The sequence below is a fragment of the Streptomyces sp. NPDC026246 genome (assembly GCF_055567995.1).
In genome coordinates, this window is the sequence record NZ_JBVHPJ010000016.1 from 54,927 (window position 1) to 107,716 (window position 52,790).

57 protein-coding genes, 1 tRNA gene and 1 pseudogene (2 of these 59 cut by a window edge) are annotated in these 52,790 nt (G+C 72.7%); 26 read left to right on the plus strand and 33 right to left on the minus strand.

Going from position 1 to position 52,790, the window contains the following annotated elements; genetic code table 11:
• Together ACZ4M5_RS30580 and cdgB are read right to left on the minus strand one after the other, a co-directional pair.
• A protein-coding gene (locus ACZ4M5_RS30580) for a CBM35 domain-containing protein (protein ID WP_467741611.1) crosses the window boundary here: on the minus strand, positions 1–353 show its start. It extends 595 nt beyond the left edge of the window; the window shows 353 of its 948 coding nt (coding positions 1–353); it begins with the start codon at positions 351–353; its stop codon lies beyond the left edge, outside the window.
• 116 nt (positions 354–469) lie between these two features.
• Positions 470–2,131: a diguanylate cyclase CdgB gene (gene cdgB / locus ACZ4M5_RS30585; protein WP_398110899.1), complete on the minus strand. Its 1,662-nt coding sequence runs from the start codon at positions 2,129–2,131 to the stop codon at positions 470–472.
• Between the two features lie 360 nt (positions 2,132–2,491).
• Here cdgB and ACZ4M5_RS30590 point away from each other — a divergent pair, with 360 nt between their 5' ends.
• A complete protein-coding gene (locus tag ACZ4M5_RS30590) occupies positions 2,492–3,079 on the plus strand; it encodes a flavin reductase family protein (protein WP_467741613.1) in 588 nt (195 codons plus the stop codon).
• 61 nt (positions 3,080–3,140) lie between these two features.
• On the opposite strand, the gene arfB is transcribed toward ACZ4M5_RS30590, so the two are convergent.
• Entirely contained in the window at positions 3,141–3,578 is a 438-nt protein-coding gene (arfB, locus tag ACZ4M5_RS30595) for an alternative ribosome rescue aminoacyl-tRNA hydrolase ArfB (RefSeq protein WP_467741615.1), read from the minus strand.
• Between the two features lie 146 nt (positions 3,579–3,724).
• On the opposite strand from arfB, the gene ACZ4M5_RS30600 reads away from it, so the two are divergent.
• Both ACZ4M5_RS30600 and ACZ4M5_RS30605 read left to right on the plus strand, forming a co-directional pair.
• Positions 3,725–4,300 (plus strand): TerD family protein, encoded by a 576-nt coding sequence (locus tag ACZ4M5_RS30600; RefSeq protein ID WP_010035999.1) that lies wholly within the window; start codon positions 3,725–3,727, stop codon positions 4,298–4,300.
• Between the two features lie 176 nt (positions 4,301–4,476).
• Positions 4,477–4,989, plus strand: a complete 513-nt coding sequence (locus tag ACZ4M5_RS30605; RefSeq protein ID WP_467741617.1) for a GNAT family N-acetyltransferase — start codon at positions 4,477–4,479, stop codon at positions 4,987–4,989.
• Between the two features lie 9 nt (positions 4,990–4,998).
• Here ACZ4M5_RS30605 and ACZ4M5_RS30610 read toward each other — a convergent pair whose 3' ends face one another.
• Positions 4,999–6,432, minus strand: a complete 1,434-nt coding sequence (locus ACZ4M5_RS30610; RefSeq protein WP_467741780.1) for a M1 family metallopeptidase — start codon at positions 6,430–6,432, stop codon at positions 4,999–5,001.
• A gap of 7 nt (positions 6,433–6,439) precedes the next feature.
• Here ACZ4M5_RS30610 and ACZ4M5_RS30615 point away from each other — a divergent pair, with 7 nt between their 5' ends.
• A complete protein-coding gene (locus ACZ4M5_RS30615) occupies positions 6,440–6,940 on the plus strand; it encodes a hypothetical protein (RefSeq protein ID WP_467741619.1) in 501 nt (166 codons plus the stop codon).
• A gap of 45 nt (positions 6,941–6,985) precedes the next feature.
• Here the strand turns inward: ACZ4M5_RS30615 and ACZ4M5_RS30620 are convergent, their stop codons facing one another.
• On the minus strand, positions 6,986–7,657 hold the full coding sequence (locus ACZ4M5_RS30620; protein ID WP_467741621.1) for a pentapeptide repeat-containing protein: 672 nt from the start codon (positions 7,655–7,657) through the stop codon (positions 6,986–6,988).
• Positions 7,658–7,822: 165 nt separating this feature from the next.
• On the opposite strand from ACZ4M5_RS30620, the gene ACZ4M5_RS30625 reads away from it, so the two are divergent.
• The 3 genes and pseudogenes from ACZ4M5_RS30625 to ACZ4M5_RS30635 form a co-directional block, all read left to right on the plus strand.
• On the plus strand, positions 7,823–8,983 hold the full coding sequence (locus ACZ4M5_RS30625; protein WP_467741623.1) for an FAD-dependent oxidoreductase: 1,161 nt from the start codon (positions 7,823–7,825) through the stop codon (positions 8,981–8,983).
• Between the two features lie 45 nt (positions 8,984–9,028).
• Positions 9,029–10,012 carry a zinc-binding dehydrogenase gene (locus tag ACZ4M5_RS30630; RefSeq protein ID WP_467741625.1) on the plus strand — a complete coding sequence of 328 codons (984 nt, stop codon included), beginning with the start codon at positions 9,029–9,031 and terminating at the stop codon, positions 10,010–10,012.
• Positions 10,013–10,038: 26 nt separating this feature from the next.
• A pseudogene (locus ACZ4M5_RS30635) lies at positions 10,039–10,152 on the plus strand (hydroxyurea phosphotransferase); the annotation flags it as partial.
• A 73-nt stretch (positions 10,153–10,225) separates the two neighbouring features.
• On the opposite strand, the gene ACZ4M5_RS30640 reads toward ACZ4M5_RS30635, so the two are convergent.
• A tRNA-Thr gene (locus ACZ4M5_RS30640) sits at positions 10,226–10,299 on the minus strand.
• Between the two features lie 238 nt (positions 10,300–10,537).
• On the opposite strand from ACZ4M5_RS30640, the gene ACZ4M5_RS30645 reads away from it, so the two are divergent.
• From ACZ4M5_RS30645 to ACZ4M5_RS30655, 3 genes are all read left to right on the plus strand, one after another.
• A complete protein-coding gene (locus tag ACZ4M5_RS30645; RefSeq protein WP_467741627.1) occupies positions 10,538–11,626 on the plus strand; it encodes an ABC transporter ATP-binding protein in 1,089 nt (362 codons plus the stop codon).
• Between the two features lie 218 nt (positions 11,627–11,844).
• On the plus strand, positions 11,845–12,294 hold the full coding sequence (locus tag ACZ4M5_RS30650; RefSeq protein ID WP_467741628.1) for a hypothetical protein: 450 nt from the start codon (positions 11,845–11,847) through the stop codon (positions 12,292–12,294).
• Between the two features lie 97 nt (positions 12,295–12,391).
• Complete coding sequence (locus ACZ4M5_RS30655) at positions 12,392–13,123, plus strand: nucleotidyltransferase family protein (protein WP_398110885.1); 732 nt, start codon at positions 12,392–12,394, stop codon at positions 13,121–13,123.
• A gap of 180 nt (positions 13,124–13,303) precedes the next feature.
• On the opposite strand, the gene ACZ4M5_RS30660 is transcribed toward ACZ4M5_RS30655, so the two are convergent.
• The 6 genes from ACZ4M5_RS30660 to ACZ4M5_RS30685 form a co-directional block, all read right to left on the minus strand.
• A complete protein-coding gene (locus ACZ4M5_RS30660) occupies positions 13,304–15,070 on the minus strand; it encodes a DoxX family membrane protein (protein ID WP_467741630.1) in 1,767 nt (588 codons plus the stop codon).
• A 128-nt stretch (positions 15,071–15,198) separates the two neighbouring features.
• On the minus strand, positions 15,199–16,140 hold the full coding sequence (gene rlmB, locus ACZ4M5_RS30665) for a 23S rRNA (guanosine(2251)-2'-O)-methyltransferase RlmB (RefSeq protein ID WP_467741632.1): 942 nt from the start codon (positions 16,138–16,140) through the stop codon (positions 15,199–15,201).
• A gap of 107 nt (positions 16,141–16,247) precedes the next feature.
• Positions 16,248–17,642 (minus strand): cysteine--tRNA ligase, encoded by a 1,395-nt coding sequence (gene cysS, locus ACZ4M5_RS30670; protein ID WP_467741634.1) that lies wholly within the window; start codon positions 17,640–17,642, stop codon positions 16,248–16,250.
• Between the two features lie 100 nt (positions 17,643–17,742).
• Complete coding sequence (gene ispF, locus ACZ4M5_RS30675) at positions 17,743–18,237, minus strand: 2-C-methyl-D-erythritol 2,4-cyclodiphosphate synthase (protein WP_467741636.1); 495 nt, start codon at positions 18,235–18,237, stop codon at positions 17,743–17,745.
• Positions 18,227–18,991 (minus strand): 2-C-methyl-D-erythritol 4-phosphate cytidylyltransferase, encoded by a 765-nt coding sequence (gene ispD / locus ACZ4M5_RS30680; RefSeq protein ID WP_467741638.1) that lies wholly within the window; start codon positions 18,989–18,991, stop codon positions 18,227–18,229. The genes ispF and ispD overlap by 11 nt, the downstream gene beginning before the upstream one ends.
• Positions 18,992–19,293: 302 nt before the next feature.
• Positions 19,294–19,776, minus strand: a complete 483-nt coding sequence (locus tag ACZ4M5_RS30685) for a CarD family transcriptional regulator (protein WP_003953493.1) — start codon at positions 19,774–19,776, stop codon at positions 19,294–19,296.
• Positions 19,777–20,379: 603 nt separating this feature from the next.
• On the opposite strand from ACZ4M5_RS30685, the gene ACZ4M5_RS30690 reads away from it, so the two are divergent.
• A complete protein-coding gene (locus tag ACZ4M5_RS30690; protein WP_467741640.1) occupies positions 20,380–21,060 on the plus strand; it encodes a copper chaperone PCu(A)C domain-containing protein in 681 nt (226 codons plus the stop codon).
• 84 nt (positions 21,061–21,144) lie between these two features.
• On the opposite strand, the gene phoP is transcribed toward ACZ4M5_RS30690, so the two are convergent.
• Entirely contained in the window at positions 21,145–21,816 is a 672-nt protein-coding gene (gene phoP / locus ACZ4M5_RS30695) for a two-component system response regulator PhoP (protein ID WP_020271862.1), read from the minus strand.
• Positions 21,817–21,821: 5 nt separating this feature from the next.
• Positions 21,822–23,144: a two-component system sensor histidine kinase PhoR gene (gene phoR, locus ACZ4M5_RS30700; RefSeq protein WP_467741642.1), complete on the minus strand. Its 1,323-nt coding sequence runs from the start codon at positions 23,142–23,144 to the stop codon at positions 21,822–21,824.
• A gap of 245 nt (positions 23,145–23,389) precedes the next feature.
• On the opposite strand from phoR, the gene phoU reads away from it, so the two are divergent.
• The 3 genes from phoU to ACZ4M5_RS30715 all read left to right on the plus strand — a co-directional run bounded on the left by phoU (position 23,390) and on the right by ACZ4M5_RS30715 (position 24,819).
• On the plus strand, positions 23,390–24,091 hold the full coding sequence (phoU, locus tag ACZ4M5_RS30705) for a phosphate signaling complex protein PhoU (RefSeq protein WP_467741644.1): 702 nt from the start codon (positions 23,390–23,392) through the stop codon (positions 24,089–24,091).
• 153 nt (positions 24,092–24,244) lie between these two features.
• On the plus strand, positions 24,245–24,400 hold the full coding sequence (locus ACZ4M5_RS30710; protein ID WP_333935246.1) for a hypothetical protein: 156 nt from the start codon (positions 24,245–24,247) through the stop codon (positions 24,398–24,400).
• Positions 24,401–24,567: 167 nt separating this feature from the next.
• Positions 24,568–24,819: an SCO4226 family nickel-binding protein gene (locus ACZ4M5_RS30715; protein ID WP_467741647.1), complete on the plus strand. Its 252-nt coding sequence runs from the start codon at positions 24,568–24,570 to the stop codon at positions 24,817–24,819.
• A gap of 82 nt (positions 24,820–24,901) precedes the next feature.
• Here ACZ4M5_RS30715 and ACZ4M5_RS30720 read toward each other — a convergent pair whose 3' ends face one another.
• Positions 24,902–26,179 (minus strand): MDR family MFS transporter, encoded by a 1,278-nt coding sequence (locus ACZ4M5_RS30720; RefSeq protein ID WP_467741649.1) that lies wholly within the window; start codon positions 26,177–26,179, stop codon positions 24,902–24,904.
• A gap of 159 nt (positions 26,180–26,338) precedes the next feature.
• On the opposite strand from ACZ4M5_RS30720, the gene ACZ4M5_RS30725 reads away from it, so the two are divergent.
• The 3 genes from ACZ4M5_RS30725 (at position 26,339) to ACZ4M5_RS30735 (ending at position 28,344) form a co-directional block, all read left to right on the plus strand.
• Positions 26,339–27,100 (plus strand): phosphoglyceromutase, encoded by a 762-nt coding sequence (locus ACZ4M5_RS30725; protein WP_369194680.1) that lies wholly within the window; start codon positions 26,339–26,341, stop codon positions 27,098–27,100.
• A 130-nt stretch (positions 27,101–27,230) separates the two neighbouring features.
• Positions 27,231–27,842 carry a DinB family protein gene (locus ACZ4M5_RS30730; RefSeq protein WP_467741651.1) on the plus strand — a complete coding sequence of 204 codons (612 nt, stop codon included), beginning with the start codon at positions 27,231–27,233 and terminating at the stop codon, positions 27,840–27,842.
• A 70-nt stretch (positions 27,843–27,912) separates the two neighbouring features.
• Positions 27,913–28,344, plus strand: a complete 432-nt coding sequence (locus ACZ4M5_RS30735; RefSeq protein ID WP_467741653.1) for a nuclear transport factor 2 family protein — start codon at positions 27,913–27,915, stop codon at positions 28,342–28,344.
• Between the two features lie 37 nt (positions 28,345–28,381).
• Here the strand turns inward: ACZ4M5_RS30735 and ACZ4M5_RS30740 are convergent, their stop codons facing one another.
• Positions 28,382–28,876 carry a DUF2000 family protein gene (locus ACZ4M5_RS30740; protein WP_467741655.1) on the minus strand — a complete coding sequence of 165 codons (495 nt, stop codon included), beginning with the start codon at positions 28,874–28,876 and terminating at the stop codon, positions 28,382–28,384.
• 49 nt (positions 28,877–28,925) lie between these two features.
• Here ACZ4M5_RS30740 and ACZ4M5_RS30745 point away from each other — a divergent pair, with 49 nt between their 5' ends.
• Entirely contained in the window at positions 28,926–29,723 is a 798-nt protein-coding gene (locus tag ACZ4M5_RS30745) for a helix-turn-helix transcriptional regulator (RefSeq protein WP_467741657.1), read from the plus strand.
• Here the strand turns inward: ACZ4M5_RS30745 and ACZ4M5_RS30750 are convergent.
• Together ACZ4M5_RS30750 and mshA are read right to left on the minus strand one after the other, a co-directional pair.
• On the minus strand, positions 29,720–30,229 hold the full coding sequence (locus ACZ4M5_RS30750; RefSeq protein ID WP_467741659.1) for a type III secretion system chaperone family protein: 510 nt from the start codon (positions 30,227–30,229) through the stop codon (positions 29,720–29,722). The two genes, ACZ4M5_RS30745 and ACZ4M5_RS30750, sit on opposite strands and share 4 nt — an antisense overlap.
• On the minus strand, positions 30,222–31,553 hold the full coding sequence (gene mshA / locus ACZ4M5_RS30755) for a D-inositol-3-phosphate glycosyltransferase (RefSeq protein WP_467741661.1): 1,332 nt from the start codon (positions 31,551–31,553) through the stop codon (positions 30,222–30,224). Before mshA ends, ACZ4M5_RS30750 begins: the two co-directional genes overlap by 8 nt.
• 423 nt (positions 31,554–31,976) lie before the next feature.
• Between mshA and ACZ4M5_RS30760 the strand changes: the two genes are divergently transcribed.
• The 3 genes from ACZ4M5_RS30760 to ACZ4M5_RS30770 all read left to right on the plus strand — a co-directional run bounded on the left by ACZ4M5_RS30760 (position 31,977) and on the right by ACZ4M5_RS30770 (position 35,723).
• Positions 31,977–32,795, plus strand: a complete 819-nt coding sequence (locus ACZ4M5_RS30760; protein ID WP_467741663.1) for a class I SAM-dependent methyltransferase — start codon at positions 31,977–31,979, stop codon at positions 32,793–32,795.
• 181 nt (positions 32,796–32,976) lie between these two features.
• On the plus strand, positions 32,977–34,062 hold the full coding sequence (locus ACZ4M5_RS30765) for a C40 family peptidase (RefSeq protein WP_467741665.1): 1,086 nt from the start codon (positions 32,977–32,979) through the stop codon (positions 34,060–34,062).
• A gap of 317 nt (positions 34,063–34,379) precedes the next feature.
• Positions 34,380–35,723: a PP2C family protein-serine/threonine phosphatase gene (locus tag ACZ4M5_RS30770; RefSeq protein ID WP_467741667.1), complete on the plus strand. Its 1,344-nt coding sequence runs from the start codon at positions 34,380–34,382 to the stop codon at positions 35,721–35,723.
• Between the two features lie 52 nt (positions 35,724–35,775).
• Here ACZ4M5_RS30770 and ACZ4M5_RS30775 read toward each other — a convergent pair whose 3' ends face one another.
• The 4 genes from ACZ4M5_RS30775 to ACZ4M5_RS30790 form a co-directional block, all read right to left on the minus strand.
• Positions 35,776–36,108, minus strand: a complete 333-nt coding sequence (locus tag ACZ4M5_RS30775; protein ID WP_467741782.1) for a DUF2516 family protein — start codon at positions 36,106–36,108, stop codon at positions 35,776–35,778.
• 106 nt (positions 36,109–36,214) lie between these two features.
• Positions 36,215–36,892, minus strand: a complete 678-nt coding sequence (locus ACZ4M5_RS30780; RefSeq protein WP_467741669.1) for a hypothetical protein — start codon at positions 36,890–36,892, stop codon at positions 36,215–36,217.
• An 89-nt stretch (positions 36,893–36,981) separates the two neighbouring features.
• On the minus strand, positions 36,982–37,620 hold the full coding sequence (locus tag ACZ4M5_RS30785) for a helix-turn-helix domain-containing protein (protein ID WP_467741671.1): 639 nt from the start codon (positions 37,618–37,620) through the stop codon (positions 36,982–36,984).
• A gap of 114 nt (positions 37,621–37,734) precedes the next feature.
• Positions 37,735–38,385, minus strand: coding sequence for a class I SAM-dependent methyltransferase (locus ACZ4M5_RS30790; RefSeq protein WP_467741673.1), 651 nt, complete (start codon positions 38,383–38,385; stop codon positions 37,735–37,737).
• Positions 38,386–38,499: 114 nt separating this feature from the next.
• Here ACZ4M5_RS30790 and ACZ4M5_RS30795 point away from each other — a divergent pair, with 114 nt between their 5' ends.
• The 3 genes from ACZ4M5_RS30795 to ACZ4M5_RS30805 all read left to right on the plus strand — a co-directional run bounded on the left by ACZ4M5_RS30795 (position 38,500) and on the right by ACZ4M5_RS30805 (position 40,929).
• The gene (locus ACZ4M5_RS30795; RefSeq protein WP_467741675.1) at positions 38,500–39,060 is read left to right on the plus strand and encodes a DUF2269 family protein; all 561 of its coding nucleotides are present in this window, start codon (positions 38,500–38,502) and stop codon (positions 39,058–39,060) included.
• 95 nt (positions 39,061–39,155) lie between these two features.
• Positions 39,156–39,743 carry a TetR/AcrR family transcriptional regulator gene (locus tag ACZ4M5_RS30800; RefSeq protein WP_467741677.1) on the plus strand — a complete coding sequence of 196 codons (588 nt, stop codon included), beginning with the start codon at positions 39,156–39,158 and terminating at the stop codon, positions 39,741–39,743.
• 4 nt (positions 39,744–39,747) lie between these two features.
• Positions 39,748–40,929, plus strand: a complete 1,182-nt coding sequence (locus ACZ4M5_RS30805; protein WP_467741679.1) for a GDSL-type esterase/lipase family protein — start codon at positions 39,748–39,750, stop codon at positions 40,927–40,929.
• Positions 40,930–41,004: 75 nt separating this feature from the next.
• Here the strand turns inward: ACZ4M5_RS30805 and ACZ4M5_RS30810 are convergent, their stop codons facing one another.
• From ACZ4M5_RS30810 to ACZ4M5_RS30830, 5 genes are all read right to left on the minus strand, one after another.
• On the minus strand, positions 41,005–43,026 hold the full coding sequence (locus ACZ4M5_RS30810; RefSeq protein WP_467741681.1) for a HelD family protein: 2,022 nt from the start codon (positions 43,024–43,026) through the stop codon (positions 41,005–41,007).
• A gap of 40 nt (positions 43,027–43,066) precedes the next feature.
• On the minus strand, positions 43,067–43,702 hold the full coding sequence (locus ACZ4M5_RS30815) for a TetR family transcriptional regulator (RefSeq protein ID WP_467741683.1): 636 nt from the start codon (positions 43,700–43,702) through the stop codon (positions 43,067–43,069).
• Positions 43,703–43,726: 24 nt separating this feature from the next.
• Complete coding sequence (locus ACZ4M5_RS30820) at positions 43,727–44,791, minus strand: phosphotransferase (RefSeq protein ID WP_467741685.1); 1,065 nt, start codon at positions 44,789–44,791, stop codon at positions 43,727–43,729.
• Between the two features lie 241 nt (positions 44,792–45,032).
• Positions 45,033–45,746, minus strand: a complete 714-nt coding sequence (locus ACZ4M5_RS30825) for an HAD family hydrolase (protein WP_467741687.1) — start codon at positions 45,744–45,746, stop codon at positions 45,033–45,035.
• Between the two features lie 29 nt (positions 45,747–45,775).
• A complete protein-coding gene (locus tag ACZ4M5_RS30830) occupies positions 45,776–46,657 on the minus strand; it encodes a winged helix-turn-helix domain-containing protein (RefSeq protein ID WP_467741689.1) in 882 nt (293 codons plus the stop codon).
• A gap of 214 nt (positions 46,658–46,871) precedes the next feature.
• Here ACZ4M5_RS30830 and ACZ4M5_RS30835 point away from each other — a divergent pair, with 214 nt between their 5' ends.
• A complete protein-coding gene (locus ACZ4M5_RS30835; RefSeq protein ID WP_467741691.1) occupies positions 46,872–47,060 on the plus strand; it encodes a hypothetical protein in 189 nt (62 codons plus the stop codon).
• A 36-nt stretch (positions 47,061–47,096) separates the two neighbouring features.
• Here ACZ4M5_RS30835 and ACZ4M5_RS30840 read toward each other — a convergent pair whose 3' ends face one another.
• The 3 genes from ACZ4M5_RS30840 to ACZ4M5_RS30850 all read right to left on the minus strand — a co-directional run bounded on the left by ACZ4M5_RS30840 (position 47,097) and on the right by ACZ4M5_RS30850 (position 50,249).
• Complete coding sequence (locus ACZ4M5_RS30840) at positions 47,097–48,017, minus strand: FadR/GntR family transcriptional regulator (protein ID WP_467741693.1); 921 nt, start codon at positions 48,015–48,017, stop codon at positions 47,097–47,099.
• Positions 48,018–48,277: 260 nt separating this feature from the next.
• Entirely contained in the window at positions 48,278–49,540 is a 1,263-nt protein-coding gene (locus ACZ4M5_RS30845; protein ID WP_467741695.1) for a GNAT family N-acetyltransferase, read from the minus strand.
• A gap of 76 nt (positions 49,541–49,616) precedes the next feature.
• Complete coding sequence (locus ACZ4M5_RS30850; RefSeq protein ID WP_467741697.1) at positions 49,617–50,249, minus strand: RsiG family protein; 633 nt, start codon at positions 50,247–50,249, stop codon at positions 49,617–49,619.
• A 211-nt stretch (positions 50,250–50,460) separates the two neighbouring features.
• Here ACZ4M5_RS30850 and dtd point away from each other — a divergent pair, with 211 nt between their 5' ends.
• Positions 50,461–50,886, plus strand: coding sequence for a D-aminoacyl-tRNA deacylase (gene dtd, locus ACZ4M5_RS30855; RefSeq protein WP_398110850.1), 426 nt, complete (start codon positions 50,461–50,463; stop codon positions 50,884–50,886).
• A gap of 19 nt (positions 50,887–50,905) precedes the next feature.
• Here dtd and ygfZ read toward each other — a convergent pair whose 3' ends face one another.
• The 3 genes from ygfZ to ACZ4M5_RS30870 all read right to left on the minus strand — a co-directional run.
• A complete protein-coding gene (gene ygfZ, locus ACZ4M5_RS30860) occupies positions 50,906–51,871 on the minus strand; it encodes a CAF17-like 4Fe-4S cluster assembly/insertion protein YgfZ (protein WP_467741699.1) in 966 nt (321 codons plus the stop codon).
• 10 nt (positions 51,872–51,881) lie between these two features.
• Positions 51,882–52,319, minus strand: a complete 438-nt coding sequence (locus ACZ4M5_RS30865; protein WP_369194710.1) for a Fur family transcriptional regulator — start codon at positions 52,317–52,319, stop codon at positions 51,882–51,884.
• A 66-nt stretch (positions 52,320–52,385) separates the two neighbouring features.
• Positions 52,386–52,790 carry the 3' portion of a heme-binding beta-barrel domain-containing protein gene (locus ACZ4M5_RS30870; RefSeq protein WP_398110848.1) on the minus strand. It continues 171 nt past the right edge of the window, so only the last 405 of its 576 coding nucleotides appear in the window; its start codon lies off the right edge, out of view; the stop codon is at positions 52,386–52,388.

Here is a 52,790-nt window from a genome sequence, read left to right on the forward strand (position 1 = left end):
AGCAGCCCCTTGGTGTTGGGCCCGCGGCCACCCCGGCCGCCGTGCCCCCCGTGCCCGCCCGAGTGCATCGCCGTCTGGGCGGTGGGAGCACCCCCGGGCAGCGTCTCCGGTGCGGCGTAGTGCGCGTTCGGCTGGCCGTAGGCGCCCTGCTGCTGCGGGGCCTGCCCGTAGGGCGCCTGCGGCTGCTGCTGGCCGTACGGGCGGGTGCCGACCGTCCGCACCCGGTTGACCGAGTTCGGGTAGCCGTAGCCCCCGGACGGCGGCTGGGCTCCGTTGGCCTGCCCGTCGGCGTAGAGATAGCCGAACGGGTCGTCGTCCTCGGGCGTGCTCGCGCCGTTGTTGCCGGGCGTCATCCCTTGGTCTCCTCAGTCAAAAGCGGTGCGTACGTTCCGGTCGTAAGACAGCGAGCCTACCCGCTCCCAGGGACCCGAACGGGTGACTCAGACCGCACCGACTCGCTGACCTGGGATCACCCCGCGCGTCTGTGTTGTTTGGGACGAGATCGTTTCTCGACGTACATCCGCTCGTCAGCGGATTTCAACACTTCGTCCGCCGTCATTCCACAGTGTGCCCATCCGATGCCGAAACTGGCGCCCACGCGGACGGCCCGCCCCTCGGCGCGGATGGGCTGGATGATCTCGTTGCGCAGCCGGACCGCGAGGTCCTGCGCGTCGGCGCGGCCGAGCCCGTCGGCGAGGATGACGAATTCGTCACCTCCGAGCCGGGCGACCGTGTCGCCGTCGCGCACGCCGTTGCTCAGCCGCCGAGCGACCTCGATGAGAACCGCGTCACCCGCGTTGTGCCCGAACCGGTCGTTGATCGACTTGAAGCCGTCCAGGTCGCAGAAGAGGACGGCGAGCCCCTTGGTGCCGTCGTCGTGGTCCCCGTCCGGCGCGACGGTGTGCACGTGGTGGTCGAACGCGTCGTACGGCTCGCCGCCCGCCGGGAAGTCGAAGCCGGTGCCGACCGCGTCGAACGCGGGGTGGCCGTAGGCGGCGTCGTGGGACTCGGCGACGGCGGCGTACGGGGGCGTGGCGCGCCGGCACAGGCGGGCCGACAGCCGGGAGCGCAGCTCGGCGGAGTTCGGCAGGCCGGTGAGGGAGTCGTGCGAGGCGCGGTGGGCGAGCTGGAGCTCGCGGCGCTTGCGCTCCTCTATGTCCTCGACGTGGGTGAGCAGGAAGCGCGGCCCGTCGGCGGCGTCCGCGACCACGCTGTTGCGCAGGCTGACCCAGACGTACGTGCCGTCCCGGCGGCCGAGGCGGAGCTCGGCGCGACCGCCCTCCGCGGAGGTCCGCAGCAGGGTGCCGATGTCCTCGGGGTGGACCAGGTCGGAGAAGGAGTAGCGGCGCATCGCGGAGGCGGGGCGGCCCAGCAGCCGGCACAGCGCGTCGTTGGTGCGCAGGATCCGGCCGTGCTGGTCGCCGCCCATCTCGGCGATGGCCATGCCGGACGGGGCGTACTCGAAGGCCTGCCGGAAGCTCTCCTCGCTCGCCCGCAGGGCCTGCTGCTCGCGCTCCAGGCGGACCAGGGCGCGCTGCATGTTGGCACGCAGACGCGCGTTGCTGATGGCGATGGCGGCCTGGAAGGCGTACATCTGGAGCGCCTCACGGCCCCAGGCGCCGGGCCGGCGGCCGTTGCGCGGGCGGTCCACGGACAGGACCCCGATCAGCTCGCCGCAGGCCGCGTTGCCCTGCGGGCCGGGCGCGTACATGGGGGCGAAGAGGCGGTCGGCCGGGTGCCACTCGTCCTCGAAGCGGGGTGCGGGACCGTCGGTGTACCACTGGGGGACGTCGTCGTCGTCGAGGACCCAGCCCTCGGTGTGGGGTATGAACACCAGGTCGCCCCAGTGCTCGCCCATGCCGAGGCGGCGGTCCCAGGAGTCGCGCGAGCCGACGCGGCCGGTGATGAGGGCCTCGGCGGCCGGGTTCCCGGCGAAGGCCGCGACGACGAGGTCACCGTCCGGCCGGACGAGGTTCACACACGCCAGTTCGTACCCGAGGGCGGCGACGACGCCTTCCGCGACGGTCTGCAGGGTGTCCGCCAGGCTGCGGGCCGTGTTCATGTCGGCCATGACCTGGTGCAGTTGCCGCAGGGACGCAAGGCGGACATACGGCTCCGACTCGGTCTCCATGCTCGCCCTCCCCCCGAGTACCTCGCAGCGAATCAAGAATCAAGGGTCTTCATCGGCGTACGGTCCTGGCAGCTTCCTTCGCCACTGAATCACAGCGCGCTGCCCACTCGGTACACAGGGTCAACAATTCCTGCCTCTTGTGACTCAAGTCACAGGCAAACCTGAACAATTGAGTGGAGTTTCTGCGTTTTTCACGTGCGCCTACCGAGCACAAAGTTCATCTCGTTGCACACATCTATTCATGAGGCTGTCGCGCAGATGGTGTTGCCCACCGTCCGGGACGTCCGCCGGGAGTCCTAGGACCGTGATCGGGCGGGAGCCCGATGCGCGGCGCCGAGGTCGGCGATTAGCGTTCCGGGTGTGCCGAACACTCCCGCCGCCCCGTCCGCGATCATGCCGTCGTCCGCCTCCGGGCATCCTGAGGGGGTGAGCAACGACGAGTTCCGCGCCGCCATGTCCCGGCTGGCCTCGGGCGTGGTCCTGGTGACCGCGCAGGAGCCGCCGCTGGACCCGGACGACCCCGCGGCCCCGGGCAGCGAGGACGTGGGCATGACCGCCACGGCCTTCATGTCGGTGTCCCTCGACCCGCCCCTGGTGCTGGTGAGCCTGCGCGAGGGCTCCCGCATGGACGAGCTGCTGGAGGAGCAGGACCTGTGGGCGGTGTCGGTCCTCTCCGAGAGCCAGCGGCACATCGCGGGCCGGTTCGCGATGAAGGGCCGGGTCAGCGACCGCCTGCTGTTCGCCGACATCCCGTACACCCGCGGCGAGTACACCGGGTCGCCGCTGGTGGGCGGCGCCCTGGCGGTCCTGGAGTGCCGCACCGAGCAGCGTGTGCGGGCCGGAGACCACACCCTGGTCATCGGCCGCGTCCTGACGGCCCGGACCCCGAGCGCGGACGGCGGCCCCCTGACGTACTTCCGCGGCCGCTACCGGCAGTTGGACCGATAGCCGTCTCCCGCGACCGGACCGTGGCGTGCTCGCCCCGGCCCGACGCGCCGGCGTGGTCCGGCTAGCCCCAGTTCCGCCCGGAGCGGCCGCGCTTGGTGTCCGAGCGCTGTTTCTTCTCACGCAGCCGGCGTTCGTTGATGCCGCGCGGGACGCGGGTCGGCCTGCGGGGCCTGGGCGGTGGCGCGCTGGCCTCGGCCAGGAGCGCGGCCAGGCGCACGGCGGCCGCCTCGCGGTTGCGCCACTGCGAGCGGTGCTCGGAAGCCCGGACGGTGACGACACCGTCGACCAGACGGCCGGCCAGCCGCTCCAGCGCCCGCCGCTTCCACACCTCCGGCAGCGCCTCGGTCCGCTCCAGGTCGAAACTCAGCTCGACCCGGGAGTCGCTGGTGTTGACGTGCTGCCCGCCCGGCCCCGACGACCGCGAGAAACGCCACATGAGCTCGGCCTCGGGCAGGGAGACGGAGCCGCGGATGACATGGGGACCGGACATGCCGTCCATGTTCCCGCTCCTGTCCCGTCCACGTCACCCGAATAATCCAGGGTAAAGAAAGTAAAGGACCTGGAACCTCGCGTACCCCTCTCCGCGTTCATGGGGGTAGCTGTAGCTTCTTTGCCGTACGCACACGAGGGAAGGGACTCCCAACAATGGCTGTAAGCCTGTCCAAGGGTGGCAACGTCTCGCTCACCAAGGAGGCTCCGGGCCTGACCGCCGTCACCGTGGGCCTCGGCTGGGACGTCCGCACCACCACCGGCACGGACTTCGACCTCGACGCCTCCGCGATCGCGGTCAACACGCAGGGCAAGGTCTACTCGGACGCCCACTTCGTCTTCTTCAACAACAAGCAGACGCCGGACAACTCGATCGTCCACACCGGCGACAACCGCACCGGTGAGGGCGCCGGCGACGACGAGGCGATCAACGTCAACCTCGCCGCCCTCCCGGCCGACATCGACAAGATCGTCTTCCCGGTCTCGATCTACGACGCCGAGAACCGCAGCCAGAACTTCGGCCAGGTCCGCAACGCCTACATCCGCATCGTCAACCAGGCCGGCGGCGCCGAGATCGCGCGCTACGACCTGTCGGAGGACGCGGCGACGGAGACGGCCATGGTCTTCGGCGAGCTGTACCGCAACGGCGCGGAGTGGAAGTTCCGCGCCGTCGGCCAGGGCTACGCCTCGGGCCTGGTCGGCATCGCCCAGGACTTCGGCGTCAACGTCTGACGGACGCCCTAGCGTCGTGAGCGGAGTCCCCCGGGCCGACGACAACCGGCCCGGGGGGCTCCCCGCTCAGGGGCGGGGAACTGCGCGACAAGCCACCGCCCCCTCCCCCGCACGGACGAGGCACCTGAGCCCCTCCGGCGACGCGAAGCCCTCCCCGCGCGGGATACGTTCCCCGGGTGATCCTCGCCCCCCTGCCCCCGGCTCCCCCGAGCGGTTCCCTCCTCGCGGAGCTGACCGCCCTCTACGCCTCCAACACCGCCTTCCACACCCTCAGCGGCGACTTCCCCGACCCGCACGACATCCGCCCCGAGCAGGTCGCGGCCGCGCTGGCCGAGGAGGGGGAACAGCCCGGCACCGAGGTCCTGCTCGCCCGCAGTTCCGGCCGCCTCGTCGGCATCGCCGTCACCCTCGCCCACCACCCCGACCCGGCCGACCCCGACCCGTGGATCGGTCTGCTGATGGTGGACGCCGCCCTGCAGGGCCAGGGACACGGCCGCCGTCTGGCCACCCTCGTCGAGGACCGCTTCCGCGCGGCGGGCCGCACCGCCGTGCGCCTCGCGGTCCTCACCGGCAACACCAGGGCCCTCGCCTTCTGGACCTCCCTCGGCTACGAGACGATCGGCCACCGCGAGGACCGGCAGCTGGGCCGCCCCTGCACCGTCCTGCGCAAGGCCCTCAGCACCCCCTGAGCGGGCGCCTCAGGCCCGCTCCGGCTTCCCCTCGCCGTACAGCCAGTTCCGCCAGACAGGGCCGAGGTCCGTCCCGGGCGCCTGCCGCTCGACGTAGGCGGTGAAGTCGGCCGTGCCGGCGTTCCCGTACCGGTACGCGGCGGCCCAGCCGCGCAGGATCCGCCCGAAGGCCGCGTCGCCGACGGTCCGGCGGACCTGCTGCAGCACCATCGCGCCCCGCCAGTACACCGGCGGGTCGGAGATCCGCGCGGCGTCCGGCGGCTCGGCCGGCGGGAAGGCCCACAGCTCCTCGGCCTCCTCCTCGGTGGCGAAGTAGCTGCCGGAGTACAACGCGTCGAACGTCTGCTGCGCGCTCCTCCCGCCGTGCTCCTCCTCCCACAGCCACTCCGCGTACGTCGCGAACCCCTCGTTGAGCCACATGTCCCGCCAGCTCTCCGGCGAGACGGAGTCGCCGTACCACTGGTGGGCCAGTTCGTGGACGAGGAGCGTCAGATCGGGCGCCCCCGGGAAGACCGGCCGGGTCTGCGTCTCCAGGGCGTAGCCGAGCTCGGGCGCCCGGTCGACGATCGCACCCGTGGAGGAGAAGGGGTACGGCCCGAACCGCCGCTCCGCCCAGGCCAGCACCTCCGGGAGCCGCCGCAGCACCGGCCGGCTCGCCTTCGCCTCGGCGGGGTCCACGGCCGTGTACACGGGCAGCCCGGCCGGGGTGCGGGAGCGGTCGACGTCGAAGCGGCCGATCGCGAGCGTGGCGAGGTAGCTCGCCATCGGCCGCCCCATGTGCCACCGGGTCGTCGTGCGGCCGCCGGCGGTGCGTTCGCCGCGCAACTCCCCGTTGGACACGGCCCGCAGGCCCTTCGGCACGGTCACCGTCAGGTCGTAGGCGGCCTTGTCGGAGGGATGGTGGTTGCCGGGGAACCAGGCCATCGACCCCGTCGGCTCCCCCAGGGCGAGCACCCCGTCCGCCGTGCGCAGCCAGCCCTCCTGCGAGCCGTCGGGGTCGGTGACGGTCTGCGGGACCCCCGAGTAGCGGACGGTGACGCGGAAGGCCCCGCCCCGGCGGATGTCGTCGCGCGGCCGGACGGTGAGTTCCTGGCCCGCGCGGTTGAAGCGGGCCGGGCGGCCGCCCACGGTGACCTCGCCGACCTCCAGGCCGAGCAGGTCCAGGTTGAAGGCGGAGAGGTCCTCGCTCGCGCGGGCGGTGAGGGTGGCCGTCCCGGTCAGGCGGTGCGTGTCCGGCTCGTAGGCGAGGCGCAGGCCGTAGTGGCGCACGTCGTACCCGCCGTTGCCCGCCTTCGGGAAGTACGGGTCGCGTACGCCGGAGCCGCCCGGGGTGCCGTGCACCCCACCGCCGCATCCGGTGAGGGCGAGGACGCAGGCGAGCAGGACGGGTACACCACGTGCAGAACGGGCCACGATCGCGATCCTATGGCGGCGTGACACCATCACCTGCGTGCTCGACATCGGCTACGCCCTCTCCAACCGCTTCCCCGACCCGCCGCAGACCGACTACCGCCGCGCGGACGTCCACGCGCTGCGCCACGACCTGTTCTGCGGTGACGTCTACCTGGCGGACACCAGGACCGACCACGAGGTCTCCACGTCCTGGGGCTGGGTGCCGGTGCTCGACTTCGCGTGGGCCCTGTGCGACATCGTCGAGCGCGTCGACCGGGACCCGGCCGGATCCCGGGCCTCCCGGCCGCAGCGCGCGGAGCTGGACTTCACCGAGTCGACGGACCGGATGCTCTTCCAGCGGCGCTTCGGCTGGGTCGACATCGAGGCCGACTGGATGCGTCCGGAGGAACCCCCGCTCACCGTCTCCCACCGCGAGCTGCGCCGCGAGGCGCGGGACTTCCTGCACGACCTGATCGCCGACCTCACCGACCTCCACGACGACCTCGCCGAGAACCCGGCGATCTGGACCCTCCAGTCCCGCTTCCCGCGGGTGTCGTGAGGCCGGCGGCGCGACTCGTCCCAGGCCGTCCTCGAACCGCCTCCGTCAGCCCTCCACCCTGATCCCCCACTGCGCGGCCAGGGCGGGAGCCAGGTCCAGCAGCTGGGCCGGGCTGATCACCGCGCCCGACAGACGGTCCAGGCCGCTGCTGATCTCCACCGACGCGGCCCCGCGCAGATCGACGTCGACGAGGGTCGCCGCGTGCAGGTCGGCGCCCTTCAGGACGCAGTCGACGAACTCCACCCGCTCCAGACGCGCCCCGCCGAAGTCCGGCTCGACCAGCACGCACCCCTCGAAGACGACGTCCCTCAGCCGGGCCGTGCGCAGATTCAGGTAGTCGATCTTGCCGCCGCGGATCAGCACCCGCTCCAGCACCGCCCCGTGCAGCTGCGGCCCGCCCAGGCGGGCGTCCGTCAGCTCCACCTCCCGCAGGGTCGCCTCGGCGAGGTCCGTGCCGACCCCGCGCACACCGCTGAGCACCGAGTCCAGCAGGCGGGCGTGCCGCAGCCGCGTCTCGTCCAGCGCGCACCCCGTCAGCGCGCAGTCCATGAACCGCGCACCGGACCCGTCCTGCCCGCCGAGGTCCACCCCGTCGAACCCCAGCCCGTCGTAATCCCCGTCCGGCTCCAGGCCACCGCCGCCGAACGGCTCCAGCGACGGCAGCCGGACCTCCGGCCGCCGCGCTCCCTTCACTCCGCCCGCCGCTCTCCTCGCCATGCCCCCATGCTGCACCCCGCCACTGACAACCCGCCCCCATCCGTGCGGACACCGGTCGTGTCACATCCCGGCGCCCCCGGCCCGTCGTACTCCCCGAAGGCCGGCCCGGCCCGCAGGGCCACCCCGGCCAGGAAGGCCACCGCGACCCGAGGGAGACCCCCAGCCATGCACCGCATCACCGTCGTCGGCGGCGGCTTCGCCGGACTGACCGCCGCCATCACCGCCGCCGAGGCGGGCGCCAAGGTCACCGTCCACGAGGCCCACCACACCCTCGGCGGCCGGGCCCGTACCGCCGAGGGCCCCTACCGCACCAACGAGGGGCCGCACGCCCTGTACAACGGCGGCCCGCACTGGGCCTGGCTCCGGCAACGCGATCTCATCGGGCCCCTCTCCCCGATCCCGCCCCTGGAGGCGGCCCGGCTCCGGCTGCGGCACCAGGGCGCGCTGCGCCGCACCCCTCCCTTCGCGATGCTCAAGCTGCTGCGCCGGACCGGCCGGGAGGCACCCGTCGACGCCGACTTCCTGACCTGGGCGACCGGCATCGCGGGCGAGGAGGGCGCCCGGGCCGCCGCGCACTACTCCGCGGTCGCCCTGTTCCACCACGACCCCGGCTCCCTGTCCGCCGCGTTCGTGCAGGAGCGGCTGCGCCGTGCCACCAAGCTGCCGCCCGAGGCGCACTACCCGCGCGGCGGCTGGGCCAGCGTCATCGACCGGATGGCCGCCCACGCCTGGAACCTCGGGGTGCGCGTGGAGACCCTCTCCCGCGTCGACACGCTCCCCACCGACACCCCGGTCGTGGTCGCCACCTCCCTGCCCGCCGCGCGGCGCCTGCTCGGCGACGACTCGCTGACCTGGCCGAGCGGCCGGACCGCCCTGGTCGACCTGGCGGTGCGCACCCGGCGCGGCGACGCCTTCGCCGTGTCCGACCTCGACACCCCGGGCTGGATCGAGCGGTTCACCGCCCAGGACCGCAGTCTCGCCCCGGCCGGGGAACAGCTGATCCAGGGGCAGATCCCGCTCGCCCCGCACGAGGCGAAGGCGGACGGCACCGCCCGCGCCGAGCAACTGCTCGACCTGGGCTTCCCCGGCTGGCGCGACCGGGTCACCTGGCGGCGCACGTCGGTGGCCGACGGCCGGACGGGCGCCGTCGACCCGCCCGGCACCAGCTGGCGCGACCGGCCCGCCGTCGACCGGGGCGACGGTGTCTACCTCGCCGGCGACCAGGTCGCGGCCCCCGGCGTGCTCTCGGAGGTCTCCTTCAACAGCGCCCTCACGGCCGTCTCCCTGGCCCTCGGCCGGCACGAGCTTGACCTCAAGCAAGCTTGAGGTCGGAGGCTGGGGCGCAGCCCGCGACGACACGAGGAGTCCCGTATGCACGCCGTACGCCTGCACGCCTTCGGCCCCGCCGAGAACCTCACCTACGAGCAGGTCGAGGACCCCCGGCCCGGCCCCGGCCAGGTCCGGATCGCCGTCCGCGCGGCCGGGGTCCACCTGCTGGACGCCGCCCTGCGCCAGGGCATGCGCGGCGGCCCGGCCGGCGAACCGTCGCCCCTGCCCACGATCCCCGGCCGCGAGGTCGCCGGGGTCGTCGAGTCGCTGGGCGAGGGGGTCGCCCGGCTGTGGCTGGGCAAACGGGTCGTCGCCCACCTCGGTTTCGTCCCCGGAGGCTACGCCGAACTCGCCGTCACCGAGGCGGAGCGCCTGCACGAGATCCCCGAGCGGCTGGACTTCGCGGAGGCCGTCGCCATGATCGGCACGGGGCGTACGGCGATGGGCGTCCTGCAGTTCGCCGAGCTCGGCCCGGACTCGGTGGTCGTCGTCCCGGCCGCGGCCGGCGGCATCGGCACCCTGCTCGTGCAGTACGCCAAGAACGCCGGGGCCACCGTCGTCGGGCTCGCGGGCGGGCCGGAGAAGACCGCCCGCGTCCGGGAGGGCGGCGCCGATCTGGCCGTCGACTACACGGACCGGTCCTGGCCGGCGAAGGTGCGCGCCCAGCTGGGCGGCCGCCCCGCGACCGTCGTCTTCGACGGGGTCGGCGGCGACGTCGCCCGTGAGGCCGTCGCCCTGCTCGGGCCCGGCGGCCGGCACATCGTCTTCGGCTGGTCCGGGGAAGGCATCCTGGGCGGCGGCCCCTACCTGGTCGACGGGGTGTCCGAGCAGGTCCTCGGCCCGGTGATGCTGGGCCGGGCGGGCGGCCCCGACCCGTTGCGCACCCTGGAGCTGCGCGCCCTCGCCGAGGCCGCGCACGGCCGCCTCGTCCCGGCGGTCCAGCGCTTCCCCCTCGCCGCGGCGGCGACGGCCCACCGCGCGCTGGAGAACCGCGGCACGACGGGAAAGGTGGTCCTGGAGCCGTGAGCCGACGCCGGACATGACGGGACGGCCGGGGCAGGGCCCGCGCCTGGACCCTGGGCCGCCTCCTGCAGAACGCCCCGTGGGACATCGAGGACGGCCGCCCTCCGGACCCGGCCCGACTGGAGATCGCCCATCGCCTGCGCGCGGGGCCTGACGGCACCCGGCCGGGAACAGCGAAACGCCCGGGCCGGAACGCATCCGGCCCGGGCGGGCGAGAGCCCCCTGTCGGATTCGAACCGACGACCTACGCATTACAAGTGCGTTGCTCTGGCCAGCTGAGCTAAGGAGGCGGGTGCGGGGTGCGGCCCCGTACGTGCCCGAGCAGTGTACCCAGGTCCGTCCCGGGCCCCGTCGAAAATTTCCGCGAAGTTCACAGCCTCCGAAGTACTGACAGACCAGGTGAACGGCAGGTACCGTCCTGAGCCAGTTCACACGCGTGGACTACACCACAACGGAACACCGTCGTGGCACCACCTTCCTACTCGGATCGTCCGGCACGTTCCTGCCGGTAGAAGGGGTCCATTCACCATGGCCACTGTGCAGTTCGACAAGGCGACCCGGATCTACCCGGGTTCCACCAAGCCCGCCGTGGACGCGCTCGACATCGACATCGAGGACGGCGAGTTCCTCGTCCTCGTCGGCCCGTCCGGTTGCGGCAAGTCCACCTCGCTCCGCATGCTCGCGGGGCTCGAGGACGTCAACGGCGGCGCCATCCGCATCGGCGACCGCGACGTGACCCACCTGCCGCCGAAGGACCGGGACATCGCCATGGTGTTCCAGAACTACGCGCTGTACCCGCACATGACCGTCGCCGACAACATGGGCTTCGCGCTCAAGATCGCCGGCGTCAACAAGGCGGAGATCCGGCAGAAGGTCGAGGAGGCCGCGAAGATCCTCGACCTCACGGAGTACCTGGACCGCAAGCCGAAGGCGCTCTCCGGCGGTCAGCGCCAGCGTGTCGCCATGGGCCGCGCCATCGTGCGCGAGCCGCAGGTCTTCCTCATGGACGAGCCGCTGTCCAACCTGGACGCCAAGCTCCGCGTGTCCACCCGTACGCAGATCGCCTCGCTCCAGCGCCGCCTGGGCATCACCACCGTCTACGTCACCCACGACCAGGTCGAGGCCATGACGATGGGCGACCGCGTGGCGGTCCTCAAGGACGGCCTGCTCCAGCAGATCGACACCCCGCGCAACATGTACGACAAGCCCGCCAACCTGTTCGTGGCCGGCTTCATCGGCTCCCCGGCGATGAACCTCGTCGAGGTGCCGGTCACCGACGGCGGCGTGAAGTTCGGCAAGTCGGTCGTGCCGGTCCAGCGCGACGCGATCTCCGCGACCACCGACAAGACCGTCACGGTCGGCGTCCGCCCCGAGCACTTCGATGTGGCCGGTCCCGACGCCGAGCTGGGTCTCGCCGTCACCGTCAACGTCGTCGAGGAGCTCGGCGCCGACGCCTACGTCTACGGCACCGCCCAGGTCGGCGACGAGTCCAAGGACCTCGTCGTCCGCGTCAGCGGCCGCGAGGTGCCGGAGAAGGGCAGCCAGCTGCACATCGTCCCGCGCTCCGGCGAGACCCACGTGTTCTCGACCTCCACGGGCGAGCGCCTCTCCGACTGACCTCTGGCGAACGCACGACTCCGGGTGATTCACCCGGTTTGACGAAGAGGGCCCCGCAGACCGCTGCGGGGCCCTCTCACGTTGTCGACAAATACCCCGGCAGAACGGACGTTTCGAGCGCTGTGCGTCAACCCACTACCCACGAAGGGGCACTTCCTCATCCCCCGAACCGGTGACTAAATGTCTACAAACCACTACCGGGCGCTACCCTCACACGCGTGAAGCACTCCAGCACCCCTCAGACGCGACGCGGCCGGGGCCCCGCCCGCCGGATCGGCCGCACCCTCGCATTCGTCCTGCCCGTCGTCCTGGTTCTCTCCGGGACCCTCGCGGTCACCCGAGTCAACTGGTCGGGGAACACCACCGACCCGGTGCTCACCGCCGCGGACACCTCCGTCGGGACGCCCCGCACCGTCAAGCGCGCCCCTCAGGACGTCCTGCGCGACCGACTGCTGACCGAACTGCAGGAGGAGGACCCGGGCGTCGCGCTCACCCACCTCCAGCAGGCCGTCAACGGCCGCCCGTCCCTGGCGAAGCACTGCGCCTCCATCGCCCGCGCCCTCGGCCAGGCCGCCGTGCGGGTCTACGGCCCGACCCGCGCCCAGTCCTACGCACGACCGGTCTGCGACACCGCCTTCGCCACGGGCGTCGCGGCCGCGCACCGCTGAGCACACCGCCCTGCCACCGGGTGGGAAGTCCGTCACGGCTGACGGGAACGGTCGTCAGCCGCTTTCCCGGGCGGGACGCCACGTAAAGTTCGGTCCCATGAGCGATCCGAACGCCGCGTCCCGCCCCGTTCAAGCCGTCGTTCTGGCCGGCGGCCAGGGCTCCCGGCTGCGTCCGTACACCGACGACCGGCCCAAGCCGATGGTCGAGATCCCCGGTACGGGGACTCCGATCATCGGCCATCAGCTGTCCTGGCTCGCCGAGGAGGGCGTGACGGACGTGGTGGTCTCCTGCGGCCACCTCGCCGAGGTCCTGCAGAAGTGGCTGGAGACGGCCGAGCTGCCCGTCTCCGTGACGACGGTCGTCGAGCCGGAGCCCCTCGGGCGCGGCGGCGGCCTCAAGTACGCCGCGGCCCACCTCCCCCACCCCGACCAGCCGTGGTACGCCACGAACGGGGACATCTGGACGCGGTTCTCGCTCCGGGACATGGCCGACTTCCACACCGAGCGGGACGCCGTCGCCACGCTGGCACTCGCGCGGCCCCGCCTGCCGTGGGGAGCCGTGCAGACGGACGGGTTCGGCCGCATCACCGACTTCATCGAGGCACCGCCGTCGACCTTCGAGATCAACGCCGGTGTCTACGTCTTCTCCCCCGAGTTCGCGGAGCTGCTGCCGCACCGGGGAGACCACGAGCGGACCACGTTCCCGCACCTCGCCCGTGACCGGCGCCTGGCCGGCTTCACGATCCCCCAGGGCTCCTACTGGCGGGCCATCGACACGGCGAAGGACCTGACGGAAGCAGCGAAGGAACTGGCCGCCCTGAGCCGCTGACCGGGGCCGGCCGCACCCGGCACACGTCGTCGCCGGGCCGCTGCCCCCGGCGCAGCCGGCCCGGCACGCCGCGTCCACCCGCGCTCGCCCGCCCGCGGACGGCCGCCCGCGGACAGCCCCGATGGACGGCAAGGCCCCGCACCTCCGGGTGCGGGGCCTTGCCGTTCGGGCGCGTGGGGGTCAGCCGAGGAGGCCGCCCACCAGGCCCGGGCGGCCGGTGGAGCCACCGCCGTCGTTGCCGGAGCCGCCGGTCGAGCCGGTGCCGCCCGTGGCCGTGCCGCCGCCGGAGGTCGGGCCCGACGTGGTGCTCGGCGCCTGGTTCTGCGGAGTGGACCGCTGGGGCGGGGCCTGGCCCCCGGTGCCCTGGGTCTGGCTCGGCGAGCCGCCCGTGACCGTGCCGGTGTCGCGCGTGGCGCCCGGCCGCGTCGTGGTGCCCGCGCTGGGGCTGGCCGAACCGGCCGTGGCGCCCTGCGTGGGGGAGACGGACGCCGACGGGGTGCGCTTCTTCTCCTGCCGCTTGCCGCCGGGCTCACCGGGCAGCGGGGAGCCGGGCAGCTCGTTGCGCGGGGCCTCGCCCGGGCCCGGGACGACGACCCGGTCGGCGTCGCGGACGGCGCCGCCGAGCAGGGAGCCGACGAGCAGCGTGAGCCCCGTGGCGACCGCGGTGACCAGCGCGCCGCGGCGCAGCACGTAACGCCGCAGGTCCCAGATGTCGGCGCGGGGACCGAGCCGGCGCCAGGCGCTGCCGGCCAGGCGGCCGTCGACGGAGTAGACGGGCGCGCCGGCGATGATCAGCGGCGACCAGGCGGCGAGGTAGATGATGTCGGGCGTCTCGTAGGCCGGGACGCTCTTCCAGCTGACGGTGACCAGCAGTGCCGCCGAGAGCAGCGCGCCCAGGCAGGCGGCGACGCGCTGCCAGCAGCCCAGCACCGTCAGGACGCCGACGACCACCTGCGCGAAGGCGATGACCAGGCCGGAGCCGACAGGGTGTTCCAGGGCGAACTGGCGCAGCGGCTCGGCGACTTCCCAGGGGTGCAGGGTGTTGAGCCACTTGACCATGGAGCCGCGCTTGCCGCCGTCGAAGTAGACGGGGTCGCACAGCTTGCCCATGCCGGCGTAGATGGAGATGAAGCCGAGGAAGACGCGCAGCGGGAGCAGCACGACGCCGAGGTTCATCCGGCGGCCCGGGTAGTAGGCGTGCCGGGCAGGGTCGTCGCCGTGGCGCCTGCCGCGCCGGCCGGTCTCGTCGTCGACGGAGTCCTCGAACTCCGTGTCCTCGTAGCCGCGCTCGTCGTAGCCGTGCTCGTCGTAGCCGTGCTCGTCGTAACCGGGCTGGTCGTAGCCGGGTTCGTCGTAGGCGCTGCCGACCGTGCGCATGGCGGGCAGCAGTCGCGTGCCGTCGGCCTGGTCGTGGGTGCGCTGAGGGCCGACGACCGGGGTCTCGACGGTCTGGACGAGGTCGTCCTGGTAGCCGTCGCCCGGGTAGCCGGTGCCGGCGTAACCGGCGCCCTGGTACCCGGAGGTGCCGTAGTCCGGGCCGACGCGGTCGATGACCTGGGTGGCCCCGGCGTCCGCCGCGGGCTCGTCGGCGTGCGGGACGCTCCCGTGCCGGACCGCCTGCAGCAGCCGGTGCGCGCCGGTGTCGTCGGGGGCGGATCTGCCGCTCCAGACGACCGGCCGGCGGCGGGCGGCGGCCCCGTCCGCCGCGCCCCCGGCGGTGGCGGCGGGGATGCGGGCGGTGTCCTCGGTGGCGGTCAGGTGCCGTGCGACCCGGGGGGACTGGACGCGACGCGTCGAGACGCCCAACTGCACGCGGAAACTCGCGTGATTGACGATGACCTGCGCCGGGTCGCTCGGCACCTTCACCATGCTCAGCGCGGGAGCGTCGTCGAGTCCCGACGAGCGGTCCCCCGTGGGAGTGCGGGGTGTTCTGGTGTCCACACTCATCTAACCGAGTGACGTCGGGTTAGGACACTGCTTTGACCCGCCGGATCTGTCCGGACCCCGTCAAGCTTGTCCTCGTCGCCCCGACGACCCGGGAATTACCCCGCACAGGTGAAGTGGCGGACGCCTGTTCAGGCGCGCCGCCGGGCCGCCTCGTACAGCACGATGCCCGCCGCCACACCGGCGTTGAGCGACTCGGCGCCGCCCGGCATCGGGATCCGCACCCGGACGTCACAGGTCTCCCCGACCAGTCGGGACAGCCCCTTGCCCTCACTGCCGACGACGATGGCGACGGGCCCCTGCAGGGCCTCCAGCTCCGTCAGTTCGACGTCACCGTCGGCGGCGAGACCGACGACCACGACACCGGCCTTCTTGTACGCCTCCAGCGCACGCGTCAGGTTGGTGGCGCGGGCCACGGGCGTCCGGGCGGCCGTACCGGCGGACGTCTTCCACGCACCGGCCGTCATCCCGGCGGCCCGGCGCTCGGGCACCACCACGCCGTGCCCGCCGAACGCGGAGACGGAGCGCACGACCGCGCCCAGGTTGCGCGGGTCGGTCACGCCGTCCAGCGCGACGATCAGCGGGTCGGCGCCCTCGTCGGCGGCCGCGTCGAGCAGGTCCTCGGGGTGGGCGTACTCGTACGGCGGGACCTGGAGGACCAGGCCCTGGTGGTTGAGGCCGTTGGTCATCCGGTCGAGCTCGGGGCGGGGTGCCTCCATGAGGTTGATCCCGCCGCGCTCGGCGGCCAGTTGCAGGGCCTCGCGCACGCGCTCGTCGTTGTCGATGAACTGCTGGACGTACAGCGTCGAGGCGGGCACGCCCTCGCGCAGGGCCTCGTAGACCGGGTTGCGGCCGACGACCAGCTCGGAGGACGACTTGCCGCCACGGCCGCGGGGCGCGGGGCGGCGGGTCGTCTGCCGCGCCTTGGCGTTGGCCACCCGGTTCTTCTTGTGGCCCTTGCGCATCTCGGCGGGCGGGGTCGGGCCCTTGCCCTCCAGGCCCTTGCGCCGCTGGCCGCCACTGCCGACCTGCGCGCCCTTCTTGCCGGACATGCGGCGGTTGTTGGCTGCCATGACCTACCTGTCTCTGCTGTCGCCGTGAGGCGGTGAACTGCGTACGTCTATGAAGTGTGCCGCCCGGAGGCCCGGGCGGCACAATCGATCTTCCGGCCGCGGCCTGGCTAGCGCGGGCCGAGGCTCCAGCGCGGGCCCTGCGGACTGTCCTCGATGACCAGGCCGGACTGGCCCAGCTGGTCGCGGATGGCGTCCGCGGTCGGCCAGTCCTTGCGGGCCCGGGCGGCCTCGCGCTGGTCGAGGACCATGCGCACGAGCGTGTCGACCACGCCGTGCAGGTCGTCGCCCCGGTCGCCCTCCCCGGCCCACTGCGGGTCCAGCGGGTCGAGGCCGAGCACCCCGAGCATCGCGCGGACCTCGGCGAGCCGGGCCACGGCGGCTTCCTTGTCGTCGGCGGCCAGGGCGCTGTTGCCCTGGCGCACCGTGGTGTGCACGACGGCGAGGGCCTGCGGCACGCCCAGGTCGTCGTCCATGGCCTCGGCGAAGGCGAGCGGCACCTCGCGCGCGGGCTCGACGGCGCCGGCCTTCTCCACCACGCGCTGCACGAAGCCCTCGATCCGCGCGAACGCCGACTCGGCCTCCCGCAGGGCCTCCTCGCTGTACTCGATCATCGAGCGGTAGTGCGGGGTGCCGAGGTAGTAGCGCAGCACGATGGGGCGCCAGCGCTTGACCATCTCGCTGACCAGGACCGAGTTGCCGAGCGACTTGGACATCTTCTCGCCGCTCATGGTGACCCAGGCGTTGTGCACCCAGTACCGGGCGAAGTCGTCGCCGTAGGCCTTGGCCTGCGCGATCTCGTTCTCGTGGTGCGGGAAGACCAGGTCGAGGCCGCCGCCGTGGATGTCGAAGGCGGAGCCCAGGTACTTGTGGGCCATCGCCGAGCACTCCAGGTGCCAGCCGGGGCGGCCGCGGCCCCAGGGCGTCTCCCAGTCGGGCTCGCCCGGCTTGGTGGCCTTCCACATGGCGAAGTCGCGCGGGTCGCGCTTGCCCGAGACGCCCTCGTCGGGCTGGCGCAGGTCGTCGATGTCCTGGTTGGACAGCGCCAGGTACTCCGGGAAGGAGCGGACGTCGAAGTAGACGCTGCCGTCGGCGACGTAGGCGTGCCCGCGCTCGATGAGGCCGCGCATCATCTCGACCATCTCGGTGATGTGGCCGGTGGCGCGCGGCTCGTAGGTCGGGGGCAGGCAGCCGAGGGCGCGGTAGCCGTCGTTGAACGCGCGCTCGTTCTCGTAGCCGATGGCCCACCAGGGGCGGTCCTGGTCGGCCGACTTCGCGATGATCTTGTCGTCGATGTCGGTCACGTTCCGCACGAACGTGATGTCGTAGCCGCGGTACTCGAACCAGCGGCGCATGATGTCGAAGTTCAGGCCGGAGCGGATGTGCCCGATGTGCGGGGCCGCCTGCACGGTGGCGCCACACAGGTAGATCGAGACGCAACCCGGTGTCAGCGGGGAGAAGTCACGGATCTGCCGGGCGCTGGTGTCGTACAGGCGAATAGTCACGCCTCCAGGGTAGTGGGCCGCGCGGTGTGCCTCAGGACCTTGCCCACGGGGCGCACGCGATCGTGACATCGGTGCGCGCGCCCGCCCCGGCCCGGCGCCCTCAGCCCGAGCGCACCACCAGCGCCGTGGCCACCGCCATCAGCCCTTCCTCCCGCCCGGGGAAGCCGAGCCCGTCCGTGGTCGCGCCCGAGACCGAGACCGGCGCACCGGCCGCCTCGGACAGCAGCTTCTGCGCCTCGTCGCGGCGCTTGCCGATCTTCGGGCGCGGGCCCACCACCTGCACGGCGACGTTGCCGATCCGGAAGCCGGCCTCGCGGACGATGCGGGCGGCCTCCGTCAGCAGCGTGACGCCGGAGGCGCCGGACCACTCGGGGCGGCCCGTGCCGAAGTGCTGCCCGAGGTCACCGAGTCCGGCCGCGGAGAACAGGGCGTTGCAGGCGGCGTGGGCGACGACGTCCGCGTCGGAGTGGCCCGCGAGCCCGGGGCCCTCGCCCTCCCACTTCAGGCCGGCGCACCACAGCTCGCGGCCCTCCTCGAAGGCGTGGATGTCGGTGCCGATGCCGACCTGCGGCAGCGGGACGCTCTCAGAAGCCATCGTTGAGCCTCCTGCGGGCCAGGACCGCCTCGGCGAGGACCAGGTCGAGGGGACGGGTGACCTTGAAGGCCTCCTCATGGCCGGGGACGGCGACGACGGTGAGACCGAGCTGCTCGACCATGCCCGCGTCGTCGGTGACCTCGCCGGTCACCGTCTCGTGCGCCCGGAGGAGGGTGTCGCGGTCGAAGCCCTGCGGGGTCTGCACCGCCCGCAGCCGCGCGCGCTCCGGCGTGGCGACGACCGGCTCCGGCTCGCCGGGCACGGCGGCCGGCTCGACCTGCTTGACGGTGTCGGCCAGGGGCAGCGCCGGGACCACGGCCGGGGCGCCGTCGCGTACGGCCTCGATCACGGCGTCGACGGTGTCCACCGGCACCAGCGGCCGGGCCGCGTCGTGCACCAGGACGATGTCGAGGCCGGGGGGAAGGGCGTCCAGGCCGAGCTTGACCGATTCCTGGCGGGTCGCGCCGCCGGGGACGACGAGGAAGTCCGTGCGCTCGGGCAGGGCGTGCGCGTCGAGCAGCGACTTGACCTCGGCGGCGCCCTCGGGCGGGGCCACCACGACGACCAGGGAGACGGCGCGGGAGGCGGCCATGGCCCGGACGGCGTGGATCAGCATGGGCGTTCCGCCCAGCGCCCGCAGCGCCTTGGGGGCGCCCGGGCCGAGCCGTACACCGCGGCCGGCGGCCGGGATCACGGCCGCCGTACGGCCCGCGGCGGGGGCGGCTGGCGGTGTGGGTCGCGAATCGTCAGACATCGGTTCCTGTCAGGTTTGTGTGCTGGCCCGGCGTGGGTATGGCCTGGAACAGTGCCGGGCGCGACGCGCTCGACCGGACCCTTCCGTGACGCTGGTCGAGCCGGCTGCCCGGGCCCGGCACACCGAGTACCGGACCGTGAGTGATAACACATTCCGGCGCCACGGCGCATCGCCGCCGGGGTACGAACATGCCGCAGCGCCCGGCGACAGGAAATTCGTCATCGGGCACCGCGGCATTTCGCTGTGCAGCCTTGATCGGCTGTGCAGCCTCGATCAGCTGAATGCTGAGCGAAGGCTTCGCCTCAGGAGGCGAGCACCTCGTCGAGCAGGGCCTCGGCCTTGTCCTCGTTGGTGTTCTCCGCGAGAGCGAGTTCGCTCACCAGGATCTGGCGGGCCTTGGCGAGCATGCGCTTCTCACCAGCGGAGAGTCCACGCTCGCGCTCACGACGCCACAGGTCACGCACCACTTCCGCGACCTTGATGACATCGCCCGAGGCGAGCTTCTCCAGGTTTGCCTTGTATCGACGGGACCAGTTCGTGGGCTCCTCGGCGTACGGCGCGCGCAGCACCTCGAAGACCCGGTCCAGCCCGTCCTGACCGACCACATCACGCACGCCGACGAACTCCGCATTGTCCGCTGGCACACGTACCGTCAGGTCACCCTGGGCGACCTTCAGCACCAAGTAGGTCTTGTCCACGCCTTTGATCTGGCGAGTTTCGATAGCCTCGATCAGCGCGGCCCCGTGATGGGGATAGACCACGGTGTCGCCAACCTTGAACGTCATGTGACAGGTACCCCTTCCGTGGCTATCCAGGGTAACACGGATACGGCGTCTACTGAATGGCGTTTTCGCAGGTCAGGGCATATCTCGGGGCTTGACAACTGCGACACGAACGTGCTTCGGACAGGGAGCGGAAGAAGGTATTCGCAGGTGGGAGCGGCTGTCCGGGGTGAGCGAAACGCGTACGTTACACGCATCCGGAGCGCCCTCCAGACGGGCGAACATCCCCATATGTCCGGTTCCGTATGATCGACTTCCGCTACTCCGTTCGGCGGCCCGCGCGGGGTTCCGGCCGATTCCCCAATTGATCACCGGGTCACCCGGCCGGCCCTCGGTGATCAATTCCCGGACGGTTCCGCATTCCTTCACGGAAAATCCGTGCGGCCGCCGGCGGCTTCTTATGTGAATGCCGGACGAGCACGCCGCCAAAGCGACCGCCGGGTCACTTGTGACGCACGAGACAGATGTGACAACCGGGTGGGATCACGGGTGCCGGGGGGTCGGGTGCGGCCTGACGGGAACGTCTCGGTAACCTAAGGCCCGCTGACAGACCCTTAGGGCGGCTTCACCGGCCGCTCCGCTCGAGATCAAGGAGTTGCCGCCGCCGTGAGCAGCAGCCTTCGACGCGGCGCCCTCGCCGCTGCCGCCATCGCGTTCTCGATCGCCTCGCTCGCCGCGTGCGGAGCCGGCAACAACGCCCAGACCCTGGAGATCAAGCCGGACAACGCGGCCACGAGCGTGGGTGACATCAAGATCCAGAACGCGGTCGTGATCACGCAGCCCGACCTCGAGTCCACCGGCCCGGCCGCCGTCTCCGCGACCTTCTTCAACGAGGGCAGCACCGCCCAGACGCTGGAGTCCATCACCCTGCCCGGCACCGGCAAGACCGCCGAGCTCAAGCCGGCCAAGGGCGGCAGCCTCAGCATCCCACCCGGCGGTTCGCTGATCGTGGGCGGCAAGGACAACGCCACGGCGATGCTCCCGAGCAGCCGCGAGGCCGTGCAGGACGGCAACGCCCAGAAGATCACCTTCACCTTCAGCAAGACGGGCGAGGTCAGCCTGAGCGCCTTCGTCGTCCCCGCCGAGCACTACTTCAAGGAGTGGGGCCCGGACGAGGTCCCGGCCGGGCCGGCCGGCTCGGCCGCTCCGTCCGACTCGCCGTCCGCGAGCGCCTCGGGCTCGCCGGCCGGTGACGAGAGCCCCGCCGCAGGCGACAAGCCGGCCGGGGACGACGCCTCCGGCACGCCCACCGACGCCGCCTCCGCGAGCGCGAGCGCCGGGCACTGAGCCGGACGGCACAGCCGTGGCACGCGAAAGGGCGGGACCTCTTGGGAAGAGGTCCCGCCCTTTCGCGTCCTTGCCGGGGCCGGTCTACGGCTCGAACTTGTAGCCCAGGCCGCGCACCGTCACCAGGTAGCGCGGGGCACCCGGGTCCGGCTCGATCTTGGCGCGCAGCCGCTTGACGTGGACGTCCAGGGTCTTGGTGTCACCGACGTAGTCGGCGCCCCAGACGCGGTCGATGAGCTGCATGCGGGTCAGCACCCGGCCGGCGTTGCGCAGCAGCATCTCCAGCAGGTCGAACTCCTTCAGCGGCAGGTCGATCTTGGTGCCGCCGACGGTGACCACGTGCCGGTCGACGTCCATGCGGACCGGGCCCGCCTCCAGGGCGGCCGGGGTGACCTCCTCCGGCTCGCCGCGGCGGCGCAGGACGGCCCGGATGCGGGCGACCAGCTCGCGCGAGGAGAACGGCTTGGTGACGTAGTCGTCGGCTCCTATCTCCAGGCCGACCACCTTGTCGATCTCGCTGTCCTTGGCGGTCACCATGATGACCGGGACGTTGGAGCGGCCGCGCAGCTGGCGGCAGACCTCGGTGCCCGGCAGGCCGGGCAGCATCAGGTCGAGGAGGACGAGGTCGGCGCCGTTGCGCTCGAACTCGTCGAGTCCGTCGGGCCCGGTGGTCGCGACGGCGACCTCGAAACCCTCCTTGCGGAGCATGTACGACAGGGCGTCGGAGAAGGACTCCTCGTCCTCGACGACGAGCACACGGGTCACGGAAGGACCTCCGGGGCGGGAAGCGTTGCGTACGCGGTTGATTCGGGGGATGTGGGGGTGGACCGCCCGGCCTCCTCGTCGAGGCCCGCGCTTGCCGCGCGTTCGTCCCGGGCGGGCTGCTGATGTGCGCGGTCGCGGGCCGCAGCGGCCTCCGGCAGCCGCAGTGTGAAGGTGGAACCCTGGCCTTCGGCGCTCCACACCGAGACCTCCCCGCCGTGCGAGGCGGCCACGTGCTTCACGATCGCCAGCCCGAGCCCCGTGCCGCCGGTGGCACGGGAGCGGGCCGGGTCGACGCGGTAGAAGCGCTCGAAGATGCGCTCCTTGTCCTTGTCGGAGATGCCGATGCCCTGGTCGGTGACGGCGATCTCGATCTGTTCCCCACCCGGTGCCTGCACCCTGCGGGCCGCTATGCCGACGCGGGTGCGGGCGGGCGAGTAGTTGACGGCGTTCTCGACGAGGTTGCCGAGGGCGGCGGCGAGCTGGCCGCGGTTGCCCCAGACACGCAGGTCGGGACCGCCCTCGGCCACGGGCCCGTCCGGCGTCCAGACGTTGGAGGCCATGGTGATCTGCTTGGTGCCGGCCTGGTGCCGGCAGCGGTCGACGGCCTCGGCGACCAGTTCCTCGACCCGGACCGGCTCGGCGTCCTCCAGCGGGTCGTCGTTCTGCACGCGCGACAGGTCGATGAGCTCCTGCACCAGATTGGTGAGCCGGGTGGCCTCGATCTGCATGCGCCCGGCGAACCGCTGGACGGCCTCGGGATCGTCGGAGGCGTCCATGACGGCCTCGGAGAGCAGGGACAGGGCACCCACCGGCGTCTTCAGCTCGTGACTGACGTTGGCGACGAAGTCGCGCCGGACCGCCTCGATGCGGCGGGCCTCGGTCAGGTCCTCCACGAGCAGCAGCACCAGCCGGGAACCGAGCGGCGCGACCCGCGCGGAGACGGCCAGGGCCTCTCCGCGTCCGGTGCCGCGCCGTGGCAGGTCCAGCTCGACCTGGCGTATCTCTCCGTCCCGCCGGGTGTCCCGCGCCATCTGCAGCATCGGCTCCACGGCGAGCCTGCCGCCGCGGACCAGACCGAGGGCGTACGCCGCCGAGCTGGCCTTGACGACGGCGTCGGCCTCGTCGAGCACCACGGCCGAGGACCTGAGGACCGACAGGACCGTGTCCACGCCGGGCGGAAGCACCGCGTCCGTGTGCAGGGAGGTGCGGGTGTGGCGCTTCTGCTCGCGCTCGCTCCAGCGGAACGCCAGCATGGCGATGACGCCGGTGAGCACACCGGCGATCGCTGCCGCTGCGGCGACCGCCGCGTTCACGTCCATGCCCCCAGGTTAGGCATGGGTCGGGTGCCCTCCACAGCCGTCGGGCTGCGAGCTCGAACACTCGTCGCCCAGAGTTCACCTTGGAGCCAGTACCGGTTCACGTGGGATGACGGAAACGGACGCGTACGGGTCGGAACGTGGGAGCGTGGGGTTCGGATCGTCGGTCGTACGACGGTCGTACCGCCGGCCGTCCGGTGGGCCCCGGCCCTTGGACCCCCCGACACAGACGCACGAGAGGGAACCTGATGCGGGACGCGTACCACGAGGAACTGGACTCGATAAGCGACAGTCTGGTGGAGATGGCCCGGCTGGTCGGGTCGGCGATCGGGCGCGCCACGACCGCGATGCTCGACGGTGACCTGAAGCTCGCCGAGAACGTCATCGAGGCCGACCAGCGGGTCGACGAGCTCCAGCACGACCTGGAGGCCCGGGCCATCGCCCTGCTGGCCCGGCAGCAGCCGGTGGCGACCGACCTGCGCATCGTCGTCACGTCGCTGCGGATGTCGGCCGACCTGGAGCGCTCGGGCGACCTGGCCCAGCACGTGGCGAAGCTCGCGCGCCTGCGCTACCCGGAGCGCGCGGTCCCGAGCGACCTGCACGCCACCATCCTGGAGATGGGCCAGCTCGCCCAGCGCCTGATGGCGAAGGCCGCCGAGGTCATCATCACCAAGGACGTCGACCTGGCCCTGCAGCTGGAGCAGGACGACGACGCGATGGACCTGCTGCACCGCACGCTCTTCCAGCACCTGATGGACGACCGCTGGAAGCACGGCATCGAGACGGCCGTGGACGTCACACTGCTCGGCCGCTACTACGAGCGGTTCGCCGACCACGCGGTGTCGGTCGCGAAGCGGGTGGTGTACCTGGTGACGGGTGAGCACGCGGACGAGATCCAGACCGACGTGCAGCCGGAGATCCAGGCGGTGCCGCCGGCGGAGAGCGCCTGACGCCGCCGTACCGCTGCGGCGTCGGCCCGGCCGAGGGGCGTGAACGGGGCGGCAGGGGATCGGCCGGGGGGTGCGGGCGCCTCCGTGCGCCGTTGATGCGCCCAGCGGAACGGGCATCCAATGGGCACAGGCACCAGCCTCGAGGAGGGACTCATGGCCGAAACCCCCGGCACCACGCCCGACCCCACGCAGCAGCGCGAGACCGAGCAGCCCGCCGAGCTGAGGAAGCTGCCCCTGATCGCCGCGTGCGGCTGTGGCTCGGGCTGCGGCTGCGGGTGCCAGTCGGGCAGCCCCTGCCAGTGCGGCTGACACCGGCGGCCGCAGACTCCTGACACCTCGTACGCCGCGTCGGCGGAAGGGCCCCGGCCACGCACCGGGGCCCTTCGGCTGTGCGGGTCGCCGCCGGAAGCGGACGGGCGGAGCATGGAGGGGGACGCGGACGCCGCTCCGGGGGGTCGAGGGAAGGAGGCCGGGCCATGGCCAAGTTCATGGACGTCCACCACAGCATGAAGGGCATCACCGCGGACCAGCTCCGTGAGGCCCACGACGCGGACCTCGCCATCGAGGGCGAGGAACGGGTGCACTTCGAGGCGGCCTGGGCGGACCCGGAGTCGGGACTCGTCTACTGCCTGTCGGACGCACCCTCGGCGGAGGCGGTCCAGCGCATCCACGAGCGGGCGGGCCACAAGGCGGACGAGATCCATCCGGTGCCGTTGCGGGTCGAGTAAGGCCCGGACGAGGGGGCTCCGAGGGGTCCTCGCGTGGCGGACGATGCCCGCCCGCCATGCGAGTGGCCCCGGGGCGCCCGGCTCACCCGGCGCCGACCTCCGGCTGGGGACGCAGCCCCGGTGCGCCCTCGACGACCGTCGCCGGCTTCTCCTCCGGCAGGCGTCGCATCAGCACGCCGTACCCGACCCCGGCCGCCGTGCCGACCAGGGCGCACAGGGCCCACAGCCACTCCGGCCCGAAGCGGTCGATGACGTATCCGGACATCAGCGGGGCGACGAGCGCCGCCACGGACCAGGACATCGTGTACATGCCCTGGTAGCGCCCCCGGCCGTGTGCCGGGGACAGCCGTACGACGAGGCCGGTCTGGGTCGGCGCGTTGATGATCTCGGCGAGCGTCCACACGCACACCGTCAGCGCGATGACGCCGACCGACCCCGCGAAGGCCGTGAGCCCGAAGCCGTACCCGGCGAGGACGGACGAGACCACCAGCAGCCGGCGCGGGTCGCGGTGCTCGATGAGCCGGGTGACCGGGATCTGCAGCACGACGATGAGCAGGCCGTTGACCGCGATGGCCGTGCCGTACTCGGCCGGGGTGAAGCCCGCTTGACCCATCGCCACCGGCAGCCCCACCGCCCCCTGCTGGAAGACCAGCGCGACCAGGAACGACAGCCCGACGACGCTCATGAAGCGTCCGTCGCGCAGCACGGTGGCGAGGCTGACGGAGGAGTCGGGGCCGGCCGCGGCCGTCCCCACCGTCGCTGCCGGCCGGGACTCCGGCAGCCGGAGGAAGACCAGGATCGCGCAGGCCATCGTCATCCCGGCCTCGATCAGGAAGCCGGCCAGGTAGCTGACCTCCGCGATGAACCCGGCGGCCATCGACGAGACCGCGAAACCGAGGTTCACCGCCCAGTAGTTGAGGGAGAAGGCACGGATGCGGTCCTCGGGCCGGACGATGTCGGCCATCATCGCCTGGACGGCCGGGCGCGACGCGTTGCTCGCCATGCCGACCAGGAAGGCCACGCCCGCGATCGCCACCGGGTCGCGCACGAACCCGAGCAGGGCGACCGACAGGGCGGTCGACGCCTGGGCGATGAGCAGCGTGGGCCGCCGGCCCAGCCGGTCGGTCATCACGCCGGCGCCCAGTGAGGAGACGACCCCGCCGAGCCCGTGCAGCGCGACGACCAGACCCGCGTACGTGGCGGAGTAGCCGCGGTCGAGGGTCAGGTACAGCGCCATGAACGTGGCGACGAACGCGCCGAGCCGGTTGACGAGCGTGGCCGTCCACAGCCACCAGAAGGCGCGGGGCAGTCCCGAGACCGTCTCCCGTACGGCACGTCGGGCCCGCATGGCGTACGGCATGGTCTCCCCCGGTGTAAGTGGCGCTCGCAGTAGCGGCACGTTACAAGCGGCGGATCTCCGGCAGCCACCGAATTAACAGATCCCGTCAAGCGTCCGCTCAGGCGTCCGCCTGCCGGGCAGCCGGGCGAACGGGAGAAACCGTGGATTACGCTCTGGGGCATGGCCGACGCACCGTACAAGCTGATCCTCCTCCGCCACGGCGAGAGCGAGTGGAACGCGAAGAACCTGTTCACCGGCTGGGTGGACGTGAACCTCAACGAGAAGGGCGAGAAGGAGGCGGTCCGCGGCGGTGAGCTGCTCAAGGACGCCGGCCTGCTGCCCGACGTGGTCCACACGTCCCTCCAGAAGCGTGCGATCCGCACGGCCCAGCTGGCCCTGGAGGCCGCGGACCGCCACTGGATCCCGGTCCACCGCTCCTGGCGCCTGAACGAGCGCCACTACGGCGCCCTGCAGGGCAAGGACAAGGCGCAGACCCTCGCCGAGTTCGGCGAGGAGCAGTTCATGCTGTGGCGCCGCTCGTACGACACCCCGCCGCCGCCGCTGGACGTCGACGCCGAGTACTCCCAGTTCGCCGACCCGCGCTACGCGACGCTGCCGCCTGAGCTGCGCCCGCGCACGGAGTGCCTGAAGGACGTCGTCGTCCGGATGCTGCCGTACTGGTTCGACGCGATCGTCCCCGACCTGCTGACCGGCCGCACGGTCCTGGTCGCCGCCCACGGCAACTCGCTGCGGGCCCTGGTCAAGCACCTGGACGGCATCTCCGACGCGGACATCGCGGGCCTGAACATCCCGACGGGCATCCCGCTGTCCTACGAACTGGACGCCGACTTCAAGCCGCTGAACCCGGGCGGCACGTACCTGGACCCGGAGGCGGCCGCGGCGGCGATCGAGGCGGTCAAGAACCAGGGCAAGAAGAAGTAAGGCAACGCCATGGAGCCCCCGTCCCGTTCTTCGCGGGGCGGGGGCTTTTCGGTGTGTCGGGGGGGCGCCCTGCGATCGGGCTCGGGGAAATTCGGTGGCGGGGGCGGCGCCGGTCGTCCACCATGCCGGGATGGACACCGGTGAGCAGGGCCAGGGCGGGGCGGCGGGGCGGTGGACTCGGGCCACCGTCTATCCCGACATGTGGGTGGATCCGGACGACGATCCCCGGGAGAGCGGTGAGGAGCCGGTCGACGAGCGGGGGATCCTGCTCGACTATCTGCGGTCCTACCGCCTCACCCTGGAGATGAAGTGCGCGGGGCTGAACGCCGAGCAGATGGCGTCGCGTTCCGCGCCGCCGTCGACCATGTCCCTGCTCGGGCTGGTGCGGCATCTCACCGAGGGGGAACGGCACTTCCGGCGGGTCATGGCCGGTGAGGACGCGCCCCGGCTGTACCGCACCGACGAGGACCGCGACGGCGACTTCAACGGGGCGACGCCCGACCAGGAGACCGTCGACGCCGCCTGGGAGCAGTGGCGTACGGAGGTGGCGCGCACCGACCGCTACCTCGCCGGTGCCACCGATCTCTCCGCCGGCAACGCCGGCCACTCCGACCTCGGTCCCGAGCCCGGGGGCCGGCACCAGCTCCGCGATCTCCTCGTGGCCCAGATCGCGGAGTACGCCCGGCACTGCGGCCACGCCGACCTGCTGCGCGAACGCATCGACGGCCGGGTCGGACAGTGAGAGCGCGGTGCGGGCCGCTTTACCTCCGACGTCATCGACCCGTCGCCCCCGTCCGCTGCACGCTGTCCCCATGACGACGAACACCGGCACCACCACGACCGCAGACGCCACCCGTACCGTCGTGCAGCGCTTCCTCGCGCTGCGGCTCGCCGGGGACACCGCGGGGCTGACCGCCCTGTTCGCCGACGAGGTGGACTGGGTGCTGGCCGAGAACCCCGGCGTGCCGTGGATCCGGCCCCGGTCGACCGCCGCCGAATGTGCCGCTCAGGGCGAGGAACTGGCCCGGTACACGGTGCCCGAGGACGCCCGGGCCTCGGTCGACATGATCCTCGTGGACGGGCCCGACGCCGTGCTGACGGGGCATCTGTCGGGGACCGTGCGGGCGACGGGGAAGTCGTTCTCGGGTCCGTTCGCCCTGCGGCTCACCGTGGAGGACGGGCGGATCACCCGGCACCACCTGTACGAGAACAGCCTGTCGATCGCCGCCGCCTGCACGCCGTAGTCCGCCGGCGGCGGCCGTCCACGGGGCGTCCGGAGGCTCACGGGTGCATCCGCGCCCCCTTCAGCACCTTGTCCACCGCGTTCTTCGGGCCGTACACCGCCAGCCCGACCGGGTCGAGTTCCGCCGTCGGGACCGCCCGGACGGCCGCGCGGTTGTCCCGGTCGTTGCCCGTGCCGAAGAGGTCGGAGGTGAAGACCGCGCGGGGCAGGGCGCGGGCCAGGGCCCGGGCGTGCGCGGCGGTCAGGGTTTCCTTGGCGGCCTCGAAGACCAGGACGGGCTGGCGGAACATGGGCAGGTAGGGCACGCCGTCAGCGTCCTCGTACGGTTCGCCGATCACCTCGGGCAGGTGCGTCCCCAGTCCGCTGACCAGGAAGGCCGTGACGTTCAGCCGCTGCCAGGGCTCCAGGTCGTCGCGCAGCAGCACGGCGATCTTCGTGTCGAAGCGGATCGGCCCGGAGGCGACGGGCGCGGTGGCGGGTGCGGGGGTGTCCGGGGCGGGGGTGTCCGCTGCGGTGATCGGTGCGGTGTCCATGGTCCGAGCGTGCCCGGCGGGTCCGGCCGGGGTCTTGTACGTTCTTTGCATGGCCTCCGAGTCCTCCAGGATCGTCTCCGCCTGGCGGCCCCCCGTCAGCGGTGTCGTCGAGGTCTTCCACGCCCGGTTCACCGAGTACGCGTATCCGATGCACGTCCACGACGCGTGGACGCTGCTGATCGTCGACACCGGTGCCGTGCGCTACGACCTCGACCGGCACGAGCACGGCACCCCGCACGACACCGTGTCGCTGCTGCCGCCGCACGTACCGCACAACGGCTCCCCCGTCAGCCCGGAGGGCTTCCGCAAGAGGGTGCTGTACCTGGACGGGACGTACCTGGGCGACGAGTTGATCGGCGCCGCCGTCGACCGGCCCGACCTGCGCGATCCGCTGCTGCGGCGGCGCGTGGGGCAGGTGCACGGCGCGCTGCTGCGGTCCGGTGAGGAACTGGAGGCCGAGAGCAGGCTGTTGTTCGTCGGGGAGCGGCTGCGGGAGCATCTGCGGGGCGAGGACGGAAGGTCACGCCCGGCCGACCCCGCCCTCGCCCGCCGGCTGCGTGAGCTGCTGGACGAGCGGGTCGTCGAGGGCATCGGCCTGCGGGAGGCCGCCGGTCTGACGGGCGCCCATCCGGCCCATCTGGTACGGGCGTTCAGCGCCGCGTACGGCATCGCGCCGCACCAGTACCTGACGTCGCTGCGGGTGGGTCGCGCGCGGCGGCTGCTGCTGGAGGGGCGTTCCCCGGGCGAGGTGGCGGTGGCGGCCGGGTTCTACGACCAGTCGCATCTCACCCGGCACTTCCGCAGGCTGGTGGGCGTGCCGCCCGGGCGTTACCGCCGGAGGCCCTAGCGCTGCGGGCGCTGCGTCAGGTGCGTGAAGGCGTCCAGGTTCCGCGTGGACTCGCCCCGCGACACCCGCCAGTCGTACTCCTTGCGGATCGCCGAGGCGAAGCCCAGCTCCAGCAGGGTGTTGAAGCTGCCGTCCGAGGCCTCCAGGACCTGGCCGAGCAGACGGTCGATCTCGTCGGCGGTGACGGCGGCCAGGGAGAGGCGGCCGGTGACGTACACGTCGCCGTGCTGGTCGACGGCGTAACTCACCCCGTACAGCTTGAGGTTGCGCTCCAGGAGCCAGCGGTGGACGCCCTGCTCGTTCTCGTCGGGGTGGCGGATGACGAAGGCGTTGAGCGAGAGGGAGTGGCGGCCGACGATCAGGGAGACCGTCGTCTTCAGTTTCCGGCTGCCGGGGAGCTGGGCGACGTAGGTCCCGGGCTCGGGGCTCTCCCACTCCAGCTCGGCGTCCTTGAACACTGCCTCGATGACCTGCGCCGCACGCTGTTCCAGATCGGTTTCACCCATGCAGCGAGCGTACGCGACGGCGGTGGGACTGCATCGCGGCCGTGTAGACGTCGGCCGTGGCGGCGGCCGCGGTGTCCCAGCCGAAGGACTGGGCGTGCCGGGCCGCCTGGTCGCCGAGCCGGGACGCCAGGTGCGGGTCGTCGGCGAAGGCGCGCAGCACGCGTGCGTAGTCGGCCGGGTTGTGGCCCTGGACGAGGAAGCCGGTGTGGCCGTCGCGCACGGCGACCGGCAGGCCGCCGACCGCGGCCGCGAGCACAGGGGTGCCCGCCGCCTGGGCCTCTATGGCGACCAGGCCGAAGGACTCGCTGTAGGAGGGCATGACCAGCACGGACGCGGCACGGAACCAGTCCGCCAGCTGTTCCTGGCCGACCGGCGGGCGGAACCGCACGACGTCGGCGACACCGAGGCGCGCGGCGAGCTTCTGCAGGCCCTCCGGCTTGGCGAGGCCGCTGCCGCTGGGGCCACCGACGATCGGCACGAGGATGCGCGAGCGCAGCTCGGGACGCTCGTCGAGGAGCACGGCCACGGCGCGCAGCAGCACGTCGGGGGCCTTGAGGGGCTGGATGCGGCCCGCGAAGAGCGGGATCAGGGCGTCCTGGGGCAGGCCCAGCCGGGCCCGGGCCGCGGCGCGGCCGTCGGCGGGTGCGAAGCGCCCGAGGTTCACGCCGGGGTGGACGACGGCGACCTTGGCGGTGTCGGCGTCGTAGTGCCGGACCAGTTCGCCGGCCTCCTCCTCGGTGTTGGCGATGAGGCGGTCGGCGGCCGCGACGATCTGCGTCTCGCCGATGACCCGCGCGGCGGGCTCGGGGCTGTCGCCGTCGGCGAGGTTGGCGTTCTTGACCTTGGCCATGGTGTGCATGGCGTGCACCAGGGGCACGCCCCAGCGCTGGGCGGCGAGCCAGCCGACGTGGCCGGAGAGCCAGTAGTGGGAGTGGACCAGGTCGTAGTGGCCGGGCCGGTGGCCGGCCCAGGCCTGCATCACACCGTGCGTGAAGGCGCACAGCTGGGCGGGCAGGTCCTCCTTGTTGAGGCCCTCGTAGGGACCCGCGTCGATGTGCCGGACCAGGACGCCGGGGGCGAGGTCGACGGTGGGCGGGAGGGCGGCGGCGGTGGCGCGCGTGAAGATCTCCACGTCGATGCCCAGGGCCGCCAGGCGCTGGGCGAGCTCGACGATGTAGACGTTCATGCCGCCGGCGTCGCCGGTGCCGGGCTGGTGGAGCGGGGAGGTGTGCACGGAGAGCATGGCGACCCGGCGGGGCCTGCGGTGCAGCCGCAGGCGCCCGGGCGCGGAGCGCCGCCCGAGCCTGCCGATGTACTGGCTCACGGGGCGATCCTCCTTGGCTGCGGGCATACCGGCCGGAGGGTGCGCTCTGCCCTCCAAGCGGGTGCAACACGGGAGCGAGGGATTCCCATTCCTGCTGCGCCGCATTTTGCCGATCCATTACTGATCTCGCTCAACCGTTCGACCGGATGCCGCGTCACCGACCCCGGGTCCCTGACCCCGGATCCCTGACCCCGGCCCGCTGACCCCGGAGCCCGGGGCTCGGGGCTCGGGGCCCGGGGCCCGGGGCCCGGGGCCTGTTCCGCGTCGCACCATGGCGGCCGGGTCGGCGACAGGCCACCGCGCGCCACCGCAGGCCGCCCCGGGCCACTGCGGGCCACCCGGACCACCTCGGGCCACCCGGACCACCTCGGGCCACCGCAGGCCACCCCGGGCCACCGCGCGCAGCCGCATACCCTCGTAGCCATGACTGCCCGTACGGGCGCCCGCCCCGTGGGAACGGTGACGCGCGGGACGACCAACCCCAACCGGCTGCGCCGCATGGACCGCTGGATCGCGGCCGCGCACGGCGCGGAACTGCGGCGTGCCGCCGACCCCGTGGCCGTCGACCTCGGATACGGGGCCGCGCCCTGGACGGCCGTCGAACTGCTGCAGCGGCTGCGTACGGCCGCGCCCCGCACCCGGGTCGTGGGCGTGGAGATCGAGCCCGCCCGGGTCGCCGCGGCCCGGCCCTACGAGCGTCCGGGGTTGGTCTTCAGGCACGGCGGGTTCGAGATCCCGCTGCCGCAGCGGCCCCTGCTGATCCGCGCGGCGAACGTGCTGCGGCAGTACGAGGAGGCCGAGGTCGCGGGCGTGTGGGAGCGGCTGTGCGGGCGGCTCGCCCCGGCCGACCCGGTGACCGGTTCGCGCGGCGGGCTGCTGGTGGAGGGGACCTGCGACGAGATCGGGCGCCGGCACGTCTGGGTCGCGCTCGGTCCCGAGGGCCCGCGCACGGTCACCTTCGCCACGCGGCTGGGCTCGCTGCAACGCCCTTCCGACCTGGCGGAACGCCTGCCGAAGGCGCTCATCCACCGCAACGTCCCGGGCGAGCCGGTGCACGCCTTCCTGCGCGACTTCGACCGCGCCTGGGCCGCCGCCGCCCCGTACGCGTCGTACGGGGCCCGCCAGCGCTGGATCCGCACGGTCCGGGACCTCACGGCCGACTGGCCGGTGACGGACGGCCCGGCACGCTGGCGGCAGGGCGAAGTGACCGTGCGCTGGGAGGCGTTGGCACCCCGCACCTGATCCGGCCACGGTGGAACGATCTCGGTGAGTCGTTCGTCACACAGGCGGGGGGATCGCCATGCCGGGGCATACCGGCGCGAGGACGGCGGGAAGTACTGCCTCTGTCGTTTCGCGCCAGGACGTGGCAGCATCCCAGGCGGACCGCTTGTTACTGACGGTTAATCAGTTTGGGGGCTGGAGTATGGGTACGGGCAGGCGTGGCCTGATCGCGACGGCCGTGACCGTGGTCTGCGCGGTCACCGTCCTGGCGGGACCGGGCACGGCGTTCGCCGCTCCCGAACCCCCGGCACCCACCGCGAGCGCGACCCCCGTGCCCGCGCCCCCGCCCGGCAAGGACCTCGAGGCCGTGCGCGAGAGGCTCGACCGGCTCTACCGCGCCGCCGCGCGCGCCACCGACGAGTACAACGCCGCCGAGGAGAAGGCCGACAAGCAGTCCGAAGAGGTCGTCAAGCTGGCCAAGAAGATCGTCGAGGGCAAGGAGCGGCTCCGGCAGCTCAAGGCCCGTGCCGGAGCGGCGGCCGCCGCCCAGTACCGCGGCGGCGGGTTGCCTCCCGAGGCGCATCTCGTCCTGAGCGACGACCCGCAGGACTTCCTCGACGGCGCGGGCCGGGTCCGCCAGGGCCACCACGCGACCAAGGGACTGCTCGGCGAACTGTCGCGTGTCCAACAGGATTTGGAGCAGTACGCGAAGGACGCCTCCGCCCAGTGGAAGAAGCTGGAAGCGGGCCGCAAGGCGAAGGCCGCCGCGCAGAAGAAGATCGAGAAGCAGATCGCGCAGGCGGAGCGGCTCGAATCGGAGCTTCAGGAGGAGGAGCGGGAGCGCCTCGCGGAGTTGGAGAAGGAGGCCGCGAAGAAGGCGCAGACCGCCTGGCTCGACTCCGGTGCCGTGTCCGAGATCAGCGCCAAGGCCTCCGCGCAGGGCAAGAAGGCCGTCGCCTACGCCACGGCCCAGATCGGCAAGCCGTATCAGTGGGGCGCCGAGGGCCCGAAGAGCTACGACTGCTCGGGGCTGACGTCCCAGGCCTGGATCTCCGCCGGCCGCGGCATCCCGCGCACCTCGCAGGAGCAGTGGAAGCGGCTGCGGCACGTCGACATCGCGGACATGCGCCCCGGCGACCTCGTCATCTACTTCGGTGACGCGAGCCACGTCGGGATGTACATCGGCGACGGGGCGATCGTGCACGCCCCCCGGCCCGGGCGGGACATCACCGTCGCGGGGGCCGGAACCATGCCGATCCTCGGGGTGGTCCGCCCGGACGCGGGCTGACGCCGCCCAGGGGGGGCGGGCCGGCGCACCGGACACCGGATATCGGACACCGGCGCACCGCCCGTGACCTGGCCCACGTGACCCACCGCACCCCGAACACCCCACCCGGCCAAGCGCCGACGTGACGTTCGTCATTGCCGCAGCATGCCAGGGCTGTCCAACTGCGGTACATATCGCGGCATATGACACTGGCCGATCACCCAGGGCCGTGGCTCGCACCATTCCACTGCGGCGCCGACACCCGCTATGGTCCCCGTCGGTGGGTCGAGGTCCCTCGCCCCGCCATGCCCTCGGGGGGAGGGAAGGAACCCAAGACGATGCCCGTACCCATACCGCGGCAGAGAGCGATCCCGGCCGCGGAGAGTGGTCAGGCGCAGGCCGCGTCCCCGTGCGGCGGATCCGCCGAGGAGTCCGTCACGGACACCCCGGGCGCGGCCCGCACGCCGGACACCGCCGGGAACACCACGAAAAAGGTGGAGCACACCGCCCACACCAATCTGACGCTGCTGCTGATCGAGGACGATCCGGCGGGTTCGCCGATCGTGCCCGACATGCTCGACGAGGCCGGCAAGCCGATCCGCGTCCGCACGGCCCGCAACCTCACCGAGGCCGCGCGGCTGCTGACCGACGACGTCCACTGCATCCTGCTGGACCTCGCGCTGCCCGCGCCCGGCCGCAGCGACTCCGACGACGAGCTCGCCGTGCTCAAGCACGTGCTGGAGCTCGCGCCCCGGCACGCCGTACTGGCACTGACCGCCTCGGGCGACGCCGAGCGCGGCGCGGAGGCGGTGCGGGTGGGTGCCCAGGACTACCTCTTCCGCGACGAACTGGACAGCAGGCTGCTCAGCCGCGCGATCCGCTACGCCGTGGAGCGCAAGCGTTCGGAGTCGGCCGAGCGCCGGCTCGCGGAGGGCAAGCTGCGGGCCCAGGAGAACCGCCGTCTGGAGCGCGGCCTGCTGCCGACGCCCCTGCTGGAGGGCTCCCCGCTGCGGTTCGCCGCGCGGTACCGCCCGGGCCGCTCACGGGCCCTGCTCGGCGGCGACTTCTACGACGTCGTCCGCACCCCCGACGGCACGGTGCACGCCATGATCGGCGACGTCTGCGGCCACGGCCCCGACGAGGCCGCCCTCGGCGTCGAGCTGCGCATCGCGTGGCGCGCGCTGACGCTGGCGGGCCTGTGCGGTGACCAGCTGCTGGGCACGCTGCAGCAGGTGCTGGAGCACGAGCGGGCCGACGACGAGATCTTCGCGACCCTGTGCACGGTGGACATCGCGCCCGACGGCCGCCGCGCGGGCCTGTGCCTGGCGGGCCACCCCTCCCCGCTGCTCGCGGGCCCGGGCCGGCCGGCCCGGCTGCTGCCGTACGACAACAACGGCCCGGCCCTCGGCCTGCTGCCCCGGGCCCGGTGGCCGCGGATGCAGGTGGAGCTGGGTGCCGAGTGGAGCCTGATGCTCTACACCGACGGCCTGATCGAGGGCCGCATCGGTGAGGGCCGCGAGCGGCTCGGCCAGGAGGGCATGACGGAGATGGTCCGCCGCCAGTTCGCCGAGGGACTGCGGGGCGAGCAGCTGCTGCAGGCGGCGGTGAACGAGGTCCGGGACCTCAACGGCGGCGAGCTGACGGACGACGTGGCGGTGCTGCTGCTGGACCGGGTGCCGTAGGGGCATACGGCCGGGCGGCCGCGTGCGGGCCGCGGCGCGAGCCGCAGGTGGTCTACCGGCCGCCGTTGTACGGGCCGTACGGGCCGTCGCTGCTGGAGCCACGGTGGCTGCGGCCGCCGCCGGGCAGCGCGCGGATCGCCGGCCGCACGTCGACCATGTACACGATCGTCGCGATGAGGCCGATGATCGGCAGGAACGACAGGATCGGGAAGAGCAGGTTCACGACGAGGGCGAGCCCGAGGACGATCAGCCAGAACGGCTTGGTCTTCTTGTCGGCCGCGCGATAGGCGTCCTCCCGGCGCACCGCCGCGTCGATCAGCGCGAAGGCGCTGAACACGGTCAACGCCACGTTCAGCAGCCACAGAAACCCTTGGAAGCCCTGCATCAGCACAACGTCCACCACCTGGCTCGGCTCGTCCCTACGCGGTCACCGTACCCGCACAACGGGCCGGACACCCCCAGGGTGCCCGGCCCGCGTCGGCGGCTGCGGTTCACTTGGCCGGCGGCGTCGTCTTCTTCGCCGTGGCGGGCTTGCGCACCGGGGTCTTCTTGGCGGCGGGCGTCTTCTTCGCCGCGGCGGCCTTGGCCTCGGAGGCGATGACCTGGGCGGGCTTCGCCGGCTCCTCCTTGACCTCGACCGGCTCGCGCTTCGGCTCGACCGCGATCGCCAGCTCCTCGACGCCCTCGGCGACGTCCTCGATGCTGTCGGCGGCCTCCCCGCGCCAGGTGCGCACGGCCTGCTCGCCGTGTTCGGCGACCTTCTCGTAGGTCTCGCGGGCCTTGACGGCGTACTCGGCGGCCACGCCGACGCCGCGCAGCGCGAGGTCCTGGGCGCTCTCGCCGAGCTTCTTCAGGTCGGCGTCCAGGTTGCTGCCGAGCTTCTTGATGTCGACGGAGCCGATGAACCCGGTGACCTTGCTCTGCAGGCTCTCCTGCGTCTCCTTGACGCGGGCCGAGGCCTCCCGGGCCCGGGCGGAGGCCTTCTCCTGGACGGCCCTGGTGTCGGTGTTGCGCACGGCGTCGAACCGCGCGGGAGCCTCGGAGCGCAGCTGGTCCACCAGGGCGGGCACCTTCTTGGCCTGCTGGAAGGCGAGGTCGGCGGTACCCGCGGCGAAGTAGAGCGGGGTCGGGTCGCTGAGGGTCTTGCGCAGGTCGTCGGTGATGGCCATGGTGATGGTCCTCCCGGATTCTGTGTCGCTTCGAGGGTTCGCTGAGGGTTCGTGTGATCCGCAGGGGGCGGCCGGTGCCCTGGTCCGGCTCAGCCGGCCGTCTGCTGCGGATCGGTGTCGCCGCCGGCGGTCGTACCGCCGTCGGTCCCGCGGGGGCGGCGGGCACGTGCGCCGCCGGTCGTACGGGCGGAGGCACCGCTGTCGTCGGCGCGTCTGCGCCGGGGCGAACGGCCGCCACCGCCCACCGGTATGCCGCCGTCGCCGTCGCCGCGGGGCGTGTCCGCCTCCTTCGCCGCCCCGGCCGGGCCGTCGCCGTCCACGACGCCGAGCACCGGGGACCCGTCGGGCACGGTGCCGCCGTCGGAGCCGTCGCCGCCCGTGAACCCGTTCTCCTTGCGGAAGGACTCGTAGATCTGCAGCAGCACCTGCTTCTGCCGTTCGTTCAGCGTCGGATCGGCGAGGATGACGGCACGCGTCTCGACCTCGTCCCGGTCGCGCTCGGCGTCGAGGATGCCGGCCCGGACGTACAGCGTCTCGGCGGAGATGCGCAGGGCCTTGGCGACCTGCTGCAGCACCTCCGCGCTCGGCTTGCGCAGCCCGCGCTCGATCTGGCTCAGGTACGGGTTGGACACCCCGGCGGCGTCGGCGAGCTGCCGCAGCGACAGCTGCGCGTTGCGCCGCTGCTCGCGCAGGTAGTCACCGAGATTGCCGACGTTGAGCGTTGCCATGCCCCCACACTGCAGCACCTCGCTAACTATTGCAAGCACCTGCTTGCAAAAGTGCGCCACACCACGCGGGGGCGTTCGCCATGGCCGTGCCGCGGCCACGACGCGTCCGTGCCGTCACCCCTGCGGCCTGTGCGCCAGAAAGGTGCCCGTCCGGCGGGTCGACGTGCCCTCCGGTTCCTGTACGAGCCGGGTCGTGACCACCAGCCCCGCGTCCTGGAGCAGCGCGGCGATGCGGTCCGGCTGCAGCAGGTACGACTCGTAGGACACCGGATGGCCGCCGTAGGCGCGGGTCGGGCGCAGGTGTTCGCCGTCGCCGGTGTGGCCCGCCAGCAGGAGCCGGCCGCCGGGGGCGAGGACACGGCGGAACTCGGCGAAGACGGCCGGGAGTTGCGCGGGCGGGGTGTGGTGGGTCGCGTAGTACGCCAAGACGCCGGCCAGTTCGCCGTCGCCGATGTCCAGGGCCGTCATAGAGCCGACCTCGAAACGGAGTTCCGGATGGGCCGACCGGGCCAGCTCGACCATCCTCGGCGACAGGTCCACGCCGAACACCGTGATGCCCAGGGCGGCCAGGTGCGCCGTCACCTTTCCCGGGCCGCAGCCCAGGTCGGCGACCGGTCCCCGGGTCCGCACCAGGTCGGCGAAGGCCGCCAGCATCGCGCGGGACACCGGGTCCAGGGACTGCGGGTGCGGCACGCGCTCGGCGTAGGTCCGGGCGACGGTGTCGTAGGAGTGCCGGACGGCGGTGAGGTAGGACGGCTCGGTCATGCCGTGAAGGTAGGGGACGGCGCCCGCACGCGCGGCGCGTACGCCGATCCCGGTACACCGGGATACTCCCGCCGGCAGACGCCCCGGGCGCCGCCGCACGGCAGCGTGGGCCGCATGGACACCGCCCCGAAGCCGGCGCCACGGCCGGCACCGCCGAAGCCGGCCCGCACGCCGGGCCCGGCGCCGCAACTGTCCCGGCCCGCCCGCCGGGCCCTGCTCTGCGTGCACGTCGTCGCCTCCGCCGGCTGGCTCGGGCTGACGCTCGGGCTGCTCGCGCTCGGGGCCACCGCGGCCACCACCGGCTCCGCCGCGACCGTGGAGGCCTGCGTGCGGACCATGAAGCTCTTCGCGGACTGGCTGCTGCTGCCCGCCGCGTTCCTCACCCTGCTCAGCGGACTGGCGCTGTCGCTGGGCACGAAGTGGGGCCTCGCCCGGTACCGGTGGGTCTCCACGAAGTTCTGGCTGACCCTCGCCACGGTCACCGCCACGGTCTTCGCGCTGCGCCCCGGCGTGAACTCCGCGGTCGCCGCCGTCACCGCGGGCGGACCGCTGCCGGACGCCGGTGACGTGCTGTTCGGCCCGATCGTGTCGCTGTCCGCCTATGTCTTCATGACGGTCATCTCGGTCCTCAAGCCGTGGGGGAAGACCCGCCGCGGCCGGCGAGAGCGGAGGTGATGCGCGAGAGCAGAAGTGATGCGCGAGAGCAGAGGGAATTTGCCTAAAGGGTTTAGGCAGGGGCACACTCTCTTCAGGTAGAAGGGAGAGCGCTGATGGTGCGTGTGGGACTGACGCCGGAGCGGCTGACCGAGGCGGGCGCCGAACTGGCCGACGAGGTCGGGTTCGAGCAGGTCACCGTCTCGGCACTGGCCCGGCGGTTCGACGTGAAGGTCGCGAGCCTCTACTCGCACGTGCGCAACTCCCAGGACCTGAAGACCCGGATCGCGCTGCTCGCCCTGTCGGAACTGGCCGACCGGGCCGCCGAGGCCCTGGCCGGACGCTCCGGCAAGGACGCCCTGACCGCCCTCGCGAACGTCTACCGCGACTACGCCCGGGAGCACCCCGGCCGCTACGCGGCGGCCCAGCTGCGACTCGACCCGCAGACGGCGGCCGCGAGCGCCGGCGTCCGGCACGCCCGGATGACCCGGGCGCTGCTGCGCGGCTACGACCTGACGGAACCGGACCAGACCCACGCGGTCCGGCTCCTGGGCAGCGTCTTCCACGGCTACGTGAGCCTGGAACTGGGCGGCGGGTTCAGCCACAGCGCCCCCGACACCGACGCGACCTGGGCCCGGATCCTCGACGCCCTCGACACGCTGCTGCGCAACTGGCCCGCGCCCCCTACGGATCCCCGAGGCTGACACCATGCACACCGAGCACGACTGGATCACCACGCCGATCACCGCCGCCCTGCTGCGCGGCGCCCTCGACCTGGAGCGCACCGAGCACGGCCTGCTGCCGCACCGGCTGCCCGCCCGGGCCCGCGCCCAGAACACCGACGCCCAGCTGGCGATGGCCGAGGCGCAGCCCTCCGGCGTACGGCTGGCGTTCCGTACGTCCGCGACCGCCGTCGAGCTGGACACGCTGCGCACCAAGCGCGACTACGCCGGCTTCCCCGCCCGCCCGGACGGCCGGTACGACCTGCTGGTCGACGGCCGCCCGGCCGGCCAGGCCTCCGTGAGCGGCGGCAACCGCCTCCTGGTCGACCTGGAGACCGGGCAGAGCGAGGTCACGCACGGCCCGGTCGGCACGGTCCGTTTCAGCGGACTGCGCGAGGGCGACAAGGACGTCGAGATCTGGCTGCCGCACAACGAGACCACCGAACTCGTCGCCCTGCGCACCGACGCGCCCGTGGAGCCGCTGCCGGACCGGGGCCGCCGGGTGTGGCTGCATCACGGCAGCTCGATCAGCCACGGGTCCGACGCGGCCGGCCCGACGGCCATCTGGCCGGCGATCGCCGCGTCGCTCGGCGGGGTGGAGCTGATCAACCTCGGCCTGGGCGGCAGCGCGATGCTCGACCCGTTCACGGCACGCGCCCTGCGCGACACCCCGGCCGACCTCATCAGCGTCAAGATCGGCATCAACGTCGTCAACCACGACGTGATGCGCCGGCGTGCCTTCGGTCCGGCCGTGCACGGGTTCCTGGACACCATCCGCGAGGGCCATCCGGACACCCCGCTGCTGCTGGTCTCCCCCATCCACTGCGCCATCCACGAGGACACCCCGGGCCCGACCGCCCCGGACGTCGAGGAGATCGGCAAGGGCCGCATGGTGTTCGCCGCCATGGGCGACCCGGCCGAGACGGCGACGGGCAAGCTGACCCTCACGGTGATCCGCGAGGAGCTGTCCCGCATCGCCGCCCAGCGCGCCACCGAGGACCCCCACCTGCACTACCTGGACGGCCTCACCCTCTACGGCGCCTCCGACGCGGCCGAGCTGCCCCTGCCCGACCACGTCCACCCCGACGCGGACACCCACCGGCGCATCGGCGAACGCTTCGCCGAAGCGGCCTTCGGCCCGAAGGGCGCGTTCGCGAAGCAGGACTGAGCGGAGCAGGACCGGGCCGGGCGGAGCAGAACCGGGCGGGGCGGAGCAGGACCGGGCGGCGGCACCCCGCGTCCGTCACGACCCGAACGGCAGTGGCCTGCTGCGCACCACCTCCAGGCGCGACACCGCCCGGGTCAGCACCACGTACAGCCGGTGCAGGCCGCGCTCCTCCGCCTCGGCGATCGCCGCCGGTTCGACCACCACGACGTGGTCGTACTCCAGGCCCTTGACCAGCCGGGCGGGCACGAGGGAGACCCGTGCGCCGAGTGCGTCCGGGTCCGCCGCCGCGACCCCGGCCGCCTCCAGGGCGGCCCGCACGCGGGGCAGGTCCGCGTCCGCCGCGACGATCCCGACCGACCCCTCCCGCCCCAGTGCGTCCCGCACCGCGTCCACGACGGCCCCGGGCACGCCGTCCGCGGTGGTCCGGCGCTCCGTCAGTTCCCCGTCACCGCGCAGGGAACGCGCCGCCGGCACGTCCACGTCCAGCCGCTCCAGCAGCCGGTTGGCGAGCCCGACGACCGCCTTCGGCACCCGGAACCCGGTCGTCAGCTCGATCACCGGCGCCTCGGGTTTCCCGAGGTGCGCGAGGACCGTCGGCCAGGACCGCGCGGCCCACGGCGTCGTGCCCTGCGCCAGGTCGCCCAGCACCGTCAGGGAGCCGAAGCGGGCCCGGCGGGCGATGGCCCGGCACTCCATCGGGGACAGGTCCTGCGCCTCGTCCACGACGACGTGCCCGTAGCCCTCCGGGTGCCCGATCAGCCCGGCCACCTCGTCGAGCAGCACCAGGTCGGCCTCCGACCAGCGGGCCGACTTCCACGACCGGGGCGGCCGGGCCCACAGCAGCGCCCGCTGCTCACCGGCGTCGAGCAGCCCGTCGGCGGCCGCCGCCAGCGCGTCCGGGTCACCGAGCAGCCCGGCCAGCACCTCCTCGGGCCGCACCCGCGGCCAGACGGCGTCGACGTACGCGGACACCGGCCGGGCCCGTTCGACGCGGCGCACCCAGGCGTTGGTGGGCGGCCCGGCCCGCCGCTCGGCCTGCTCCCGCAGCGACCGCACGATCCTCGCCCGCACCCGCTCCCGCCCGACCCCGTAGGGCGGTTCCTCCTCGCGCACCCCGGCCACGATCCCCGCCAGCTCCGCCTCCGGCACCCGCCACCGGTAGGAGCCGTCCGGCACGGCCAGCGGTCCGGCCCCTTCGGGACGCACGCGCGCGTACAGCGCCCGCCGCAGCACCTCGGCCGTGCGGGCGTCGTGCTTGACCGCGGCCGCGGCATCGTCGTCGGTGCCCCGCACGGGGCAGCGCGCGATCTCCTCGGTCAGGGTCGCCTGCCGCACCCCGCTCTCGCCGAGGGCGGGCAGCACCTCCGCGATGTACGACAGGAACGTGCGGTTGGGCCCGAGGATCAGCAGACCGCCCCGCCGGATGCGCTGCGGGTGGGTGTAGAGCAGGTACGCGGCCCGGTGCAGTCCGACGGCGGTCTTGCCGGTGCCCGGAGCCCCCTGGACGCACACCGACACCGCCAGGCCGGCGCGGACGAGGTCGTCCTGCTCGGGCTGGATGGTGGCGGCGATGTCCCGCATGGGCCCGACGCGGGGCCGTTCGATCTCCCGGGCGACGATCTCGCTGGACCGGGTCTCGCCCCGCGCCAGGTGCTCGTCCTCCAGGCCGGTCAGGTCGCCGGAGTCGCCCCGGCTGCCCGGCGCCCAGCCGAACCGCCGGCGCACGGCGACGCCCTGGGGGTCGCGGGCCGAGGCCTGGTAGAAGGCGCGCGAGACGGGTGCGCGCCAGTCCACCACGAGGGGCGGCTCGGCCGGATGCTCGGAGATCCGCAGCCGCCCGATGTGCAGCCTTCCCTCCTCGCCGTGCAGCGCACCGAAGAACAACGGCCCCTCGGGCAGCTCCCGCAGGGCCTTGGCCCGGCTGCGCAGCCGGAAGCCGAGGACCTCGGCGTCGGCCCCGGACGCGGAGACGTCCTCGCCGGCGACGACCTGCTCGCCGGCGCCCTCGACCATGGCCGTCAGGGCGGCACGGCAGCGTTCATGGTGGGCGCGTTCGCGGTCGAGGACGTGCTGCAGGGCGGGCTCGGTCGACGTCATGCCGACGAGCGTACGCCAAAACGTGACCGAGTTAAAAAATTTACCGAGTAGCGGAGGGTGTGCCGTCCCGGAGGTGGGGCGGCATGGCCTCGGCCAGGCGCCCGAACGCGCGCCGCGCCGCCGCCACCGCGTCCGGCCGCACCTGCGCGACGGACTCGCCGGCCGCGATCCGCCGCCAGTTCTCCAGCGCGAGCACCCGCAGCACGGCCATGATCTGCCCGGCCGCCAGCCGCGCGTCGAGGTCGCCGCCGAGCGCGTCGGCGAGGGCCGCCTCCGACCGCTCCTGGTGGCCGTGGGCGCGGGCGACGAGGGAGGGCGTGCCGTAGAGCAGCGCGTGGAAGGCCAGTACGTCCGGGTGGCCGTTGAGCCCGGTCACCGGGTCCTCCCGGTCCAGCCCCGCAAGGAAGTGCCGCCGCAGCGCCGCCACGGGCGGCTCCTGCGCCGCCTGCACCACGCGCGCGGCCTCGCCCTCGTGGTCGGCGATCCGGTGCAGCACCAGATCCTCCTTGGCGGGGAAGTACCGGAACAGCGTCGGCTTGGAGATCTCCGCCGCGGCGGCCACCTCGGCGACGGACACCGCGTCGAACCCCTTCTCCAGGAAGAGCCGGACGGCGATGTCCGACACGACGCGGTACATCCGCTGCTTCTTGCGCTCACGCAGGCCGGGCTCGCTCATGGGAGGGAGCCTATGCACTCCGCGTCAGTACACGTCCGGCGCGGCCGGCAGGGAGTGCTCGCCCGGCGCGGCCTCGCCGTCCCCGTGCCAGCGGACCAGGGCCGTCATGATCTGCGCACGGCTCGGCACCCGCGTCAGCCCCAGCGGTGATGCGGCGGCGGTCAGGATCGCCCGCAGCCGTCCGGCCGCTGTGGGCAGGGCCACCCGGTCGATGCCGCCCTCCTCGCGCAGGGAGAGCGCCACCCGGACGACGTCCGTGAACACCGACTGCGCCCGCTTGAAGTCCAGCAGCAGCGGCAGGTCCTCCTCCCAGCCGTTCGAGGCGCCCGGAGCGCACCGCTCGACGACCCGCCGCCACCCGGCGGCCGTGCGGCGCTCCTGGTCGGCGGGGTAGCGCATCAGGTACAGGTGGGTGGCCAGGTCGTACAGGGGGTCGCCCAGCATCGCCAGTTCCCAGTCGATGGCCCACAGCCGCCCGGCCGGGTCGAGGATCAGGTTCTCCCGGTGCAGGTCGGCGTGGAGCAGGCAGAAGCCCCGCCGCCGCAGCCCGAGCACGTGCTTCCTGAGCCGGCTGAACGATTCGTCCGACAGACCGAGGGCGTGGAAGAGCCCGGCGAAGGCCGGTGCGTTCCTCGCGTACACCTGCTCCTCGACGAAGACGATCAGACGCTCGAGGAAGCCGTCGGTGTCCCCGTCCTCGGCCCGGTCGTCGTCCTCGCACCGCCGCTCGACGTCGAGCATGTCCGGCGTGACCCGGACCAGGTCGCCGAAGAGGTCCAGGATCTGGTCGCACACGGTCCCGGGGACGCGTCGCCCCGGACGGCGCAGTTCCCCGAGCGTGCGCCCCTCGATGAAGGCCTGGAGGGGCATGCCGCCCACGTCGACGACGTCCGGGACGCGGCTGACGTGCGGGCGCAGAGCCGTGAGCAGCTCCTCCTCCGACCGGAAGCACCTCCGGTCGAACCAGAGGATCTCGGCCCGCGGCTCACGGAACTTCACGGCGCGCGTCCCACCCGGCGGAGCGAGCACGTAGGTCTCGTGGTGGTAGCCCTTGAGCGGGCCCCTGACCAGGCTGGGGTCGCCGCTCATCCCCTCCGCCCGCCCTCGAGCACCGGTGACCGACGAGGATGTCATGTGCTGGTTCAGCCTGTTCCGGTGGTACCGATGGGGTGAGAGATGGGATGAGAGGGGACGCAATCTACTCCCGCCGGCCGCGCCCGCGGCGGAAAACCGGGCAGGTGGGACGCGGGTTCCCCCGGTGTGAGCTAACCAGCGCACACTTGAACGGCGGTGGAGGCGGTGGCGCGGGGGCGGCGGGGCGCCGCCGGGCTCAGCCGCGCAGCAGGCGCAGCAGCGTCTCCAGGGTTCCCACCACCGTCCCCGCCCCGGCCGCCCGCAGTTCCTTGGCCTTGTCCTCGGTGCGCGCGTAGCCCAGGAACGGCACGCCCGCCCGTTGCGCCGCCAGGTGGTCGGAGGGGGTGTCACCGATCATCAGGGCGTCCGCCGGGGCGGCCCCCATCGCCTCCAGTGCCCTGTTCAGGCAGTGCGGGTCCGGCTTGAGGTGCCGCAGCTCCTGCGTCCGGCCGTAGAGGTGCGGGGCGAAGCAGTCGGCCAGACCGCGGCTCTCGAGGTAGGTGCGGGCCGCGCGGGGCGAGTTGTTCGTGGTGACCGCCGACCGGGACCCGACCGCCGTCCAGGTCCGGATCAGCGGGTCCGCGTACGCGGTGGGCATCGCCGAGGACGCCGCCCGCAGCTCCTCCTGGGTCAGGCGCTCCTCCAGCTCGGCGACGAGGTCGCTGCCGGGGTGCCTGCGGTCCACGGCGCGCAGGACCACCTGGGGGTCCAGGGAGGCGCGCTCGGCGTCGGTGAGAAGGCCGTGCAGCCCTCGGCCCTCCAGCCAGGAGACGAGGTCGCCGGCGACGCGCTCCGCCGAATGCCCGGCGAACAGACGGCAGATGGGCCCGTCGAAGTCCCACAGCACCACACGGGCGCGTTCGATCAGCGTACGGAGCACGTCCGGATCGTTCTCGGTCTGGATCGTCACCGAACCAGTCTGCTGCGTATCAGAAGTCACTAGGAGAGTGTCAGGTCCGTGGTGATGGTTTCCCAGAGGGCGTCGAACCACTTCTGGGATTCCTCCACGAACGCCGCGTCCCGCCGGCCGGCCCGCCGGGTGAAGGAGAACAGCAGGGACCGCGACCCGAGGACGTCGTACATGTCCAGCGTCCGGCTCTCCCACTCCTCCTCGCGCCTGGTCAGCATGTAGTAGCCCATCAGGGCCTCCTCCTCGTTGAGGAGGTACAGCTTCACCGGCGGGGTGAACGGCAGCGCCCGGAAGCGGACCCGGACGTCCATGCCGTGGGTGGAGCGCAGGGCCAGCAGGTTGTGCCGCAGCACCTGGCCCTGGGCGTTGCGCATGGCCAGCCAGCGCTGGTGGACGGAGTCGTCCTGGTCGTGCGAGTCGACCGGGACCGGGAAGGCCAGCTCGATGTCCCGGGACGGGACCAGGATGCGCACGTCGATCGACTCGGGGCGGATCCGGCCCTCGTGGATCAGGCGGAGCGGCTCGCCGAGGGCGACCATCAGGGTCTCCGCGGTGTGGCAGACGACGTCGACGCGGACGGTCCTCGCGGAGAACGCCTCGGTCAGCCGCGGGGCCAGTCCCACCATGGTCGGCTGGGGCTCGTCCCGGGCCGGGCCCGGTTCGGCGATCCTCGGCGGGCTTCCCTTGCTGACGTGGGTGAGCAGTCCGTCCTCCTGCAGCGCCCGCAGGGCCTGGCGCACGGTTCCCCGCTCCACGCCGAACTCCTCGGCGAGTTCGGCCTGGGTGGGCAGCCGGTCGCCCGCCCTGAGCTCCCCGGCGCGGATGCGGTCCCGCAGGATGCCGGCGATCTCCTGGGGCGAGGCCCGTCTGCTGCTGCCGTTCACTGCGACGTTCTCCTGGGTCACGACCAAACGCTACAACCCTGCTCTATCTAACGGGAGTTGTCGGGGAGTTGTTTATACCCTGCCGCCAAGCGGGGACAACTTCAGCATAGTTGGTTGCCAACTTGAGCGAGTTGGCGGAAGTTTTGCTTCCGAAAGTCGGCCCGCACCGCCCCGCACCGCCCGGCACCATCCGTCACCACCTCCCGCCCTCCCGCCCCGGAAGCCCGAAGGGGGAAAGAACATGCCTGCCCTCGCCCTCCTCTCCGCGGTCCTCGTCATCGCCTTCGAGCAACTCGTCCAGTGGAAGTACGGACCGGCGGGCATCGTCGGTCTCCTCCTGCTCACCGTCGGCATCAAGGCCAAGAGCCCGGCGGTCAGCTCCGCGGGAGCCGTCGTGCTCGCGCTGCTCATGACGGGACCCGCCCTGTGAACCACCGCACCGCTCTCGACACCCCCGTGGGAGACGTCAGCCGCTGAGCGCCAGCTCCGAACTGATCGTCTCCCACAGCGCTTCGAACCACAGGTGCGACTGCTCCACGAACGCCGAGTCGCGCGACCCGGCCCCCTGCCGGAACGAGAACAGCATCGACCGGGTGCCCTGGGCGTCGTACATCTCCAGCTGCTCCCGGCCGATCTCGGCCTCCCGGCGCGTCAGCGTGTAGTAGGCGAAAAGCGCCTCCCTGCCGTTGAGCAGGTACAGCTTCACCGGCGGCGTGAACGGCAGCGCGCGGAAGGTGACGCGGACGTCGATGCCGTGCGTGGAGCGCAGCGCCAGCAGGTTGTGCCGCAGGACCTGGCCCTGGGCGTTGCGCATGGTCAGCCAGCGCTCGTGCACCGGGCCGTCCCCGCGCGGCCCGGCGACCGGCACCGGGAAGGCGAGGTCGATGTCCCGGCTCGGCAGCAGGACCCGGACGTCGACCCTGGCCGGTTTCAGCCGGCCGGCGTGGATCTCCCGCAGTGGCTCACCGATGGCGAGCGTGAGGGAGACGGAGGTCAGGCAGACCGCGTCGATCTCCACGTGCTCGGCGGCGAAGGCGCGCGCGATCCGGGGCGCGAGCGTCACCGTCGTGGGCAGCGGCGGGGCCTCCGGGCCGGTCAGGGCCCGGACGGGATCGGCAGCCACCGTCGCCGGACTGCCCTTGGAGACGTTGGTGAGCAACTGCTCCGACTGCAGCACGCGCAGCGCCTGGCGCACCACCCCGCGCTCGACGCCGAACTCCTCGGCCAGCCGCGCCTGGGTGGGCATGCGCGCACCCGGCCGCAGCGCCCCCGACCTGATGCGGGCACGCAGCGCGTCGGCCACGTCGTGATGTGTCCGCTGTGGCCGTTGCGACCTCTTCCGCCCAGTGGCGGAGGCGTGTTCCGGGTCCACAGCTGCACGGTACAACTTCCCGCCATCTTGCGGCAGTTCACGGAAAGGTGGTTATGAGCCGCTTCAAGGCGGAGATAAGTACAGTGAAGTTGGCTGCCAACTTCCGCGACCTGGTCGGACCTTGAAGCGGTTGGCCGGCGCGTCATCGCCGTGGGGGCTCCCCTCCGGAGGGGAGCCGGGAGTCCCGGACGGCCCGAGGAGGACACGGCACGACCACCACAACCGAACAGCTCGCTACGGATGCGGGTCCTGTCCGCCGGCAGAAGGGAGACACCTCAGAACATGTCCGGGCACCACGGCCGCCTGGACGTGCGCAGCAGGGCGTCGGCCTTCCGGGCGGCGCCCGCTCGTTCTTCCCCGACCCGCCCCAGGGCCGCCAGCCGCACCGCCGACTCGTCCCCGAGCCACAACGCCGCCAACTCCCCCAGCCCCAGCGCCAGATCGGCGCTCTCGGTGGTCGGCGTGCAGGACGCCCCGGCGATGCCGGCCTCCAGCCGGTAGCGCCCACCGGTCAGCCCGTCCACGTCGGCGACCTCCAGCACCAGCGCGCCCTCGCCCTCGTACGTCCGCGCCTGCAGGGCCCGTTCGACGTCGAGGATGCGCACCCACAGCCAGTCGGACAGCGTCGTGACGGCGGCCGCCCGCGGGTTGGGCAGCAGCAGCGGCAGCAGGTCGTCGGGGGCGCGCCAGCCGCTCTTGACCGTGACGACCCAGTCGATGGAACACAGGTAGTGCCACAGGGCCCGCTCCGCCCGCGGGGTCACGCCGGTCAGCCAGTCCACGCTCGCCGTGTTCAACGGCTGCTTGGCGTCACCCCAGTGGTCGTCCACCCGGTAGGCGGCCATGCCCTCCACCTCGCCGGACGCCGAGCGGTACACGACGTAGAAGGGCGTCTTCCACGACGGGTCGGCGCGCAGGGCGCCCGTGTTCACCTTCCACCAGTGCTCGTCGCGGTCGATGGCGCCGGGCCGGGTGCGGCACAGCCGCTCGTGGAGTTCGGGCCCGAGCTTGCGCACGTCCTCGCCGTCCACCAGGTCGATCCGGCCGCCGTCCGCCGGGCCCGCCCAGCGCGCGTCCACTCCGGCCCGCGGCACGTCGACCGTCCACTCGGCCGTCCAGGTCGCCGGGCCGAAACCGAACCGGCCGTAGATCGGGTACTCGGCGGCGATCAGGGTGGCGACGACGTCCCCCCGCTCCTTCGCGGCCGCCAGGTCCTGCGCCATCATCCGGGAGAGCAGACCGCGCCTCCGGTGGGTCGCCGTCACGGTGACGCCCGAGACGGCGTCGGCCGGGACGCTCGCCCCGCCGACGGCCGTGAGCCGCTGGTCGAAGGAGCGGAAGGTCGCCACGCACCGGTCACCGTCGAAGGCCCCCAGGTACCGCCCGGGGACGAACACCCGGCGCCGCGCCTCCACCTCCTCCTCGGACAGGGCCTGCGCCCGCAGGAAGCCGGTGCCCACGGCGCGCTGCCAGGCGGCGAACTCGGTCTCCGTGATCGGGCGTACGTCGATGCCGTCGGCGCGGTCGAGGGAGGTCATGGACTCACGCTAGGCGGCGGGCCGGCCGGTGTCGTGCGAATATCCGTCCGGCCCTCCCGGTCAGTCCCCCGAAGGCTCAGGCCAACAGGTCGTCGACGTGCGCCTCCCCCTCGCGGTACCGGCGGGCGATCTCCGTGCTGCACTCGTCGGCCGTGCGCTGCAGCCGCCGGCGGCGGCGCGAGACCTGCTGCTCGTAGCGCTCCAGGCGCCCGATGCCCGAGGTCAGCTCCGGGTCGGTGCGCGCGCCCAGGTCGGACAGCTCGACCTCGCCGAGCGTCTCCGCGGCCAGCCGCCGGTACTCTTCGCCCTGCGGCGCGCCCACGGTCAGGTGGCGGGCCGAGGAACGGCTGGAGGCCGGGGCGTCGCGCAGGATCTCCGCGAGCCGCTCGACGACGGAGGCCTCCTGGGGCGCGGCGACACACGTCGTGCCCTCCGGCGCACGCCGGTCCAGCTCCGCGCGCAGGATGTCGATCCGGCCCTGCAGCAGCCGCCGCACGTAACTGAGGTCGGCTTCGTCGCGCTGGGCCTCGCGGCGCAGCGCGCGCAGCTCGGCCAGGCTCAGCGCGGTCAGGTCGCGCACGGGGGTGTCCGAAGGCAGCTGCGGGCTGTCCGTGCGCTGGACGGGCGGCCGGTGGTACTCCGGCGCCCCGACCCCCGTGTACGTCGACCAGGCAGCGCCCGGGTACTGCCCGGTGCTCGATGTGCTCATGTGCCTCGACCGTCCCCTCGACCGGTGTGTGAATGCATCGTGCCACCCCGACTGGCCGCTATGGGAACGAGTGCCCCCGATAGACCCCAGATGGGCGGTTAAGCAGCAAAATACGTCCGTGCGCTGCCTGTTGGCGCCCGCGCAAACCACTCTTTCGAGCCATGCGCCCACCGCGTGAGGCGGGAAAGTCACCGCCCTGCATGATGGACGCATGCGAGCAGTGGTGCAGAGGGTGGACGGCGCGAGCGTCGTCGTGGACGGCGAGAGCGTGGGCGCGATCGAGGGCGAGGGACTGTGCGTCCTGGTCGGCGTCACGCACGAGGACACCAAGGAGAAGGCCGCCCAGCTGGCCCGCAAGCTGTGGTCGATCCGCTTGCTGCACGACGAGAAGTCGTGCAGCGACACGGGCGCCCCGCTGCTGGTGATCAGCCAGTTCACCCTCTACGGGGACGCCCGCAAGGGCCGCCGCCCCACCTGGAACGCGGCCGCCCCGGGCGACGTCGCCGAGCCCCTCGTCGACGAGGTGGTGGCGCAGCTGCGCTCCCTCGGCGCGACGGTGGAGACGGGCCGGTTCGGGGCGGCGATGCGTGTATCACTGACCAACGACGGCCCGTTCACCGTGCTGATCGAAATCTGACCCGAAAGATCTACAAGTCCTACGGCTCGACGACGACTTCCTGGGCCGCAGCCGTGTCCCCCGCGACCAGCGGGGCGTCCACGGCCACGTTCCTCTTCACCAGGGCCAGGGCCACCGGGCCGAGCTCGTGGTGACGCGCGGAGGTCGTGATGAAGCCGATCTTCCGGCCGTCGGGGGTGTCGTCGGCGAGCCGCAGCTCGGTGCCGGCCGGCGGCAGGTGCACCTCGCTGCCGTCCAGGTGCAGGAAGACCAGGCGGCGCGGCGGCTTGCCCAGGTTCTGCACCCGGGCGACCGTCTCCTGGCCCCGGTAGCAGCCCTTCTGCAGGTGCACGGCCGAGCCGATCCAGCCCAGCTCGTGCGGGATCGTGCGGTGGTCGGTCTCGAAACCGAGCCGGGGCCGGTGCTGCTCCACGCGCAGCGCCTCGTGGGCGAGGAGCCCGGCGGGCGGACCGGACCGCGCGGCGTACGCCTCCAGGTCGGCGCGCGGCAGGAACAGGTCCCGGCCGTACGGGGTCTCCCGGACGACCACGCCGTCGGGCACCTCGGCGATGGAGCCGGCCGGGAGGTGCACGACCGCGATGTCGCCGGTGCGGTCGGCGACCTCGACGCGGTAGAAGAACTTCATCGACTCCAGGTACGCGATCAGCGCCTCCTGGGTGCCCGGCTCCACGTGGGCCCACACCGTCGTGCCGTCGTCGACGAGGTACAGGGCGTGCTCGATGTGGCCGTTCGCCGAGAGGATCAGCGCCTCGGTCGCCCGGCCCGCCGGGAGCTCGCTGACATGCTGGGTGAGCAGCAGGTGCAGCCACGCCAGCCGGTCGTCGCCGGTGACGGTGACGACCCCGCGGTGCGAGAGGTCGACGAAGCCGGTGCCGTCCGCGAGGGCGCGCTGCTCACGGAACAGGTCGCCGTAGTGGGCGGCGACGCCTTCGTCCACGCCCTCGGCGGGGACGGCGCCGGGCAGGGTCAGCAGGGGGCTCTTCATGTCCGTAAGCCTACGACTCGGTAGTTGAAGCCTTGAGGGTGCAGTCCTCGCAGCGGCCGAAGATCGCGAAGTGCTTCAGGTCGGTGTCGAACCCGAAGGTCTGCCGCAGCTGGGCCGTGAACTCCGCGGCGACGGACACGTCCGCCTCGATCACGTTCTGGCAGTCCCGGCAGACCAGGTGGAGGTGGTGGTGCCGGTCCGCCAGGTGGTACGTCGGCGCCCCGTGGCCCAGGTGGGCGTGGCTGACCAGGCCCAGCTCCTCCAGGAGCTCCAGCGTCCGGTAGACGGTCGAGATGTTGACCCCCGACGCCGTCTTCCTCACTTCCACGAGGATGTCGTCGGGGGTCGCGTGCTCCAGGGTGTCCACGGCTTCGAGCACGAGTTGCCGCTGCGGGGTCAGCCGGTAACCGCGCTGCCGCAGATCACTCTTCCAGTCGGTGCTCACCACACCCCAGAGTCTAGGCGGACTCGCAGCGGACCGGACGGGAAGCCGTCCGGCCGCTCCACGAGGCGCCTACTTGAAGAAGGCGATGCCGTCGTCCGGCATGTCGTCGGGCAGGGCCTTCGCCCAGCGCTCGACCTCCTCCGGCGTGACCACCTTCTTCAGGTGCGCCGACATGTAGGGGCGCAGCTCGACCTCGGGGGTCTGCTTCTCGCCGACCCACATCAGGTCGCTCTTGACGTAGCCGTACAGCCGCTTGCCGCCGGTGTAGGGCTGGGCGGAGGCCGTGCGGGCCACCGCGTCCGTGACGAGGTCGATCTGCGGCTTCTTGTCGGCCAGCTCGCCGTACCAGATCTCGATGACGCCGTCGTCGCGGGTCATCGTGACCTCGACCTTGCGGTCGGCGTCGATGCGCCAGTAGCCGTGCTCGGACTCCAGGGGGCGGACCTTGTTGCCGTCGTTGTCCAGCACCCAGGT

Coding starts and splice junctions, on each gene's coding strand:
- ACZ4M5_RS30790 (WP_467741673.1), bottom strand. CDS start 38,385: ATGACCGAGCCGTCCTACCTCACCGCCGTCCGGCACTCCTACGACACC.
- ACZ4M5_RS30725 (WP_369194680.1), top strand. CDS start 26,339: ATGGCCGACGCACCGTACAAGCTGATCCTCCTCCGCCACGGCGAGAGC.
- ACZ4M5_RS30760 (WP_467741663.1), top strand. CDS start 31,977: ATGACTGCCCGTACGGGCGCCCGCCCCGTGGGAACGGTGACGCGCGGG.
- ACZ4M5_RS30770 (WP_467741667.1), top strand. CDS start 34,380: ATGCCCGTACCCATACCGCGGCAGAGAGCGATCCCGGCCGCGGAGAGT.
- ACZ4M5_RS30600 (WP_010035999.1), top strand. CDS start 3,725: ATGGCTGTAAGCCTGTCCAAGGGTGGCAACGTCTCGCTCACCAAGGAG.
- ACZ4M5_RS30785 (WP_467741671.1), bottom strand. CDS start 37,620: ATGGCAACGCTCAACGTCGGCAATCTCGGTGACTACCTGCGCGAGCAG.
- rlmB (WP_467741632.1), bottom strand. CDS start 16,140: ATGGCAGCCAACAACCGCCGCATGTCCGGCAAGAAGGGCGCGCAGGTC.
- ACZ4M5_RS30800 (WP_467741677.1), top strand. CDS start 39,156: ATGGTGCGTGTGGGACTGACGCCGGAGCGGCTGACCGAGGCGGGCGCC.
- ACZ4M5_RS30685 (WP_003953493.1), bottom strand. CDS start 19,776: ATGACGTTCAAGGTTGGCGACACCGTGGTCTATCCCCATCACGGGGCC.
- ACZ4M5_RS30660 (WP_467741630.1), bottom strand. CDS start 15,070: ATGAGTGTGGACACCAGAACACCCCGCACTCCCACGGGGGACCGCTCG.
- phoR (WP_467741642.1), bottom strand. CDS start 23,144: ATGGACGTGAACGCGGCGGTCGCCGCAGCGGCAGCGATCGCCGGTGTG.
- ACZ4M5_RS30740 (WP_467741655.1), bottom strand. CDS start 28,876: ATGGACACCGCACCGATCACCGCAGCGGACACCCCCGCCCCGGACACC.
- ACZ4M5_RS30710 (WP_333935246.1), top strand. CDS start 24,245: ATGGCCGAAACCCCCGGCACCACGCCCGACCCCACGCAGCAGCGCGAG.
- phoU (WP_467741644.1), top strand. CDS start 23,390: ATGCGGGACGCGTACCACGAGGAACTGGACTCGATAAGCGACAGTCTG.
- ACZ4M5_RS30715 (WP_467741647.1), top strand. CDS start 24,568: ATGGCCAAGTTCATGGACGTCCACCACAGCATGAAGGGCATCACCGCG.
- ACZ4M5_RS30610 (WP_467741780.1), bottom strand. CDS start 6,432: ATGGTGTCACGCCGCCATAGGATCGCGATCGTGGCCCGTTCTGCACGT.
- ACZ4M5_RS30795 (WP_467741675.1), top strand. CDS start 38,500: ATGGACACCGCCCCGAAGCCGGCGCCACGGCCGGCACCGCCGAAGCCG.
- ACZ4M5_RS30835 (WP_467741691.1), top strand. CDS start 46,872: ATGCCTGCCCTCGCCCTCCTCTCCGCGGTCCTCGTCATCGCCTTCGAG.
- arfB (WP_467741615.1), bottom strand. CDS start 3,578: ATGGACGGCATGTCCGGTCCCCATGTCATCCGCGGCTCCGTCTCCCTG.
- ACZ4M5_RS30745 (WP_467741657.1), top strand. CDS start 28,926: ATGGCCTCCGAGTCCTCCAGGATCGTCTCCGCCTGGCGGCCCCCCGTC.
- dtd (WP_398110850.1), top strand. CDS start 50,461: ATGCGAGCAGTGGTGCAGAGGGTGGACGGCGCGAGCGTCGTCGTGGAC.
- ygfZ (WP_467741699.1), bottom strand. CDS start 51,871: ATGAAGAGCCCCCTGCTGACCCTGCCCGGCGCCGTCCCCGCCGAGGGC.
- ACZ4M5_RS30630 (WP_467741625.1), top strand. CDS start 9,029: ATGCACGCCGTACGCCTGCACGCCTTCGGCCCCGCCGAGAACCTCACC.
- ACZ4M5_RS30720 (WP_467741649.1), bottom strand. CDS start 26,179: ATGCCGTACGCCATGCGGGCCCGACGTGCCGTACGGGAGACGGTCTCG.
- ACZ4M5_RS30815 (WP_467741683.1), bottom strand. CDS start 43,702: ATGAGCGAGCCCGGCCTGCGTGAGCGCAAGAAGCAGCGGATGTACCGC.
- ACZ4M5_RS30750 (WP_467741659.1), bottom strand. CDS start 30,229: ATGGGTGAAACCGATCTGGAACAGCGTGCGGCGCAGGTCATCGAGGCA.
- ispF (WP_467741636.1), bottom strand. CDS start 18,237: ATGGCTTCTGAGAGCGTCCCGCTGCCGCAGGTCGGCATCGGCACCGAC.
- ACZ4M5_RS30820 (WP_467741685.1), bottom strand. CDS start 44,791: ATGAGCGGCGACCCCAGCCTGGTCAGGGGCCCGCTCAAGGGCTACCAC.
- ACZ4M5_RS30730 (WP_467741651.1), top strand. CDS start 27,231: ATGGACACCGGTGAGCAGGGCCAGGGCGGGGCGGCGGGGCGGTGGACT.
- ACZ4M5_RS30625 (WP_467741623.1), top strand. CDS start 7,823: ATGCACCGCATCACCGTCGTCGGCGGCGGCTTCGCCGGACTGACCGCC.
- ACZ4M5_RS30735 (WP_467741653.1), top strand. CDS start 27,913: ATGACGACGAACACCGGCACCACCACGACCGCAGACGCCACCCGTACC.
- ispD (WP_467741638.1), bottom strand. CDS start 18,991: ATGTCTGACGATTCGCGACCCACACCGCCAGCCGCCCCCGCCGCGGGC.
- cdgB (WP_398110899.1), bottom strand. CDS start 2,131: ATGGAGACCGAGTCGGAGCCGTATGTCCGCCTTGCGTCCCTGCGGCAA.
- ACZ4M5_RS30805 (WP_467741679.1), top strand. CDS start 39,748: ATGCACACCGAGCACGACTGGATCACCACGCCGATCACCGCCGCCCTG.
- ACZ4M5_RS30810 (WP_467741681.1), bottom strand. CDS start 43,026: ATGACGTCGACCGAGCCCGCCCTGCAGCACGTCCTCGACCGCGAACGC.
- ACZ4M5_RS30655 (WP_398110885.1), top strand. CDS start 12,392: ATGAGCGATCCGAACGCCGCGTCCCGCCCCGTTCAAGCCGTCGTTCTG.
- ACZ4M5_RS30765 (WP_467741665.1), top strand. CDS start 32,977: ATGGGTACGGGCAGGCGTGGCCTGATCGCGACGGCCGTGACCGTGGTC.
- ACZ4M5_RS30850 (WP_467741697.1), bottom strand. CDS start 50,249: ATGAGCACATCGAGCACCGGGCAGTACCCGGGCGCTGCCTGGTCGACG.
- ACZ4M5_RS30775 (WP_467741782.1), bottom strand. CDS start 36,108: ATGCAGGGCTTCCAAGGGTTTCTGTGGCTGCTGAACGTGGCGTTGACC.
- ACZ4M5_RS30780 (WP_467741669.1), bottom strand. CDS start 36,892: ATGGCCATCACCGACGACCTGCGCAAGACCCTCAGCGACCCGACCCCG.
- ACZ4M5_RS30845 (WP_467741695.1), bottom strand. CDS start 49,540: ATGACCTCCCTCGACCGCGCCGACGGCATCGACGTACGCCCGATCACG.
- ACZ4M5_RS30645 (WP_467741627.1), top strand. CDS start 10,538: ATGGCCACTGTGCAGTTCGACAAGGCGACCCGGATCTACCCGGGTTCC.
- ACZ4M5_RS30620 (WP_467741621.1), bottom strand. CDS start 7,657: ATGGCGAGGAGAGCGGCGGGCGGAGTGAAGGGAGCGCGGCGGCCGGAG.